This is a genomic window from Halorubrum sp. B53 (genome assembly GCF_059752395.1).
The window spans coordinates 1-53,167 of record NZ_MWTH01000003.1 but is presented as its reverse complement, the minus strand read 5'-3'; the positions used below and the strand labels follow the sequence as shown (position 1 = coordinate 53,167).

Below are 53,167 nucleotides of genomic sequence, written 5' to 3'. Positions count from 1 at the left end.
GGAGCGCGGCGAGGTCGTCGTCATCGGGGCGACGAACCGCGTCGACGCCATCGACCCCGCGCTCCGGCGCGGCGGGCGCTTCGACCGCGAGATCGAGGTCGGCGTCCCCGACCGCGACGGCCGCAAGGAGATCCTGCAGGTCCACACGCGGAACATGCCGCTCGTTGACGGGATCGACTTAGACGAGTACGCGGAGAACACCCACGGCTTCGTCGGGGCCGACCTCGAGTCGCTCGCGAAGGAGTCCGCGATGCACGCGCTGCGCCGGATCCGGCCCGAGCTCGACTTGGAGAGCGACGAGATCGACGCCGACGTCCTGAACTCCATCCAGGTCACCGAGAGCGACTTCAAGGAGGCGATGAAGGGCATCGAACCTTCCGCGCTCCGCGAGGTGTTCGTCGAGGTCCCGGACGTCTCCTGGGACCAGGTCGGCGGTCTGGAGGGGACCAAAGAGCGGCTCCGCGAGACGATCCAGTGGCCGCTGGAGTACCCCGAGGTGTTCGAGGAGCTCGACATGCAGGCCGCCAAGGGCGTCCTGATGTACGGCCCGCCGGGCACGGGGAAGACCCTGCTCGCGAAGGCCGTCGCCAACGAGGCGGAGTCGAACTTCATCTCGATCAAGGGTCCGGAGCTGCTGAACAAGTACGTGGGCGAGTCCGAGAAGGGCGTCCGCGAGGTGTTCAGCAAGGCCCGCGAGAACGCGCCGACGATCGTGTTCTTCGACGAGATCGACTCGATCGCGACCGAGCGCGGCAAGAACTCCGGCGACTCCGGCGTCGGCGAACGCGTCGTCTCCCAGCTGCTGACGGAGCTCGACGGGCTCGAGTCGCTGGAGGACGTGGTCGTCATCGCGACGACGAACCGCCCGGACCTCATCGACTCGGCGCTGCTCCGGCCCGGCCGCCTGGACCGCCACGTGCACGTGCCCGTGCCGGACGAGGAGGCCCGGCGGAAGATCCTGGAGGTCCACACCCGGGACAAGCCGCTGGCCGACGACGTCGACCTCGACGCGCTCGCCCGGAAGACGGACGGGTACGTCGGGGCCGACCTCGAGGCGGTGGCCCGCGAGGCGTCGATGAACGCCTCCCGGGAGTTCATCGGCAGCGTCTCGCGCGAGGAGGTCGGCGAGTCCGTCGGCAACGTCCGCGTGACGATGCAGCACTTCGAGAACGCGCTCGACGAGGTGAACCCGAGCGTCACCCCCGAGACGCGGGAGCGCTACGAGGAGATCGAAAAGCAGTTCAAGCGGTCGGAGGTCGACCGCACCGACGCCGAGCCCGGCGCGGCGTTCCAGTAAGGCCCGGATCGGCGCGGCGTTCCGGTAAGGCCCGGACCGGGCGTCGGCGAACCGCCGGCGTCGTTTTTTATATAATCCCGATCGTCGACAGGAGGAAGAACGCGGCGACGAGGACGATTCCGATCGTGACCAGTCGCCACGCGAGCTTCAGCACGAACTTGCCGACGACGATAACGATCGCGACGGCGACCAAGGCGACGAGGAGCTGTCCCGCCTGACTGGCTAAGAGCCCCGCCTGAAGCGGGAGCGACGATACCCAGGCGGCGAGTGAAGCGGTCATGTCCGGGCCCACGAGCACGTCCGGCATAAGCTTGTGGGGAGGAGACGCAATCTGTCGGTTATTGAAATCTGATAGGTGTGTCGGCAAATACTGCGACGAAGGGACAGGAGCGTCACGGACCCGACCGCTGAGACCGCGGTAACACGGAGCACAACGCTAAAAATCGGGGGTGAGGAACCCCCCTTTTGTTCCGGTGGGAGGACCGATCTATCTGACGATTTGGCGCCGAAGAGATCAGTTTCACTCTGGTCTGGCTACGCTTATGTGTCCGGAACACGTGCAGTTTGAACGTAATCGAATCCGGCGTCAGACACGCGGACCGGGAATTACATACCGAATCGAACAGGTAGCCACCTATCCGGGCCGGGAGCGGAACACAAAAGGGCCTGCTGCGACAGTACGTAGACACCATATATGAGCCAGAACGCACGTCAACCGAGCGGGGTGGCCGTCGAATGAGCAGCGACGGCGTCGCCGCCGACGAACTCGAACTGCCGATCAAACGAACCACAGGCGACACGATGGAGGAGCGCCTCACCGCCAACGCCTACCACAACATCCTGCCCGCGCGGTACCTCCGGAAGAACGCGGACGGCGAGACGATCGAGAACCCCGAGGAGCTGTTCGACCGCGTCGCGCGCAACGTCGCGCTCGCGGAGGCGGTCTTCGAGGCCGAGAAGCAGGACGTCGAGGTCACGGTCACGCCCGACCAGCTGAAGCCCGACCACCCGCGGCGCGACGAGCTCGCCGAGGAGGTCTTCGGCGCGGGCACGACCGCCAAGGACGACGCGGAGGCGACGCTCACGGCGCACAACGTCAACAAGTTCGCGTACGACACCGTCGTCCCCGAGCTCCCCGAGAGCGTGCGCGAGCACGTCGAGGCGACCGCAGACCGGTTCCGCGACGGGATGGAGCGGCTCTCCTTCATGCCGAACTCGCCGACGCTGATGAACGCGGGCGACGAGCTCCAGCAGCTCTCCGCCTGCTTCGTCGACTCCCCGGACGACGACATCACCGACATCCACCAGACCGCCAAGGAGGCGGCCGAGGTGTTCCAGTCCGGCGGCGGCATGGGGTACGCGTTCTGGAAGCTCCGCCCCTACGGCGACTCGGTCGGCTCGACGGGCGGGATCGCCTCCGGGCCGATCACGTTCATGCGGACGTTCGACCAGATGTGCGAGACGATCGCGCAGGGCGGCGCGCGCCGCGGCGCCCAGATGGGCGTCATGCGCGTCTCGCACCCGGACGTCATCCAGTTCATCCACTCGAAGAACAAGGACGTCTCGCTGGCGCACTCGCTGCGCCTGAACGACCCCGACGACTTCACGCACAACTCCTTCGCGGACGCCTTAGAGGAGGCCCGCGACCTCATCGACGAGGACGGGCGGGTGCCCGAACACCTCCGCAACGCCGTGGAGGGCCACCTGTCGAACTTCAACATCAGCGTCGGCGTCACCGACGACTTCATGGAGGCGCTGTACAACGACGAGGAGTTCACCTTCACCAACCCGCGCACGGAGGAGCCGCACATCGCGACCCCCGAGACGAAGGAGATCTACGACATGTTCGGCCTCGGCGAGCACGTCGAGGTCGGCGAGGAGCTCTCGATCCCGGCCCAAGAGCTGTGGGACGACATGATCGAGGGCGCCCACGAGAACGGCGAACCGGGCGTCATCTACCTCGAACGCGTGAACAAGGAGCACTCCTTCGATACGAAGGAACACCCGGACCACCGGATCCTCGCGACGAACCCCTGCGGCGAGCAGCCGTTAGAGGAGTACGAGGCGTGTAACCTCGGTCATATCAACCTCTCGACGCTCGCGGCGCAGGACGCCCCGGACTGGCGCGTCTGGTCCGACGAGCACGCCGACGAGTACGCGTCGAAGGAGGCCGCCATGTCGGCCTTCCTCGAGGAGGCGATCGACTTCGAGGAGTTCGACGAGCGGATCGACTACGGCACCCGCTTCCTCGAGAACGTCGTGACGATGTCGGACTTCCCGGTCGACAAGATCGAGCAGAAGGTCCGCGACATGCGGAAGATCGGACTGGGGGTCATGGGGCTCGCCCAGCTGTACATCCAGCTCGGCATCCAGTACGGCACCGAGGAGGGCAACGAGGTCGCCCGCCAGCTGATGACCCACATCAACCACGCGTCGAAGCAGACCTCCCACGAGCTCGCGCAGGAGCGCGGGACGTTCAACGACTGGGAGGAGTCGAAGTACGCGAACCCCACCGAGTACCGCGACTGGTTCGAGCACTACACCGGCCTCGACGCGGACGAGTGGGCGGACGGCTTCCCGATCCGCAACCACAACACGACGACGATCGCGCCCACGGGCACGACGTCGATGATCGGGAACACCACCGGCGGCTGCGAGCCAATCTACAACGTCGCCTACTACAAGAACGTCTCCGACGACGTCCAGGGCGACGAGATGCTCGTCGAGTTCGACGACTACTTCCTGCGCACCTTAGAGGAGAACGACGTCGACGTCGACGCCGTCAAGCGGGAGGCCCAAGAGCAGATGGCGGAAAACGAGTTCGACGGCGTGGACGGCCTGGAGACGGTGCCGGACGCGATCGGCGAGCTGTTCGTCGTCACCGGCGACCTCTCGGGCAAGCAGCACGCGGCGGTCCAGTGCGCCTGCCAGGAGGGCGTCGACTCCGCCATCTCGAAGACGTGTAACTTCCCGAACGACGCCACGGCCGAGGAGATGGAGGAGGTGTACCGCTACATCTACGACCACGGCGGGAAGGGCGTCACCGTCTACCGCGACGGCACCCGCTCGAAGCAGGTGCTCACGACGCGCGCGAAGAACACGGAGTTCGCCGACGAGAGCGAGGCGGCCGAGACGATCGTCGAGCAGATCGGCGAGGTGTTCGGCGGCGTCGAGGCGTTCCTCGAGAACGAGGACGTGCAGGCGGCGATCGACACGGAGATCGCGGACCTGCTCGAGGCGAGCGAGCAGCCGCGCATCGACTACAGCGAGCGCAGCCCGCGCCCCGACTCCCTGAACGGCGTCACCCAGCGCATCGAGACCGGGTACGGCAAGGTGTACGTCACCATCAACGAGGACGAGAACGGCCGGCCGTTCGAGCTGTTCGCGAACATCGGCCACTCCGGCGGCTACACCAACTCCTTCACGGAGGCGCTCGCGAAGGTCATCTCGACGGCGCTCCGCTCGGGCGTGGACCCCGAGGAGATCGTCGACGAGCTGCAGGGCACCCGGAGTCCGAAGGTCGCCTGGGACAAAGGCGAGCAGATCCAGTCGATCCCGGACGCGATCGGCACCGCGCTCCGGCGCTACCTCGACGACGAGATCGACAAGGGGATCCCGCAACAGCAGAGCCTCGACGACGTCGAGCGCGACCTGGCGAACGAGACGGCGAGCCAGACCGACGGCGGCGCGGTCGACGCGGGCGCGGCGACGGACGCCCCGAGCGGCCCCGGCCCGGCGGCCGAGGACGACGCGGCCGGCGCCGACGACGCGATGCAGGAGCTCATCGCGGCGGGCGAGTCGCCCGAGTGTCCCGACTGCGGCGGGATGAACCTCTACTACTCCGAGGGCTGCAAGACGTGCGAGTCGTGCGGCTGGTCGGAGTGTTAGACGCGGCGAGCTGTCGGTAACGAGCTATCGGCGCCGCGGTTTTTTCAACCGGTACGGAGCCGGAGGTGAGAGATAGCGGGAGTACGTGTGTCAATTCGGTCGATCGGTTGTTTATGAGTAAGCGACGGTGTCGCTGTCGGTTATTTATATACCGTTGACGACGCTTCGGTGAAGGCCTCCAAAGGCCCCGCCGCTCGGCTGCACGTCGTCGCAGTCGCTGGTGCAGCGAACATCTCCAAAGCCCCAGCCGTGAGGCGGACGCACGCTCGCTGCGCGCTTCAGTCGCTCACTTTGTTCGCTCCTTGCAGTGCTTACGTCGCCTGCGTCCGCCTCACGGCTGCCCCTTTGAATCCCACCCCACACCGAAACCACACCTCACACCTCCCCAGACTCGCGGTTCGCGCTCTCCGAGCGCTCACCGCGTCCCTCGCGGACTCCTCGCGGTCGCCGCCGGCGACCGCTCGGAGGCGCGCCACCGCCCCATCAGTTGATAAACGAGCATCGCCGTCCTCACGAGTTTTTAAATACCACACCACTGCCGCCGATCCGTGGCACTCGCCCCGGCGATCGATCGACGGACGAGCGTATCACTTCTGTACGTCGACAAACGGAACAGAATCGCGACTGCAGAGAACTACCGCCGCGTTAGTCGTCTTCGAGCGCCTGCGCGATGCGCTGGAGCTGACGGGTCGCGTCGCGGACCTCGTCGCGGAGCTGGCGCACCTCGCGCACGAGCTCCTCGTTGCCGACCTGGTCGCCGCCCTCCTCGCCGCGGCCGCCGGGACCGCCCGGACCGCCGCCCATCCCGGGCGGGCCGCCGGCGCCGCCGGGACCGCCGCCGCCCATCATGCCGGACATCATCTGCGCGAACGGGTTGCCGCCGCCACCGCCGCCCATCCCGGGCGGGCCGCCGCCACCGCCCATCATCTCCTCCGGATCGGGCCGGTCGCCCTCCTCGCGCTCCTGCTCGCGTCGCTCGCGGATCTCCTCGACGCGCTCGCGGAAGGACTTCTCCTCGTCGTCGCCGCCCTCGGCGTCCCCGCCGTCGGCTCCGGCGGCGCTGTCGCCCTGTTCCTCGGCGTCGTTGGTCTCGTCGTCTGCCATGGACATCGGTTCGGTAGCCCGGCCGAAAAGGGTTGTTGCTCCGGCTCTCGACGGTGCGTTTATATCGGGGGAACCGGCTCGGTGTCCGCTGCGCGGCCGCCTCCTCCCGGCCCTCAGGCCCGGACCGGCCGGTGACAGTTCGGACACTCGGTCGTCTCCGCGTCGCGGCCGACCGCCGGCACGCGGTTCCCGCAGTTCGGACACCGCGTCCGGGTGCGTGCGTACTCGGTGCTCGACGGGACGGGAGATTGATCGACATCGTCGCTCATAGAATCATGGCAACTACTAGCACATTAATAACTTGCCACTATATGCCTAAAACGTCATGAAGGCAATTAAAACGAGTGAGATATCTCGTACTGATGATCGTTCGTACACCGATCTCGTTACTCGTGACCGGAGACCCGAACCGGCTCGTACGGCTCCTCGAGCCACTCCAGATCCGAGGCGGACAGATCGATGTCGAGGGCCTCGACGGCGTCTTCCAAGTGCTCGACGCTGGTCGTGCCGACGATGGGCGTGTCGACCCACTCCTTGTGGAACAGCCACGCCAGCGCGATCTGGGCCATCTTCACGCCCTTCTCCGCGGCCAGTTCCGCGACGCGCGCGTTGACCACCGGACCGCCGCCCTCGCGGTAGGGGTGCTCGTAGAGGTGCTCCTCGGTCTCCCCGCGCAGCGTGGCGTCGACCTCCTCGTGCGGCCGGGTGAGGTAGCCGCGCGCGAGCGGGCTCCACGGCATCACGCCGATCCCCTCCTTCTCGCAGAGGGGGAGCATCTCGCGCTCCTCCTCGCGGTAGGCGAGGTTGTAGTGGTTCTGCATCGTGGCGAACCGCTCGTACCCCTCGCGCTCGCTCGCGTGGAGCGCCTCCGCGAACTGGTGGGCCCACATCGAGGAGCCGCCGACGTACCGCACGTCGCCGCGGCGGACGGCGTCGTCGAGCGCGGCGAGCGTCTCCTCGATCGGCGTGTCGTCGTCCCAGCGATGGATCTGATAGAGGTCGATCGTGTCCATGCCGAGCCGGTCGAGGCTGTGTTGCAGCTCCTGTTCGATCGCCTTCCGCGAGAGCCCGCCCGAGTTCGGGTTCGACTCGTCCATCTGGAAGTAGCCCTTCGTGGCGACGACGGTCTCCTCGCGGTGGCCCTCCAGCGCCTCGCCGAGGACGCGCTCCGACTCGCCGTTCGAGTACATGTTGGCGGTGTCGAAGAAGGTCACCCCGAGTTCGAGGGCGCGCTCGACGATCTCCTTCCCGTCCTCCTCGTCGAGGACCCACTCGCGCCAGTCCGGGTCGCCGAAGCTCATGCAGCCGAGACAGATCTTCGACACCGTCATTCCGGTGTCGCCGAGGGTGGTGTACTCCATACGGCGACCAGACGGACGCAGAGTAAAAAGGTATCCGCGCCGGCCGGGACCGCCGCGGGAGCGATCTACGCGTTGCGGAACGACGCCGTGTACACGAGGAACGCGCCCGTCAGGAGCACGAACGCCAGGAACGTCACGAGCGCGAGCACGTTCGCGACCGGGGCGAGCGGAGCGAGGAACGACTGCCCGGTCGAGTCGAGCACGAGCACGGCGAGGAGGGCAGCGATCAGACCGAGGAGCCAGTTCGTGAGTATTTCGTCCACGGTCTCCCCTCGTCGAGGCCGAATAAAAAGGGGGGTGTTGTGGCTCGGCCCCGACCGTCCGGCCCCCAGACCTACGTCGACCGCGCTCGTGTCGTGGTCCATGAGCGACGACGCCGTCCTCTGGCTGCTCGGCGATCAGCTCAACCCCGAGCTCGACGTCCTCGACGACGCCGACGAGGTGCTGCTGATCGAGGCGCACGGCTTCGCCGACCGGAAGCCGTACCACGCCCACAAGCTGACGCTCGTCTTCTCCGCGATGCGCCACTTCCGGGACGAGCTCCGCGAGCGCGGCCGCGACGTGACGTACCTGACGGCCGAGTCGTTCGGCGAGGGCCTCGAGGAGTTCCTGACCGACCGCTCCGACCCCGACCTCCGACTGATGCGCCCCGCGAGCCACGGCGCCGCCGAGCGCCTCCGCGAGCTCGTCGCCGAGCGAGGCGGGTCGCTGGAGCTGTTGGATAACGAGCTGTTCTGGACGACGCCGAGCGACTGGCGGGAGTGGGCGGGGAGTCCGGACGATGGGAGCGAGGGCGAGAGCGGGACGGAGTCGGTCCTCGACGAGGACGGCACCGCCGCCCGGAGCTACCGACAGGAGAGCTGGTACCGCCACGTCCGCCGCGAGACGGGCGTGCTGATGGACGGCGACGAGCCGGTCGGCGGCGAGTGGAACTACGACGACCTGAACCAAGAGACCCCGCCGGACGACTGGGAGCCGCCGGAGCGGCCGGGGTTCGAGCCCGACGAACTCACCCGAGAGACGCACGCGTGGGTCCGCGACCGGTTCGACACGTGGGGGGAGGACGCGCTGGACGGGTTCGCGTGGCCGGTCACCAGAGAGGAGGCCCGGGCCGCGCTCGACGCGTTCGTTCGGGAGCGGCTGCCGTCGTTCGGGCGGTACGAGGACGCGATGGTGACGGGGGAGCCGTTCCTCTCGCACTCCCTGCTCTCGGTCCCGATCAACCTCGGACTCCTCCACCCGCGCGAACCGGTCCGGGCGGTGGAGGCAGCCTACGAGCGGCGCGGGGTCGAGCCCGGCGGGTACGACCCCGACGACGACCCCGCGGCGGGCGGCGGTTCGGGGACGACGCTCGACGCGTTCGCGGAGGGCGGAACCGAGGGAGAGGACGGAGTCGGCGCGGGCGACAGCGGCGGCGACGACCGTCTCTCGGTTCCGCTGAACGCGGCCGAGGGGTTCATCAGGCAGGTGATCGGCTGGCGGGAGTTCACGCGACACGTCTACCGCGAGGCGATGCCGGCGCTGGCGGACGCGAATCAGCTGGATCAGTCGCGGGAGCTCCCGCCGGCGTACTGGGACGGGGACACGGAGATGCGGTGCCTCTCCGAGGCGGTCGACCACGTCCGCGAGTACGGGTACGCCCACCACATCGAGCGGCTGATGGTGCTGTCGAACTTCGCGCTGCTCTACGGCGCCGACCCCGCCGACGTGAACGAGTGGTTCCACCTCGGCTTCGTGGATGCGTACCACTGGGTGACGACGCCGAACGTCGTCGCGATGGGGTCGTTCGGGACCGACGTGCTCTCCTCGAAGCCGTACGCCGCCTCGGGGAGCTACGTGAACCGGATGAGCGACTACTGCGCGTCGTGCCCCTACGCCGTCTCCCGGACGACGGGCGAGGGCGCGTGCCCGTTCAACGCGCTCTACTGGGACTTCCTGAAGGACAAGGAGAAGACGCTCCGCGGCACCGGCCGGATGGGACTGATGTACTCGCACGTCGACGACAAAGACGACGCGGAGTGGGCCGCGATCCGCGAGCGGGCGGAGACGGTTCGGGACCTCGCGAAGCGCGGAGATTTATAAGCGATCGGCCGCGGGTCGCCGTCCCGGCGTTCGCCGTCGCGGTCCTACTCGCCGGCGGCGAGCCGCCGGAGGCGGGGGAGCGCCTGCTCGTACCCGAGCGCGACGATCCCGACGTACAGCGCGAGCAGCCCCATCCCGACCGCCCACGCGCCGAGCACGAGGTCGCCCGTGGAGGCCGCGGAGAGTCCGAACCGTTCAAGCAGGACGCCGATCACCGAGGCCGCGCCGGCCCCGACGACCACCGCGAGGAGCTCCGCCAGTTCGACCGCGACCGCGGGTGCGTCGACCATGATCGGTCCGGGGCGGCCGCCGGTTATCACTCTTTCGGGAGCGGCGCGAGAGGGGTCGGTCGGGAGAAGCGAGCGACGATCGGCCGGGAGACGGCTACTTGAGGCCGAAGGTGCGCATCGCCGAGTCGGCGACGCCCTTCGCGATCAGTCCGAGTCCCGCCAGCAGGAGGGCGACCCCGCCGCCGACGACGGGGTCGTACGCGGTCAACAGGCCGACCGCGAGGAGGACGAGGGCGACGCCGACGAGGCCGGTGGGTCCGAGCGTGTCGCGCATACCCGCCGATCGCGCCCGTCGGTGTTTAAAAAGGACGCTTCCGCGCGGAGAGCGGCCCTTTTATTTCCGGGAGCGCGTATCACCGCGTACGCATGAGCGACGGAGACGGCGACGGCCGAAACGACCTCCGGATGCCCGACGACGACGAGGTGTTCGCGGAGGTCGTCGAGATGCTCGGCGCGAACCGGGTCCGCGTCCGCTGTGCGGACGGGAAAGAGCGGACCGCGCGCATCCCCGGGCGGATGCAGAAGCGCGTCTGGATCCGCGAGGACGACATCGTCCTCGTTGAGCCGTGGGACTGGCAAGACGAGAAGGGCGACATCGCGTGGCGCTACGAGAAGAGCGAGGCGGAACAGCTCCGCGAGGAAGGCCACCTGGGGTAGCGCGAGCGCGGGTCGCGCCCGGATCGAATACCGTCGGCGTCACGGAAGCGGCGTCGGCGCCCGCGAGGTCGACGAGCGACCGTCGACCGCCGCACCGTTTTTAAGTCCGAACGGCCCCGAGCGAGCGTATGCTCCGGCTGGCGATGACGACCGACGCGGAGACGTTCGACCGGGTGCGCGAGCCGCTCGCGAGTCGCGGAATCGCCGTCGAGCACGTGCAGGCGAAGGAGCGGTCGCTCCGCGTCTCGGGCGGGGAGCGCAGCGAGGGCGGGAAGGAAAGCGACGGCGACGCCGAGTTCGACGGCTTCGACGTCGGGCTCGTCTACCCCTCGCGGCTCATGGAGGGCGCCGTCGTCGACGCGCGGCTGTCGGTCCCGTGGGTGAACGGCCGCGACGCCGTCCTCGCCTCCCGGAATAAGGCGGGCGCGCTCGCCGCGCTCGACGACGCCGGACTCCCGACGCCGCGGACGACGCTGGTGTCGAACCCCGTCGACGAGGCGGTCGTCACCGACGCCGTGTCGTCGTTCTCGTACCCCGTCGTCGTCAAGCCGAACTCCGCGACACGGGGCGTCGGCGTCGCGACCGCCGCCGACCTCGACTCCCTCCTCGGCGTCGTCGACTACCTGAACCTCGTCCACGACTACCGCGCGACCGGCGACAAGTCGTACCTGATCCAGGAGTTCCTCCCCGACGCGCGCGACTACCGCGCGATGGTCGTCGACGGCGCGTACGCCGGCGCGGTGCGCCGGGAGCTCCCCGACGACGCCCGCGAGGCGGGCCGGTGGAAGCACAACGTCCACCGCGGCGCCGAGGCGACCGGCGTCGACCTCCCGGAGCGCGCTCGGGAGCTGGCCGAGCGGGCGGCCGACGTCCTCGGTATCGACTACCTCGGCGTCGACCTGCTCGCGACGGGCGACCGGCTCGTCGTCAACGAGACCAACGCGCGCCCGACAGTGGACGCGGCGACGAAGTATGAGCCCGACTTCTACGACCGGCTCGCGGAGCTCATCGAGCGGACGGCGGGGAGGAACTGATCGGAAAACGGAGCGCCTACTCGAGGTCGATCGACGCGGAGTCGTCGTCGCGGTCGAACGTGACCTCGAGGACGCCGTTGTTGAACGTCGCGTTCGCGGAGTGCTCGTCGACCGGGACGGGGAGGTCGACGGTCTCGTCGTACTCCCGCCGGTCGGAGGCCGCGGAGATGGTGAGCGCCTCGCCGTCGCACTGCAGGGAGAGCTCTTCCTTCGAGACGGCCGGGAGGTCGGCGACGAGCCGCACGCCGTCGTCGGTGGCGTACGCGTCCACGTGCGTCGCCGACCCGAAGCCGGCGTCCTCGGTGCCCGGTTCGCCGCCCGCCATCTCGTTCATCATCCGTTCGATCTCCTCGAAGAAATCGCCGAACGGATCGTCACGGTCGTCTCTATCCATACCTCACGTGAAGGCGGTGACGCCGATAAGCCTTCTGTCGGTCGCCGTATTGGCCGGCACGACGCGCCACTGTGCGGGGTCGATCCGCCGCCGTCGGTCGGGGAGCGCCGCCGACAGCCGACACCGTTCGTAACGAAATCGAACGATAGTGACTATCTCAGACCGACTCGGCCGGATTTAAGTATCTGCGGCTCGGCTTTTTCAAATATGAGTAAATCGTACCTCGATGCGGCGGACGACGTGAGCGACGACGAGGTCGTGCGGGTCGGTCTCAACGGGTTCGGTCGGATCGGACGGAACGTGTTCCGCGCGGTGCTGGAGGCGCCGCGGATCGAGCTCGTCGGCATCAACGACGTGATGGAGTTCAACGACATGGCGTACCTCGCGAAGTACGACACCGTCATGGGGCGGCTCGACGGCGTCGAGCGCGACGGCGACGCGCTGACGATCGGCGGCACCTCGGTCCCGCTGTACAACGTGCAGGACCCCGCGGACCTCCCGTGGGACGAGCTCGACGTCGACGTCGCCCTGGAGTGCACGGGCGTCTTCCGGACGCGCGAGGACGCGAGCGCGCACCTCGACGGCGGCGCGGACACCGTGATCATCTCGGCGCCGCCGAAGGGCGAGAAGCCGGTCAAGCAGCTCGTCTACGGCGTCAACCACGACGAGTACGACGGCGACGACGTGATCTCGAACGCCTCCTGTACGACGAACTCCATCACGCCGGTCGCGAAGGTGCTCGACGCGGAGTTCGGCATCGACGCCGGCACCCTCACCACCGTCCACGCCTACACCGGCTCGCAGGCGCTCATCGACGGCCCGAAGGCGAAGACGCGCCGCGGGCGCGCGGCCGCCGAGAACATCGTGCCGACCTCGACGGGCGCGGCCGGCGCGGCACAGAAGGTCCTCCCGCAGCTGGACGGGAAGATCGACGGGATGGCGATGCGCGTCCCGGTCGCGAGCGGCTCCATCACCGAGTTCGTCGTCAGCCTCGACGAGACCGTCACCGCGGAGGAGGTCAACGCCGCCTTCCGCGACGCAGCCGACTCCGGTCCGCTCGCGGGCGTGCTCGGCTACACCGACGACGAGGTCGTCTCCAGCGACATCGTCGGCCTCCCGTTCTCCAGCTACGTCGACCTGGGGTCGACGAACGTCATCGCCGGCGGGAAGCTCCTGAAGATCCTCACCTGGTACGACAACGAGTACGGCTTCTCGAACCGGATGCTCGACATGGCCGCGTACGTCCACGACGAGGCGTAAGCGGCGAGCGCGGTCGGTCCCATCCCGGAACGCCGCCGGGGTCGGTCTCCACCGGAACGCCGCCGCGGCCGAGGCTCCCGGCGGCGACGTTCTCCCGAAGAACCGCTTTTTAAATACTCAATCGACGACCACTCATCCATGGCCACCTTCGACACCATCGACGACCTCCCGGCAGACGAACGCGTCCTCGTTCGGCTCGACCTCAACTCGCCGATCGAGGACGGAGCACCGCAGGACAACCGCCGCTTCGAGCGCCACGCGGAGACGGTCCGCGAGCTCGCCGAGGCGGGCCACCGGGTCGTCCTGCTGGCCCACCAGGGCCGCCCCGGCCGCGACGACTTCACGTCGCTGTCGGGCCACGCCGACATCCTCGCCGAACACGTCGGCCACGACGTCGCCTTCGTCGAGGACACGTACGGCGACGAGGCGCTTTCGGCCATCGACGCGCTCGATGCGGACGAAATCCTCCTGTTGGAGAACACTCGGATGTGTGACGACGAACTCCCCGAGGCGTCGCCCGAGGAGAAGGCCGACACGGAGTTCGTCCGGACCTTGGCGCCGAAGTTCGACGCGTACGTCAACGACGCCTACTCGGCCGCCCACCGGAAGCACGCCTCGCTGGTCGGCTTCCCGCTCGTCCTCCCGTCGTACGCCGGCCGCGTGATGGAGACGGAGTTCGAGGCCAACACCGCCATCGCGACCCGCGAGTTCGACGGCCCGGTGACGATGGTCGTCGGCGGGACCAAAGCGACCGACGTGATCGGCGTGATGGACGCCTTAGACGACCGGGTCGACCGGTTCCTCCTCGGCGGCGTCGCCGGCGAGCTCTTCTTGCGCGCCGCGGGCCACCCCGTCGGGCACGACATCGGGGACATGGACCTGTTCGACGAGCAGTGGGAGGAGAACCGCGAGCTGATCGAGTCCGTGCTCGACGAGCGCGGCGACGCGATCCACCTCGCCGCGGACCTCGCGTACGAGGGGGCCGACGGCGAGCGCGCGGAGGTCGCCGTCGACGAGATCGACGAGAAGACCGCGGGGTACCTCGACGTGGGATCGGAGACGGTCGCGGCCTACGAGCCGCTCGTCCGCGAGTCCGACGCGGTGTTCGTGAAGGGGGCGCTCGGCGTCTTCGAGGACGAGCGGTTCGCCGACGGCACCGTCGGCGTGCTCGAGGCCATCGCGGAGACCGACTGCTTCTCGGTCGTCGGGGGCGGCGACACCTCCCGGGCGATCGAGATGTACGGCCTGAGCGAGGACGACTTCTCGCACGTCTCCATCGCGGGCGGGGCGTACATCCGCGCGCTGACGGGCGAGCCGCTGCCGGCCGTGGAGGTCCTGGAAGCGGCGGCCGGGCGGGAGTAGCGCGGTCGGGCCGGATCGCCGCTCGTGCGGTCGGGCTACTCGTCGTTGAGGTCGAGGTCGAACTGCTCGTTCTCCGTCACCGCGTTCAAGACGACGCTCGTGTTCGACTCGCGGATGTCGGCGTCGGTGAGAATCGACTTGATCTGGTCGTTCATCCCGTCCGTGTCGGTGAACTTGCCGATCGCGATCACGTCGTAGTCGCCCGTGACCTCGTAGACGCTCACCATCTGCTTCTCCTGCCGGAGCTTCTCCGTGACGTCGGGGAGCGCGCTTCCCTCCACCTTCAGCTGGAGCACCGCCGTCACGTCGTAGCCGAGCTTGTCGTAGTCGACGATGGGCGTATACCCCCGGATCACGCCCTCGTCTTCGAGATCGCGGAGGTGATTCGAGACGGTGGTCACGGACACGTCGAGCTCGTCACCGAGGCTCCGGAGGCTCGCGCGGCCGTTGCTGAGAAGGGAGTTAACGAGTTTGGCGTCGAGGTTTTCGTACGTCATCACACCTATCCACGGCCTCAGGGGTTTAGAATTTTACGAACGTCCACCATAATTGGGAGGGTGGCGGTTCATGCGCCAAGCGATAAGGCCTTTATACTGGCAGATAAGGAATTACTGTCCAAAACATGACGGACGAACAAGCGAAACCGGACGGCGGCCTCACGGCCGAAGAACAGGCGGTACTCGACGAGATCGAAGAAGAGAACGTCGACTTCCTGCGGCTCCAGTTCACCGACATCCTCGGCGTCGTGAAGAACGTCTCCGTGCCGGCCCACCAGGCCGAGAAGGCGTTCACCGAGGGCATCTACTTCGACGGCTCCTCCATCGAGGGGTTCGTGCGCATCCAGGAGTCGGACATGCGGCTCGTCCCCGACCCCGACACGTTCGCGGTGCTCCCGTGGCGGAGCGACGGGAACGGCGACAGCGGCGCCGCGCGGCTCATCTGTGACATCGTCGACACCGACGGCGAGCCGTTCGCCGGCGGCCCGCGTCAGGTCCTCAAGAGCGTCCTCGCGGAGGCCGAGGAGATGGGCTACTCCGTCTCCATCGGCCCCGAGCCGGAGTTCTTCCTGTTCGAGAAGGACGACGACGGGAACGCGACGACGATCCCCCACGACAACGGCGGCTACTTCGACCTCGCGCCGAAGGACCTCGCGTCCGACGTCCGCAAGGAGATCATCTTCACGCTAGAGGAGATGGGCTTCGAGATCGAGGCCTCGCACCACGAGGTCGCCGAGGGGCAACACGAGATCAACTTCAAGTACGACGACGCGCTCACGACCGCGGACAACATCGCGACGTTCCGCGCCGTCGTCCGCGCGGTGGCCGAGCAGCACGACCTCCACGCGACGTTCATGCCCAAGCCGATCGCCAACATCAACGGCTCGGGGATGCACAGCCACATCTCGCTGTTCGACGAGGACGGCAACGCCTTCGCCGACAACGACGACGAGTTCAACCTGAGCGAGACGGCCTACCAGTTCATGGGCGGCATCCTGAACCACGCGAAGGCGTTCACGGCCGTCACCAACCCGACCGTGAACTCCTACAAGCGCCTGGTGCCCGGCTACGAGGCGCCCATCTACGTCGCGTGGTCCGACACGAACCGCTCGGCGCTCGTCCGCGTCCCGGACGCCGCGGGCGTCTCCGCGCGCTTCGAGGTCCGCAGCCCCGACCCGTCCTGTAACCCCTACCTCGGGATGGCGTCGCTCATCGCCGCCGGTCTCGACGGGATCAAGACCGGCGCCGACCCCGGCGACCCGGTCCGCGAGGACATCTACGAGTTCGACGAGGAGAAGCGCGAGGAGTACGGCATCGAGACGCTGCCGCCGAACCTCGGCGCCGCCGTCGAGGAGCTGGAGACCGACGAGGTGCTTCAGGAGGCGCTCGGCCCGCACACCTCCGAGAAGTTCGCCGAGGCGAAGTCCCAGGAGTTCAGCGAGTACCTCACCCAGGTCTCGCAGTGGGAGGAGGACCGCTACCTCGAGACGTTCTGAGGCGACGGCGCGGTCGCGGCTCTCTCGACCGTTCGGCTCTCTCGGCGCGTTCGATTTTTAGTGCGGTCGGTTTTCCGGTGCGGTCAGCGCCCTCAGTCTCTCCGGTTTCGCATCGTCACGCAGTTTTCGACTGCCGACGAGGCGCGTCGCGACCGGCGCGCGACGGCGATCGATAGCGGGAGTGGGTATTGCAGACCGCCGTCGGCAACGTGGTATTTAACAGAAGAATGCGAGAGCAACGATTTTTTATAAATGAATGGCGCGGTGCGGTCGGCGCGCCTCCGAGCGCCCAGAGGGCGCGAGGTTGGGGAGGTTGGAGGTGCGGGGCGGTTGCGGGTGGGGCTTTGGAGGTGTTCACCCAGAGTCGCTACTCACTTATAAACAGCCGACGGCAACACCACTCGATCATTTATAAACCACCTCACTCGCGACGTACTATGTCCACTCTCGCTATCGGTCAGAGGGATACACCGCGGTCCCTACCGAACTCGCTCAGCTCCGATCGCTCGATATCGCCTCGATCCGCTCCGGCAGCGCCGGCAGCGCGACCACGGCGACGACCGCCGCGGTGGTCGCGGCCAGCGTGACGACGAGCGAGTCGGCGAGCGCGTACGCGCCGACCCAGAGCGCGCCGGTGACGGCGAGCGCCGGGACGGCGATCCGGACCGGGACAGCGGGCTCGTCCCCGGAGACGAGCCGCCAGCCCGCCGCGCCGCCGACCCCGGTGGCGATCCCGATCCCCGCCTCGACGACCTCGCCGGTGTGCCCGGCGGCGAACGCGACGCCGGCCGCCGCGAGCGAGACGACCGCGGCCAGCAGGAACGCCGGCGTGGGGTCGAGCGCGGCGGTCGGCTCGCGGCGGTCCACCCGCGAGGCGTTCCGCCCGCGGAAGCGAGGGTCGCCCGCGAGCCACAGCGCGCCGACCACGACCACCCCGCCGAGGCAGAGCCCGGCGAGCACGTCGACGAGGTAGTGGACCTCGATCACCACCCGCGAGGCGGCGACCGCGACGGCGACGGCGCCGGCCGCGAGCAGCCGCCTCTCGCCGGTCGAGGCGCGGTCGTACAGCAGCGCCAGCGCGAGGTACGCCGCCGCGCCGCCGGTGGCGTGGCCGCTGGGGAAGCCGAAGCCGTCGGAGAGCACCTGCGCCTCGTACCACCCGGTGAGCAGAGCGGGGAGCCACGCGGGCACGTCGACGGGGCCCATCGCCCCCGGCGGTCGGGGGACGGCGAACCACGCCTTGCCGAGCGCGACGGCGGCGTACGCGCAGGTGACGGCGGCGATGGCGGTCGCGCCGGCGCGGCGCGGCGCGGCCGCGATCCGGTCGCTCCCGAACCAGTAGGCGACCGCCAGCAGCCCGAAGAGGAACCACGGGTCGGCGAGGTGGGTGACGGCCGCGAAGACGACGACGACGACCTCGGGGAGCGCGTCGACGAGGGCGGTCTCGCCGAGACCGCGCTCCGCGGCGACGAGTCCGGTCACGATTCGGTCACTCGTCAGTCGTCGCCCCGGTCGCGGGCGTAGTCGAGCGCCTTCCCGGGCGTCTCCAGCAGGTTGAGGCCGATGCCGACGATGATGAAGAGGGTGTAGAGCCCGAGCGTCGACAGCCCGAGGATGAGCATCGCGGCGATGGCGTAGAGCCCGTCGAGGAAGGAGAACGCGCCTAAGATGAGCACCGTGCCGTACAGCAGCACGAGGTACGGTCCCCAGCCGCGGGCGTGGCCGCGCCGCATCCGGGACCGGACGTAGCGCTTCAGCTCTGACTCCACCGCGGGCTTGTCGACGGTGCGCCGCTCGACGTCGTCCTCGAACTCGTCGAACTCCGCCCGCAGCCGCGCGATCTCCTCCTGTAGCGCCGCGACGTCCGGCGCCCCCTCCGGCCGCTCCTCGTCGCCGGCGTCGCCCGCGCCGTCCGACTCGCCGTTCATACCCGTGGGTCGGTCGCGGTCGTGTTGTAACTGCCGGTCCGCGGCGTGGTCGACCGCGGTCGACCCGGTCTCGAGGCCGGCGCCGCTCGCGGGGGACGCCCCGTCGCGACCCGCCAGCACGACGTTGACGACCCCGCCGACCACGACGACGACGGCGGCGAGGTAGAGCCACGTGACGAGCAGCAGCACCCCGCCGATGACGCCGTACACCTGATACTGCCCGGCGCTCGCCGCGTACAGCTGGAAGCCGGCCTGCAGCAGCGTCCAGCCGACCGCGGCGACGGCCGCGCCCGGGAGGGCCTCCCGGAGCCCGATGCGGGGCTGGGGGAGCAGGTAGTACATCGGGAGGAAGGCGACGGCGAGGAAGGCCGGCAGCGCGAGGATGCTAACCGCTTCCACGGCGGGGACCGCGTCGGCGGCCGCGACGAACGCGCCGACGACGACCATCACACCGACGCCCACGCCCACGCCGAGCACGACAGAGCCGGCGTCGGTGAGCTGTTTCACGAAGTCCGGCGGCTCCTTGACGCCGTACAGCTCGGCGAACGCGGTGTCGAGCCCGCGGAACACCTTCAGCGTCGACCACAGCAGCACGGCCACGCCGAGCACGCTGGCGCCGGTCCGACCGCCCGCCGAGCCGATCGCGCCGGCGACGGCCTCCTCGCCGGCGGGCGTGAGGAAGCCGCCGGCCGCCGCCACCAGCTCGCCGGCGATGGTCTCGCCGAAGACGGCGGTCGCGACGACGACGAGCAGCAGGAGCGCGGGGATCAGCGAGACGAACGCGTAGTAGGCGATCGCGGCGGCGAGGAACGTCACCTGCCGGTCGATCGCGACGTCGACGACGCGACGCGCCGTACCGAAGGCGATGGTCATTTGTCGGGGCACGCTCCGCCGTTCGAGCGATGGCGACAAAAACGGGACGGTGCTGTCGGGGCTCGGGCGCGGTCAGTCCGTTTCGCCCAAAACCGCCGCCCGCATCTCCGGGATCGACGCGGCGGTCTTGACCGCGGTGCCGCGGTAGTGGGCGCGGCTGGCCTCGTGGCCGGCCCCCCGCAGTCGGTCGACGAACTCGTCCATGCCGATGGCGGGCTCGCCCCACTCCTTGTACAGACGGTGCTGGTCGTAGTGCGTGGGGGTGTCGAGCTCGCGGGCGACGGTCCCGAGCAGCTTCCGGGCGCGCTTCGCCTCGCCCATGTCGTCGGTGACGTGCCGCCGCACCGCGCGGGCGAAGTCGGCCTCGGCGACGGCCCCCAGCCACAGCGGGCCGGCCGTGAGCACGCGCTCGCTCCCGCAGACCGGGCACGCCTCGACCGGGTCGGCGATCAGCCCGCGGGTCGCCTCGCGCCAGAGGCAGTCCTCGCAGTTGTCGACGTGTCCCAGCTCGTCGACGCAGGCGTCGGCCGCCTGCGCGCCGGACTCCAGTTCCAGGTAGGTCCGGGCGTAGTGGCGCGAGACGTGCGAGACGATCGGGCGGGCCGCCTTGTCGTAGCGCGCTGCGGTGCGCACCAGCGCGGAGATCAGCGTCCGGAGCCCCATCTCCGGGTGGTAGTCGGTGTTGCGCGGGACCGCGCCGTACTTCCGGATCCCGCTGTTGAGGTGCGCGCCGCAGAGCGGGGCGGTGTCGGTCGCCGTGACGCAGACGAGGTTACGCGCGTTCGCGAGCGCGGCGTCCGCGAACGGGATCGGCGTCCCGTACGGGTCCAGGTCGACGACGTCGAAGACGTTCTCGTACAGCAGCGCGTTGACGTCGCGGTGGACCGTCTCGCCGTCGAGGTCGTTGGCGGCGAGGTTCTCGGCCGCGAGCTCGACCGCGTCCGGGTCGACGTCGGCGCAGGTGACGTCGTACCCCTCCGCGGCGGCGCGGACCCCGCGGATCCCCGACGCCGCCATCGCGTCGAGGTACGACGCCGCGCGCGGCTCCCGCTCGCGGTACGCGCGCAGCACCGCGACGGTAATGTCGCGGTTCAGCTCCTGGGTCGGGTTGAAGAAGACCCCGCCGCCGGTGCCCTCGCTGGCCCCGTCGCGGGCCTCGGGGACGGAGACGGTGAGACCGCCCTCCTCGATATCCATGCCTCGGCTTCGGCCATCCGGCACAAAAGGACCGCGCTCCGCCGGTGATCCCCGACGAGCCCGGGCCCCATCGGTGTCGCCGCGAATCGGGGCTTTTAGCCCCTCACCGCCGATAGGTACACACACTAATGCACGCTACGCTCAATCGAGACCGCAACGCGACCGCGGAGGAGGGCCGGCGATGGTGAGTCCGGCCCGCGTCGACGCGCTCACCGACCTCGCGTACGGCGCGCTGATCGTCCTGTCGATCGTGCTCATCGCGACGCTGAACGCGAACAACGTCGGCGTGGCGTTCGGGATCGGGGTGTTCGCCTCCTACGTGGTCCACGTCGTCTGGAAGATGGCCCGATTCGACCCCGACTGGATGACGCGGGAGGTCGCCGACCAGGTCGGCAAGGAAGTCGAGAAGAGCGTCGGCGACACCGTCAACAAGGAAGTCCAGAAAACCGTCGGCGACACCGTCAACAAGGAAGTCCAGAAAACCGTCGGCGACACTGTCAGCAAAGAGGTCGAAAAGAGCGTCGGCGAAACCGTGAGCAAGGAAGTCGAGAAGACGGTCGGCGAGACGGTCAACAAGGAGGTCAGCGAGGTCGCCGACGACGTCAGTGACACCGTCAGCGAAGAGGTGACGGGCAAAGTCGAGGAGACGGTCGGCGAAACCGTCGAGAAGACCGTCGAAGAGGCGGTCGGCGAGAAGGTCGAAGAGACCGTCGGCGAGAAGGTCGAAGAGACCGTCGGCGAGAAGGTCGAAGAGACCGTCGGCGAGAAGGTCGAAGAGACCGTCGGCGAGAAGGTCGAGGAAACCGTCGAAAAGACCGTCGAGGAGACGGTCGAGAAAACCGTCGGCGAGAAGGTCGAAGAGACCGTCGGTGAGAAAGTCGAGGAAACCGTCGAAAAGACCGTCGAAGAGACGGTCGGTGAGAAGGTGGAAGAGAAGGTCGAAGAGACGCACGAAGACGGCAGCGAGGAGAAAGACGAAGACGGCGACGACATCGACTACCGACGCGGCGAATCGTAGTCACCGACCGAAGCGGCTTTTCTCTTCTGAATACGCAATTCGACGGCGGTTATGTTGGGCATCCCGAAGGTGATAAACCGGAACGGCCGTTACGGGGAGACAGACGAATGGGCCAGCACGATTTGGACCGAAATCTCGGGTTGTACCCGACGATGATGATCAGCATGGGTGCGATGATCGGGAGCGGGATCTTCGTGCTGCCGGCGTTGGGGTATAAGAAGGCCGGCCCGGGGGTGATCCTGGCGTACGTGCTGGCCGCGCTCGTCGTGTTGCCGGCCGCGCTGTCGAAGGCCGAGATGGCGACGGCGATGCCGGAGTCCGGCGGGACGTACCTCTACATCGACCGGGCGCTGGGTCCGCTGCTCGGGACGGTCGCCGGGATCGGGGCGTGGTTCTCGCTGGTGTTCAAGAGCTCGTTCGCGCTCGTCGGTCTCGGCGCGTATCTGCTGCTGTTCGCGCCGCTCTCTCAGGGCGCGGTGGTGTACGTCGCGCTGGCACTGGCGGTCCTCGTCGTCGCGCTGAACGTCTCGGGGACGAAAATGAGCGGCCAGATACAGGCTGTCATCGTCACGCTGGTCATCGCGGGGCTGCTCGCGTACGTCGTCAACGCGGGGTTCGTCGCCGACACCGCTCGATACTCGCCCTTCACGACGCACGGAAGCGGCGGCGTCGTCACGGCCGCCGCGTTCGTCTTCGTCTCGTACGCGGGCGTGACGAAGGTCGCGAGCGTCGCCGAAGAGGTGAAAGACCCCGGAACGAACCTCCCGCGCGCCATGCTCGGCTCCATGGGTATCATGACGGTCCTCTACATCGGCGTGGTCGGCGCGATCATCGGTCTCAGCGACCCGGAGACGCTGACGACGGGCGGCCCGGGCGGGACGGCGTCGCTCACGCCGATGGCCGACGGAGCGGGCGCCCTCCTCGGTGGCGCCGGGGTGCTGTTCATCTCCGTGATCGCCGTCGTCGCGCTCACAAGCATGGCCAACGCCGGCGTGCTCTCCTCCTCGCGGTTCCCGCTCGCGATGAGCCGCGACGACCTCCTGCCGCCCGCGCTCCGGACCATCGACCGGCGGTTCAAGACCCCGCGGAACTCCGTGCTGATCACCGGCGTCGTGCTGCTGCTGCTCATCGCCTTCGTCCCGGTGATCGAGCTGGCGAAACTGGCGAGCGCGTTCCAGATCCTCGTCTTCTCGTTCGAGAACATGGCGTTGGTCGCCTTCCGCGTGGCCGACGTCCCCTCCTACGATCCGGAGTTCACGGCGCCCGGCTACCCGTTCGTCCAGCTGTTCGGCTTCGTCGCGGGGATCGGCCTACTCACGCAGATGGGGACGGTGCCCATTCTCGGGGCGGTCGGGATCATCGTCGGGAGCGCCCTCGTGTACCTCGCGTACGGGCGGTCGCGGACCGATCGGACCGGCGCGGTCGGAACGATCCTCCGGGCCCGTCGCGGGGAAGACGACGATGGGATCACCGCGACCGAGCCGAAGTGATCGGATCCGGCGAGCGGAGCGGTCGGGTCGACAGCCGAGACCGAGTCAGTAGTCTCGGTTGACGAGGATCACCGGGTCGCCGGTCTCGTCCGCGATCCGGTCCGCCAGCGATCCGAACAGGCGGTCGCCGAGACGGGACTCCGGCTCGTACATCACGACCGCGTCGTACCCGGCCGCGACCCGGAGGATCTCCTCGTCGTGTTCGTCGCCCTCGACGACCAGCGTGTCGACGGACGCGGAATCGAACCCGTCCGCGACGAGGCGCTCGCGGGTCTCCGCGACGATGGACTCGCCCCGTTCCCGTGACTCCTCGCCCTCGACGACGTGGAACAGGGTGATCCGCTTGGTGGAGTCCTCGCTCAGCACCCGGATGAACCTCGGGAGCCGGTCGAACTCGGCGACGTCGGGGAGCGGCACGAGAATTCGACCGATCCCCTCTGTCGGGGCGGGATCGAGCTCTGCGGCACACCCTTCCTCTGTCGCGACCTGCCGGATCGCGGCCGCTCGATCCTTCCCGAACACCAGTCGCGTCCGGACGGCCGCGCCGGCGTCGGCGAACGCCTCGGCGACCTCGTCGAGCGTCGCCTGTGCCGCCTCACCGAACTGGTCGCGGGCCGAGCTGGCCGGCGTCTGCTCGGGGAGGTCGTAGTGGCCGAGCACCACGACCGAGAGCGAGGCCAGGTCCTCGATCAACACCGACGACAGCGGCTCCGGATCCGGGAGTTCGATCGGAACGAGGATCGTGTCTGCCATGGCTCAGGGTAGACCGCCCGGAGTGAAAAAACGGAGAGACTCACGACGTCGCCGGCGGGGTCTCGTCCTCGTCGGCGAGGAACGCTTCGAGGACCTCCTCCTCTGACGACTCCTTTGGAAGCACGGTCACCACGTCGTTCGGCCGGACCGTCGCGTCGTCGACCGGATGGATGATCGACCCGTCGCGCTCGATCGACGTCACGATGGTGTCGCTCGACAGGAGCCCGTCGTCGCGGGCCTCCGACGGAGAGCGGCCGACGATCGGCGCGTCATCGGTGACGCACACCTCGATGACGGCGGTCCCGTCCGCGAGCGTGACGGTGTCGGTGACCACGGACTGTTTGGAGCCGTCGTCGAGGAACCGAGAGTACGGGGTGTGTAGCTCCGTCTGGAGCAGTTCCTCGTCCTCGATGCGGATGTCAAGCCCGGAGAGCGCGCGCGCGATCTCCCGGAGGTCGCTCGTCTCCTCGCCGACCGCGACCACCTGCAGGTCACGGCGGCCGGCCATCAGTACGCGGACGTTGATCACCCCCGGAATGGATCGGGCCGCCAGCGCCAGTCGCTCCCGCTCGTCCGCGGGAACGGTACACATGAACACCGAGGTGAGCCGTCCGCCGGCCTGCTCGAAGTCGACGATCGCCGTGTAGCCGCGGATGACGCCCGCCTCCTCGAGACGCTCGATCCGGTTCCGGACCGTCCCCGCGGAGACGTTCATGTCCTCCGCGATCATCGGCGCGGAGGTGTTCCTCGCGTCCGACATCAGCGCGTGAATGATCTGTCGATCGATCTCGTCGAGGTGGTGACTCACGGCGGATCGCCTCCCGTGGCGGTCGATTCCCGACCGCGCCGTCGAACGATCGTCATGTCGCGTCGTAACCCCCAGAACGTAATAGGGGTTACTCACGGGGCAGTCTCTCGGAGCGGGGTGGCCCGCCCGCCCTCAGACGGGTGCCCCCGTCAGCGTTTACCGGATCGGCGTCGAAACCGCCACGATATGGAGTTCGACGTGACCCGCGGCGACATCGCCGAACAGCGCGCGGACGCGCTCGCGAACGCCGCCGGAACCAGCCTGCGGATGGGGAGCGGCGTCGCCGGCGCGCTTCGTCGAAACGCGGGCGGCCCAATAAACGAGGCCGCCGTCTCGAAGGGGCCCGTCGAGCTCGGTGGGGTCGCCGTCACCGACGCGTACGAGCTGGACGCCGACCACGTGATCCACGCCGCGGCGATGCCGCACTACGGCGACGGGCTGGCGACCGAGGAGAGCGTCCGCGAGGCGACGCGGAACGCGCTGGCGACCGCCGAGGAGCTCGGCTGCGAGTCGCTCGTGATTCCGGTGCTCGGTACCGGCGCCGCCGGGCTCGGGTTCGAGGCGGGTGCCGAGACCGTCTGCGAAGCGATCGAGGCACACGATCCGACGACGCTGACCGACGTCCGGATTATCGCGTACTCGAGCGAGGAGTTCGAGACGCTCGACGCCGTCGCGGAGCGAGTCCGCTCGACGGAGCGGTAGCTGCGAAGGCGGTAATAAAAGACCGCGAGAAGCGGGAACGGTCGCTACTCGTTGCCGAACATCTGGCGCATCATCGGATGCATCTCCATCAGCTGCTCCTCGGCGATCTCCTCGTACAGCTTGTACGTGATAGAGACCGCGAGCAGCAGCCCGGTTCCGGAGACCTGTCCAATAGTGCCGAGCAGGTTCGCCATCACGGCGAGGAACCCGACGAGGGCGCCCCCGATGACGGTCACCTGTGGGATGTACCGCTCCATCACCTTCTCGACGACCTGCGGGTTCCGTCGGAAGCCGGGGATCTGCATCCCGGAGTTCTGGATCTGCTTCGCGGTCGCCTCCGGGCCCATCCCGGTGGTCTCGACCCAGAAGATGGCGAAGATCGCTCCGCCGACGATCATGAACGTGAGGTCGATCGCGAGCCGGACCGCGATCATCCACGGTTCGCCGGTCGCCGCGCCGCGGAACCACATCCACTGCTCCGGCTGCTGGATGGGGTTCAGGTAGTAGAACAGCCCGGACGTGGGCTGTCCCTGCTCGCCGTACACGCCGAGCCACGCCGGCATCCCCGCCCACTGCGAGGAGAGGAGCTGCCCGACGAACTGGATGTTCGCCTGCAGCGCCCGGACGAGGATCATCGGCAGGACGGACGCGTAGATGAGCTTCACCGGGAAGCGGCCGCGGGCGCCCTTCACGCGGGCGTGCGAGAGCGGGATCTCGACGCGGACCGACTCCGCGTAGACGACGATCCCGAAGATGAACACCGTCGTGAACAGCGCGAGGATGTTCCCCGGCGCGAACAGCAGCGACTCGAGTCCGGCCGACGTGAACGGCGACCCGAGCTGGGTGCCGCCCGTCGCGATCGCGTACCAGTTCGCGAAGAAGCCGCGCGCGCCGAGCGCGGAGAAGCTGAAGAAGCCGCCGACGATCTGCTGGCTCACCGCCGCGATGATGAACAGCCCGACGCCGGAGCCGACGCCCCACTTGCTCACGATCTCGTCCATGAACAGAAGGAGGACGCCGCCGACGAAGATCTGGACGAATATCAGCGACTTGACGCCGAACGTCCCGATACCGAGCGCCTGTCCGACGGCCGGATCCGCGGGCAGGAACTGGCCGGTGAACACCATCGGCGCGGCCGTCAGGGCCGTGACGATGACCACCAGCAGCTTCTGGAGGCCCTGGTAGAGCACCTGGTCGCGCGGGTCGTCGGTGTCGAGTCCCAGCAGGTTCGCACCGCCCAACAGCTGGAGGACGATGGACGCCGTGACGATCGGTCCGATACCGACCTGCAACAGCGAGCCGGACGAGCCGGCGAGCACCGACCGGAACTGCCCGAAGAAGTCAGACCCCTGACCGACGGCCAGCCCGAACGGGTTGATGTTGGTCAGGAAGAAGTAGACGATGAGGATGCCGGCCGTCCACGTGAGCTTCCGTCTGAACGGGACGTGACCCGCCGGTCGCTCCACGACGGGCATCCGCGAGAGCACCGGTTCGGCGGCCTCCTTCCAGCTCATGATTACGCCTCGTCAGTCTCGTCGTCTGAAGTGTTTTCTGATTCGGCAGCGGCCTCGGCGCGCTCGGAGAGCGTCGCCTCGCCGCCCGCCTCCTCGATCAGTTCGACCGCGCCGGCGGTGAACGCGTCGGCCGTGACGCGGAGCTCGCGGCGGACCTGTCCGCCGCCGAGCACCTTCACGACATCGGCGTCGTGGCCGTCGTCGACGACGTCGCGCGCGTCGACCACGTAGGCGTCGCCGTCCTCCTCGGCGAGGCCCTCCGCGGCGTACAGCGCCGCGTCCTCGTCGAGCTTCTGGACCTTGACCTCGAGGACCTCCGTCTGCGCGTCCTCGGGGCGCTTGAACCCGTACTTGCCGAGCGGGCCGTAGTTGTGGAACTCGTGTTTCGCGCGGCCGGCCGCGCCGCGGCCGCCGCGGTGACCGGCGCCGCGCCGGTTCTTGTGCGTTCCGCCGCCGTGCGTTCTGGATCCGCGCTGTCGACGTTTCTTGCTCGTCATCGCATCGCCTCCAGGAGACTGTCGATCTCCTCGGTCGTGTGTTTGCCGAGCTCGCCGCCCTCGATCACGGGGTGTTTGATGCCCTCGTGACCGCCGCGGGGGGCGTGGAGCCGCAGCGTCGGGGAGAGCCCCTGCTCGCGCAGGCTCGTCTCCTCGGCGACGAGCGCCTCCGCCAGCGCCTCCAGGTCGGCGTAGTCGGTGTTGTCGTCGATCCACTCGTCGTCGACGTCGGCGGAGCCCTCGAGGGGATCGCCGCGTCGCGCGATAGTGGCCGCGACCGCGTCGACGCTCGGTTCCCCGAACGCGACGACGTCGTTCACCTTGGTGATCATGCCGCGGTACGAGTCCGTCTCGGGGACGAACGTCGCGTGGTTGACGCGCCCGACGTTCAGCATGTCGAGCGTGTCCTCGACGCCGTACTCGAGGTTGACGTCACCGCGGAGCTGCACGATCGCCTGCATCACTCGCTCACCTCGTCGTAGTGCACTTCGCGCGCGTGCTGCGGGGTGCGGGACTGCGCCGCGTTCTCCAAGGCGTTGAACGTCGCCTTCGCGAGGTTGACGGTGGTGCGGGTGTTGCCGTCGGAGTTCGTCCAGGCGTCTTCGACGCCGGCGAGCTCCAAGATGTTCCGGACCGTCTCCGCGGCCGCGAGGCCCAGCCCCTGCGGGGCGGGCTTGATCTCGACGGTGACGGAGCCGGCCTTCCCCTTCGCCGTCCGGGTCAGGGAGTTCGTGCCGCCGGGCTGGTCCTCCCAGGACCCGGAGCCGCGGTCCACCTTGATGATGTTCAGCTTCGCGACGTCGATCGCCTTCTGGATGGCGCCGCCGACCTGGTCGTCCCGGGCCTGCGCGTAGCCGAGGTAGCCGTCGCGGTTGCCCACGGCGACCACGCAGCGGAACTTCACGCGGCGGCCGGAGTCGGTCATGCGCTGGACCATGTTGATGTCCAGCACCTCGTCTTCCAGCCCCGGGAGGAGCTGGTCGACGATCTCCGCCTCCTTCATCGGGAGACCGGAGTCGAGCGCCTGTTCCATCGACGAGATGTCGCCGTTCTGTACCTTGCGGCCGAGTCGCGTCCGCGGTTCCCAGCCGTCGTTGTGTCTACTCATGGTCCTCCTGGATTGTCGCGAGCACGTCGTCGAAGTGCTCGGGTACGTCGGCCGCGTCGAACTCGCCGCTGTACAGCGGCTCGTCGAGCTGCTCGTCGTACGCGGCGATGTGCTCGCCTCGCGTACGCGACCAGTCGGCCAGCACGCCGTCGTTGTGCGGGATTTCGAGACCGGCGTCGATCGCTCCTTCCTGTACTGCGAACGTCTTGTTGCCGGGCGTCGCCGTGTTGAGCCCGATGTCGAGGACGGCCTCGTCGAGGCCGGCGTCGACTGCGCGGGCGCCCGCGAGGTAGCCGGTGAGGTACGCGCTGGGGAGGTTGCCCGTGGGGGCGTCCCAGCCGTACTCGCCGAGCTCCTCGCTGGAGGCGGCCGCGTGGGTCTCGTCGCCGTCGGATCCGGGAGTCACCAGCTGCGCCCTGACGTGAGCGTTGCTCACCCGGGCGACCAGGCGAGGCTTGCCCGATTTCAGCAGGCGCAACCTCTGATGGTAATCCGTCCGGACCTCGCGGCGGCGCCGCATCGGCACCTTGTATCGTGGTCCTGTCGCCATTACTCTGTCACCTCGTAACCGTACTGCGTCTGGATGTACGCCTCCAGCCGCGCGACGTCCTCGAACTCGCCGCCGCTCGCCTTGTTGTAGAGCGTGCGGTATTCCGTGGCGTCGAGCACGTCCTCGTCGTCGCGGAGCTCCTTCAGGCGGGCCCGCATCGCGCGGATCCGCGCCTTCCAGTCGTCCTTCGTGTTCTGTCGCGCGCCGGACTTCCCCTTCCGGGTACCGGCGCCCGACTTGTGTCCGTACGAGCGCTTCGCGGCGCGCTCGCGGGCCTGACCGCGGGAGTTCGTCTTCGCGTCCTTCGCGCGGATCGTGCCCTGCTCGATGAGCTCGCGGACGTCCTCGCGGGTGATGGCGTCCTCGATCTCCTCCTGTGCCTCGGGGTCGAGCCAGACGCGGCCCTTGCCGACGTCTAACTCGTCCGCTGCGAGCCGCTTCTGTGCTTTCAGGTCACTCATCGTCGTCGACCTCCACTTCGACGTAGGTCGGGTTCAGCACGCGGATCTCGCGCTCCTCCGCCTCGTCTTCGATCAGTTCGCGCTTGCGACCGCCGACCTTCGAGGCGATCCGCACGGCCTGCGTGTCGCCGTCGACGCCCTCGAGGTCGTCCGTGTTATGCACGCGGACCTCCTCGAAGCCGCTCGGGTGCAGGTCGCGCGACGCCTTCGGCGAGCGGAAGCCCGCCTCGACGACGGGGCCCTTCGCCTTCATGCGGCGGCGCTGCTTGGAGAGCCCGCCGCGCGGCTTGCGCCACGACGTCGGGATCCGCTTTTTCTTGTGGTAGTCCTGCCGGTTGAACTGCGGTTTCCCCTCGCGGTGCTTCTGTGCGAGCGCGCGAGCGGTCTCGTCGTCCAGTTCCGGCGTCTTATCGGCGTGACCGCGGGGGCGAAGCTCCGTCTCGACGTCCTCGTCGGCGGCGGCCTCGTCGGCCTCCTCCTCCTCTTCCGTCTCGTCTTCGATCTCCGCGTCCGCCTCCTCGTCGACCTCCAGTCCGCCGACGTCGGCCTTGATACGCGCTGCGAGCGCGTTGCCGACGCCGTCGACCTCGGAGAGCTCCGACTGGGAGGCGGCCTTCACGTCCTCGACCGTCTCGTAGCCGGCCTCGCGAAGGGCGTCCGCCTTCGAGGGACCGACACCGCTGATGTCTTCCAGTTCTTCGGCCATTGGTTAGGCACCTCCGGTGGGCTTCTCGACGATGTACACGCCGTCCTGGAAGACGCGCGTGTCCTTGTCGGTCACCTTCGTCAGCTGTTCGATGTCGGCGGCGGTCTGCCCCACGGCCTCCTTGTCGGAGCCCGAGAGCGTGACCGTCTCGCCGTCGACCTGTACGTCCGTGTCCCCGCGGATCGGGGTGCGTCGCTGTGCTCGCTCGCCGAGGAAGTTCTCGATGACGACCTCGTCGCCCTCCACGGTCACCTGCATCGGGAAGTGGGCGTAGTACACTTCCATCGTGTACTCCCATCCGTCGGTGACGCCGTGGATCATGTTAGCGACGTGGCTCTCGAAGGTGCCGACCGTGGCGTTCGTCTTCGCGTCCTCGTTCTCGGAGGCGATCGCGACGACACCGTCCTCGACCGTGACCTCGACGTCGGGGTACCAGAGGCGTCGCGTGACGCTCCCGTTGGGACCCTCGACGGTGAGTTCGAGGTGGTCGGTCTCGGCGGAGACGTCGTCCGGAATCTCGATTTCGACTCTGTTCATTATTAGTAGACGTATGCGATCACTTGGCCGCCGATGCCCTCTTCGCGGGCCTCGTAGTGGCTCATGACGCCGTGGCTCGTCGTGACGATGAGCGTCCCGTAGTCACGGGCGGGGAGGTACCGCTTCTCCCACTTCTCGAACTCGTCCGCGCCCGCGGAGTAGCGGGGCTTGACGGCGCCACACTCGTTGATCGCGCCTTTCAGTTCGACCTCGAACTTCCCGGCCTTCCCGTCGTCGACGTACTCGAAGCCGTCGACGTACCCGCGGTCGTAGAGGACCTCGAGGACGGAGCCGATGATGTTGGAGGCGGGCTCAACCGTGTACGACAGGTGGCCAACGCTCTCGGCGTTGTCCATGCCGGCGAGCGCGTTGGTGAATGGATCGTTTCCTGTCATGATCAGCTGTACTTCTCGAATCCCATGTCTCGGGCGACCTCGCGGAAACACTGCCTGCAGAGGTTGATGTCGTACTTGCCGACAAGCCCCTGCTCGCGGTCGCACCGCCGGCAGGTGTGCCGGGTGCTGGTGCGCTTCGCCGCGTGCTCGCCCGTGTCGTTGTTCGCTTCGCTCATTCCGTTACCTCTACGTCGAAGTTCGTTTCGAGGAACGCGGCCGCGTCCTCGGCTGTCATCCGGTGTTTCTCCGGGATCGAGGCGGTCGCCTTGTCCCGCTTCGACACGCGGTAGCCGGGCCGGACGATCGTCGTCGTCACGTCGAGCCCGTAGATACCGATGTTCGGGTTGTACTCCTGGCTCGGGAAGTCGGTGTGGTCCTCGACCCCGAAGCTCAGGTTGCCCGTGTCGTCGAACTGGCTCTGAGAGACGTCGACGGTGTCGAGCGCGGTCGCGAGGAACTCGTGTGCGTCCTCGCCCCGCAGCGTCACCTTGACGCCGATCGGGTCGCCCTTGCGGATCCCGAACTCGGCGATGGTGCGCTTCGAGGTGGTCCGGACCGACTGCTGGTCCGTGATCTCCTCGATGATCTCCTCGGCGTCGGCGAGCGGCTCACCGCCCTCCCCGACGCCCATATGGACGACGACCTTCTCGAGGTACGGCTCGCGCATCTCGTGTGAGGCGCTTTCGGCTTCACTCATCCGAATCACCCGTCTCCTCGGCGTCGTCGCCGGTGAAGTTCTCGTCGATGACGACGAGGTACTCCTCGACCGTCTCGTAGCCGTCGCCGTCGTCGGCGACGTAGACGGTGTTCGAGCCCGAGCCGAGCGTCACGTCGATGTCGTCGACCTCGCCGATCCGACCGGCGTGCTGGCCGGCGACGGCGGTGACGAGCGCGCCCTCCTCGTACTCGAAGTGGGCGACGATCTCCTTGGACTCGTTGTCGATGACGATCGAGTCCTTGGTGTCGTACGGCGCGTCGGCGTCGACGCGCACGTTCGTCCCGTCGTGGAGCGTCAGCTGGACGGCGCCGCCGGGGACGACCGACTTGTTCGTGATCTTCCCGAGCCGGCTGCCCGCGGCCTCCTCGTCGACGGAGGTCAGCGCGAGCCGACCGCCCTCGTCGGGGAAGACGCGGAAGAACTCCCCGCGCTCGGAGAACGCCAGGATGTCGAACATCCCGATCGGACGCTGCTCGTCCGACACCGCGTCCCCGTTGACGAGGACCGAGTCGTTGTTCAGCGCGTAGCGCGCCTCCTTCGTCGAGTCGACGTAACCGAGCACGTCCCGCAGCAGGACGACGAGCGGAACGCCCGCCTCACCGTGCGGGCCGGCGCCGGCCTTGACGGTGAACGTGTTGGTCTTGCGCTCGACCGGCCAGGAGTTCGGTACTGCCAGTCGCTTCTGATGTCGCGTCATTCGTTATCCTCCTGGAGCCGCGCCTCCCGGCGTTCGTCCTCCAGGTCCAGTTCGATCACCCGGACGTTGCTCGCCGGGATGGGACGGGGAACCTCCTCCCCGTCCGCCTTCTCGACGGTGACGTCCTCGACAGTGATCCGTTCCGCGGACAGGTCGACGGCAACGACTTCCGCCTCCGTCCCGGCCGCGTCGCCCCGGAGCACCTCGACGGTGTCGCCGGCGTTGACGCGGACGTTGCGCTGTCCGTACTCCTCGCGGAGGTCGTCCGTGAGGGTGGCCCGAACCTGGTTCTGCCGCTCGTGGAGCGGCGCGGTCTCCGACCGTTTTCGCTGTTTGCGTGGCTGTTTCGTCATGATTAGACGATCATCGTCGCGGTCGAGGCGATGCTCCCGAATCGTTCGGCGACCTCGCGGGCGACGGGGCCCTTGATCTCGGTGCCCCGCGGCTCCTCGAGGTCGTCGATGATGACGGCCGCGTTGTCCTCGAACTTCACGCGGGTCCCGCTCGGACGGCGGATCGGCTTGCGCTGGCGGACGACGACCGCCTCCAGCACCTGCCGCCGCATCTCCGGGGTCCCCTTGGTGACCGAGACGGTCACCTTGTCGCCGATACCTGCCTTCGGGTGGCGGTTCTTCGTGCCGGAGTAGCCGGCGACGGAGATCACCTTCAGCTCACGGGCGCCGGTGTTGTCGGCGCACGTGATGAGCGAGCCCTTCGAGAGGCCCTGCGTGACGTCGGCCTTGAGCGCCTCCATCACTGATCACCCGACAGGTTCTCGACGACGACGTGGGACTTCGTCTTCGAGAGCGGTCGCGTCTCCGCGATCGTCACTTCGTCACCGACTTCGAGCGAGTCGAGCACGCCCGGCACGTGAGCCGGGATGCGCGAGCGACGCTTCATGTACCGGTCGTATTTCGGTACGAACACGTCGTATTCTCGCTCGACGATGACGGTCTTTTCCATATCCGTCGACACGACCGTTCCCTCACGGGTCTGGCCGCGGACGGAGAGCTGCCCGTAGAACGGGCACTTCTCGTAGTCGTAATCCTCCGGGTTGTCTGGCTCCGGAGGCGTGGGTACGTCGATTCCTATCGCCATTGTGTGACACCTCGTTCGGTGCGTTCGGCGGGTCGATGCCGCAACCGATCGCCATCCACCGTTACGTAGACCGCGTCTTTGCACTCGCCGCGGTGGCTCGCCGGACCCGCGCCGTCACCGGTGACGACGCTTGTGGACCCGGACGGGCCAGACTGACGGGGGCGGACCCCCGTAGTATCCGACCCGAGTTGGGACGCGGACCCCGACGACTGCGCGTCGCCGGCGGCTTCATCTGTGCGGACGGTCGGGACATCGACGACCGCGAACTCCAACGTCGCGCCCGACTTGGGCACGCGTTTGTCCCCCGACGGCGTTCGGACCACGAGGGTACCGAACGTCTCGGACAGCACGCGGCCGGCGATGCCCACGTGGGCGTCGCTGGCGGCGTCGGCCACCCGAACCGGGAGGCCGACGAGTTCGTGCCGAACGAGTGTGTCGGGGGATATCATCGTTATTCGTCGTCGAAGTCGCCTTCTTCCTGCTGGATCGTCTTGATCCGCGCGATCGTCTTCTTCAGCTCCTTCACGCGGCCCGGGCTCTCCGGCATGCCGCCGGCGGCGCGCTGCGCCTTGGAGTTGAGCAGCTCGGTCTCGAGCTCCTCGAGCTCCACCTGCCGCTCGGCCGCCGTCATGTCGCGGATCTCGTCGGTGTACAGGATCGCCATTATTCGTCCTCCTCCTCGTCGTCTGCGGCTTCCATCTCCGCGACGAGATCGGCCGCCTCGGACTCGATGTCCTCGTCGAGCTCGTCGATGTCGTCCGCGTCGGCGTCGCCGACCGGTTCCTCGGCGGCGACGTCAGTCGCCTCCGTGGCCGTCTCCTGCGTCTCCTCGACGACCTCCTCGACGACCTCCTCGTCGATGACGTCGGTGGGGTCCTCGTCGGGCACCTCGACGTCCTCGTCGTCGCCGACGTCCGGCACCTCCTCGGGCTCCTCCTCGAGGAGCGCCTCGACGCCCTCGTCGTCGCCCGCGGCGGCCTGCTCGACCTCCGGGACCTCGGCGTCCTCGCGGATGTCGAAGTCGTCCGGGAGCTCCGCGCCCGGCGGGATGATCTTCACGTTGACGCCGATCGTCCCGAGCTTCATCACCGCGACGCCCTGGCCGTGGTCGACGACCTCCTCGGCGGGCTCGCCGTTGTGCTTGATGTAGCCGCGGTTGAACTTCTCGACGCGCGAACGCGCGCCGGTGACCTTTCCGGAGAGGACGATCTCGGCGCCTAACGCGCCGGCGTCCATGATCCGGTCGATCGTCGTGTGACCGGCCTTCCGGAAGTACCAGCCGCGTTCGAGGGCGTTCGCGAGACGGTCCGCGACGATCTGGGCGTTCAGGTCGGGCTCGTCGACCTCCTGAACGTCGATCTGCGGGTCGTCCATGTCGAAGCGGTCCTCGAGCTCGGTGGTGATCTTGCGGATGTTCTTCCCGCCCTTCCCGATCACCATGCCGGGCTTCTCGGCCTTCAGGACGATCTGCGTGCCCATCGGCGTCTTGGCGACGTCCATGCCGCCGTAGCCGGCTCGGCCGAGCTCGTCCGCGAAGAACTCGTTGATCTGTGAACGGCGCAGGCCGTCCTCGATGAATTGGTGTTCGTCAGCCATTATTCGTCGGCCTCCGGGTCTTCGATGATGAGTTCGACGTCGGCGAGGGTGGTGTTCCACTGGGTGGCGCCCGCGGCTCGCGGGTTCCGCCCGGGTCGCTCACCGACCTTGTGGGGGGCGACGTGTTTGATAACCATCTCGTCGCCGTCGAACCCCTGTTCGGTCGCGTTGTTCTTGACGTTCTCTAAGAGCTTGAGGAAGTCCTTGGCGGCCTTCTCGGGGTAGCGTCCCGCGTCCCAGCCGTCGATGTCGGAGCGGTGGCCCGCGCCGGCGTTGTGCTGGCGCATCGGGACCGACGTCTCCTCGTCGATGACTTCCTGGAGGAACTCCTCGGCGTCGGCGACGGTCTCGCCTTTGATCTCCCGGGAGATCTCCTTGCTGTCCTTCACGCTGATGGGCCGGTCGCGGAGCATCCCCTTGGCGGTGGTCTCCGGGTCGGCCTCGACGCTGTAGTTGATTCCCATGGGTTACTTGAGGGGCACGAACTTCGAGGACCGGGTCGCGCCGATGCCGGCCTGACCGTGTTCGACGGTGCTTCGCGTGAGGTGGAACTCGCCCAGGTAGTGTCCGATCATCTGGGGTTCGACCTGCACGCGCTCGAAGCTGTGTCCGTTGTACACGGAGAAGGTGACGCCGACGAACTCCGGAAGGATCGGCATGTCGCGCAGATGCGTCCGGATCGGATCGTCCGCCGTCGTCTCCTTGTCGCGGCTCCGCACCGTCTCCAGCAGCTTCTGCTGTTCGGTGCCGAGGCCGCGAACGATACTTCGCCGCTGGCGTGCGGGGAGCAGTTCCGCGACGTCTTCGACGTCCATCTCCTGCAGCTCGTCGAGCGAGTGACCGCGGTAGGCGAACTCCTTGCCCTCGCGGCCGGTTCGGTAGTTGGAACTCATTTGTTGCCACCTCGTCCGGTGCGCTTGGATGCGATGTCACCCACCTTCCGTCCCGGCGGGGCGTCCCGCGAGACGGACTTCGGCTGACCGGGGTGTTGGCGACCGCCCCCGCCGAAGGGGTGGTCGACGGCGTTCATCGCGACGCCGCGGACGCGCGGGTATTTGGTCCCGCGCGCCTTCATCTTGTGGTGCTTGTTACCGGCCTTGACGAAGGGCTTCTCCGTCCGGCCGCCGCCCGCGACCACGCCGATCGTGGCGCGGCACTGCGGGTCGAGCCGCTTCACTTCCCCGCTGGGGAGCTGAACGACCGCGACGTCGCGGTCGTGGGTGAGAAGCGTCGCCGACACGCCGGAGGCGCGCGCGAACTTCCCGCCGTCCCCGTGGTTGCTCTCGACGTTACAGACCGGCACGCCCTCGGGGATCTCGGCCAGCGGGAGCGTGTTCCCGGGCTTGATCTCCGCGCTCACGCCGACCTGGATCGTCTCGCCCACGCGCACGCCTTCCGGCGCGAGCACGAGCCGACGGTCGTCGTCCTCGAACTCGATCTCCGCGAGCGGAGCCGAGCGGGCGGGGTCGTGTTCGATCCCGACGATCTCGCCGGTGATCGTGTCCACGTCCTCGAGCTTCTTGTGCGACAGTTCCGCCTTGTAGCGGTGGGAGGGGGCCCGGAACGTCGGGCCGCCGCGTCCACGCCGCTGTCCTTGAATTCGTCGTCCCATATCAGAACACCCCGATGCGCGAGGCGATTTCGGTCGCGTCGTCGTCCTCGGAGAGCGTGACCGTCGCCTTCTTTTTGCCCTTCGAGGTCACCTGCGTGTTCACGTCGGTGACGGTGACGTCGTAGCGGTCCTGGACCTCCTCGCGGACCTCGGGCTTCGTCGCGTCGATGTCGACGAGGAACAGCAGCTTGTTCTTGAAGTCCATCTCGTTCATCGCCTGCTCGGTGACGAGCGGGTGCTCGATGATGGAGTTCATCGGTCTGCCACCTCCTCGATCGCGCTCTCGGTCCACAGCGTGAGTCGCCCCGGGTGTCCGCCGGGAGCGAGGTCCTCAGCGTTGACCTCGCCCGCGGTCGCGACGTCGACGCCCGAGAGGTTCCGGGCGGCGCGGGACGGCTCCTCGCTGGTGACGACGAGGACGGACTTGGGCTGGCTGTACTTGCGACCGCGGGTCTTCCCGCGGCCGGACCGCACGGAGCGGCCCTCCTCGGCGCGCTCGATGTCGGCGTCGGCGCCGACGGCCTCCAGCACGCCCAGGGCCTCCTGGGTCTTCTGGAGGTCCTCGAACTCGTCCGAGACGACGAGCGGGAGCGCCAGGTCGTCGTCGAACGCGTGACCGCGCTCGGCGACGAGCTCGGCGTCCGTGGTGGCCGCGACGGCCGACCGGATCGCGAGCTGGCGCTCCTTGTCGTTCAGTTTCTTCGTCTGGTCCTTCTCGGCCTTCGGCGGGTGCGCGGCGCGGCCCGAGACGGCGCTCGGGACGCGGCGGGCGACGTTCTCGGAGCGCGGGATGTGCGCGAGCCCGCGCCCGGAGCCGAACGACTCCGCGGGGGTTCGCAGCCCGGCGAACTCGTCGGCACCGTAGGCCTGCTTCCGGTTAGCCTGTGCGGCGGAGACCGCCCGACCGATGAGGTCCGGTCGGAACGCGGTCTCGAAGATCGCCGGCAGCTCGACGCTGCCCGCGTCCCCGCCGTCCAGGTCGTGTACTGTTGCGTTCATGTATTATCCCTGGTTGGATGCGGTGGATACGTACCGGACCTCGGGGTCGAGGCGCGGCTGGTCGTTCGGCCGGATGGCCGGGCGGAATCGCAGCAGGCGCTGGTCCGGTCCGGGCAGCGAGCCCTTGATGAGCGCGTACTCGCCGTCGACCTCGCCGTAGTTGACGAAGCCGCCGTCGACGCTGGCGTCGTCGCCCTCGCCGAAGTCGATGAGGCGCTTGTTGAGCTCGGTGCGCTGGTGGTAGCCGGTCTGCCCCTGCTGGGGCACGGTGGAGCGCACGCGGGAGGGGTTCCACGGACCGAGGTTGCCGATCCGGCGCCGCCATCCCTGGCGGGCGTGTTTGCCCTTCCGCTTCTGGACGCCCCAGCGCTTGACGGGGCCCTGGGTCCCCTTCCCCTTCGTGATGCCCGAGACGTCGGTGTACTGACCGGCGCGGAAGACGTCGCCGAACTCGTGGGCGCCGCCCTCCCCGACCAGGTCGAGCCCGAACTCGACGCGCTCCTCGAGGGAGCCGCCGCCGACTCGGGTCTCCATGACGTCGGGCTTCTTTTTGGGGATGTTCGCGAGCTCCGAGGGGACGGTGTGAGTGATGACGCGGACGTCGTCGACGACGTCGTCGTCGAGCAACGCGCGCAGCTCTTCTGCGTCTTCCTCGAAGGTGTCTTCCGCCGGGAGGTCAAGGGCGCGGTCGAGCTCCTCGTGGAACTCGGTCGCCCAGACCTCTTCGACCGGCTTCTTTCCGTACGCCGTCTGTTCGTAGGCGCGCAGGGCCACCGCGTACATCGGCGGCGTCTCGACGACGGTGACGGGAACGGACGTTTCCATCCCCTCACGCGGCGAGTTGGCCTCGTCGTTGACCATAACGACGTGCGTCATTCCGGCCTTGTAGCCGGCGAATCCCTGCAGCGCGGGGGCTCCGTCGTCGTCGGGCCACGAGCGAATGCGCGGGACCTCGCGGTCTGCGCGGGTACGCGGGCCGTAGCCCAGCGAGCCTTTTCGTGGTCGGCTTGGTTGTGGCATGTGTTTACTCCGTGAGTGTGAGCGAGCCGAGAGTCACGAACAGAGCCTCCTCCGTCCGGACGACCTCGCTCGCCTGTGCCGGGATCGTGTTCAGCCAGAGGTCGAACCCCGGATCGGGTTCGACCGAGCGGCCGTCGGCAACGGCCGCCCGAATGCCGTCGGGCGAAAGCCCGAGCATCTCCGGAAGCCCTCGCTCGGGCGCGCCGAAGGCGACGGTGTAGCCGCCGGCCTCCCGCGCGTCCGAGACGATGCCGCCGAGCCGCGAGACGGAGAGTTCCTCCCCGTGTCGCGACGTCGCGACGGCCAGTCCGTCGCCGGCGAGCGCTTCCGACAGGTCCGCTTCCACGACCTGGAAACCGTCCTCCGGCTTCCCGGTGATGCGGGCGCGGACCGGTTCTCTCGAAGAGACCCTGATGGTGACGCGCTCCCCCTGCTCGACCTCCATTCCGGAGGGCACGAGCAGGGAGATCGGGTGTTCCCGCAGCGGGGAATTGACCCGGACGCGGCCTTCAGGTCCGACCTCGGTCACGAGTCCCTGTGTTTTCGACTCTTCCCCGTCTGGGGTCGAGCCGGTCCGCCACGGCACGCGGAGCGGCGGGAGCACGCCGGCGTACCGGAGCTCGTCGCGCTCCCCCCAGAGGTCCTTGCGGAGCCCCGGAGGGGTCGCGGCGTACCCCAGCACGGTCCGAACGTACTCGCCGCCCCGTCGCCGCTCGCCTTCCCCGTCTGGGAAGACGACCAGTCGATCCGCCCGGAACACCGCCGCCGCACGGGCGACGTAGCCGAGTTTGCGAGTCGCCTCGCGATCGTCCTCGGCCTCCCGGACGACCGAAGACGGAACACAGATCGTGAGTCCGTCTTCGGTACGCATCGTGGCGAGACTGTACCCCTCGATTTCGGACGGCACCGTAAAAGGATAGCGGTCCCGTTTCCGGGCTGTGGGGCGTTCACACGGGGTCTGGCGGGGGATTCGGCCCGCGAATCGAGAGAGTCGGTCACACGGAGCGGGCCGCGGCGGCCGCCGGGAACGCGACCGCCGGCAGCGACGACGGCGACGATCTACGACGACACGTCGACGATCTCGCCGTTCTCGTCGACGCGAAGCGCGAGTTCGTCGCCGTCGAGGGAGAACGTGAGCGTCACGCGGAGGGGGTCCATCGATCCGATCGCCTCGTCGTATTCGCTGAAAAAGCGGTCGAACAGGCGGACCGACCGCGGCGCGAGCGGATCGACGTCGTGGTCGAGCATGAATCCCAACAGCGCGGGCGACGACAGGAGCCCGAGGGCCGCGGCGCTCCCGACGTGGTAGGGGCAGTTCGTGCACGAGGCCCGGAACACAACCGCGAAGCTGGACCGGCAGTTCGAGCAGGTCCCGTCGTCCTCGTGGTCGGGACAGGCGTCCAGTTCGGTCTCGACGGTCGCCGCGCACCGCGGGCAGATGCCGGTTCCGACCGCGAGGAGCTCGACGACCGTCCAGGCGTGGGCCGCGCGGAACGCCTCCTCCGCCTCGCGGTTCCGGAGTCCGGCCGGCGGGAACGGAAGCCGCCCGAGGTACCCCGATTCCGGCTCTTCGGCGGCGTCGACGCGACCCGACGACCGCTCCCACCGGTTCTCACAGCCCGGGCAGAACACCTCGATGCTCCCGTCGCGCCACCGGATCTCCAGCCGCCCGTCGCAGGCGGGGCAGCGGTCGTCGATCGACGTGCGTTCGAAGTCGGGGTCGTCGGTGACTGCCCCGGAGCGGATCGCCTCGACGACCCGTCGACCGGGGTGATCGAGCGCGTAGCCGGCCTCGTCTTTCCGGACGAAGTGGCCGCGGAGCTCGCCGAGGTGGTAGTTGAACCGCGACGTGTCCTCGACCGGCAGCCGGTCGTACAGCTCGGAGAAGGCGAGCGGCTCCGCGGCGTCGCCGAGGGCGCGTAGGATCCCCACCCGGACCTCGTCGCCGAGCGCGGCGAACGCCTCGTCCGGCGACAGCCGCCCGTCCGCGTCGTTCGCCGTCATGACGGTCCCGCGTTCGACCGGCCGGCGTATAGGTCCTTGCGTGCGGGTACCCGGACGCTCGGTCGCGGACGGCCGCGGGCGAACGCGGCGGCCCGTCGGCGGGTCACGCTTCGAGACAGACGTCGGTCCCGGGCATGCAAACCGGACGCACGTCCCGCTCGCGCGCCGCGCGCCGCAGACGGCCGGCGAGCGGTCTCGCGCCGTAGCGGACCCCGAGGACCGTCGCGCCGACGGCGGCGCTCGCGGTCGGGTACGAGACGGCGACGAGGAGGCCGATCAGGGCCGCGAGCAACAGCGCCGTCGCCGACACGGGCGAGGTCGCGCTCGCGCCGGGGACGGGGTTCGGTTCGCCGCGGGCCAGTCGTTCCGCGTCTGGTCGCATACGAGACCCGTGGGTCGGACGGCACTTAATGATAATCTGAATGATATTTTTGTAACGCTCCCTACGTAAATTCAGTTAAGCGGGCCGCGGGGGCGCGGCGTCAGTCCGGAACGATCCGCGCGACCGGCGCGTCGGCGTCGTCGACGGCGACGTAGAGGTGGCCCGTCGACGGCTCGACCGCGAGCGCCCGGACGCGCCAGCCGCGGTCGGCGAGCAGGGGATCCCGCTCGGTCACGGTAGCGGCGGCGGCGCCCGCGCCCTCGACCGTGAACCGGCCGAGGTACCGCGCCGCGAGCGTGCCGGCGAACAGGTCGCCTCGCCACGCGGGGAACGCGTCGCCGTCGTAGAAGACCGCCCCGCTCGGCGGGAAGCCGCCGGAGCCGCACGGCCAGTAGTGGACCGGGGCGATCACGTCGCCGCGCTCCCGGTGGCTCGGGGCGACGCGCTCGTCGGTGCCGTACCGACACGCCTCGCTCGCGATCGGCCACCCGTAGTTGCCGCCGCGCTCGATCACGTTGATCTCGTCGCCGTCGCGCTCGCCGTGCTCGCACTGCCAGACCGCCCCCGTCTCGGAGCGGACGGCCATCGCCTGCGGGTTCCGGTGGCCGTAGCTGTAGATCGCGTCCGCCGCGTCCGGCTCGTCGACGAACGGGTTGTCCGGGTGCGCGTCGCCGTCGGGCGTCAGCCGGAGCGTCGATCCGAGCTCGTTCGAGAGGTCCTGCGAGACGTGCTCGGCGTCGAAGTCAGTGTCGCGCCGGTCGCCGACGGTGACAAACAGCGCCCCGTCGGGCCCGAACGTCGCCCGCGACCCGAAGTGCAGGTCCGTGTCGCGGAACGGCTCGGCGACGCGGATCGCCTCGAACCCCGAGAGCGCCGGGGCGTCCGTGTCGAGGCGGCCGGCGCCGACGTGGGTCGTCGCGCCGCTCCCGTCGGCAGGAGAGTCCTCCGCGGCCGCCGAGTACGTGAGGTACACGCGGCGGTCGTCCGGGTAGTCGGGGTGGACAGTGACGTCGAGCAGCCCGCCTTGGCCCTCCGCGAACACGTCGGGCGCGCCCGCGATCGACTCGATGGCTCCCGATCCGGGGTCGACGAGCGAGAGCCGGCCGGGCCGCTCGGTGACGAGGAGGCGCCCGTCGCCGGGGAGGAAGGCGAGCCCCCACGGGTTCTCGAACCCCTCCGCGACGCGCTCGACCGCGTACTCGACGTCGTCGCCGTCGTCCGGCGGGGCGTCGTCGCCGTCGCTTCCGGTGCCGCCGTCGCCGTTCGCGCCGTCGGCACCGCCGCCGCCGAGACAGCCGGCGGTCGAGAGGACGGCGAGCCCGCCGGTCGCTCGGAGGACGCTGCGTCTGTCGGCGATGTGGGCGGATCGGCGCGTCATGTGGGTCGTCTCTGTGTGCGTCTTGGTCGGGAGCCCGATGACGCTTCCGGCGGTCGGCGAGCGTCGAGATCCAGTCCCGCCGCCTATCGTTCGGAACCCTTATATCTCCGACTCGGGCTATATGGAAATGCGAAGCACGCACCGGTAGTGTAGTGGTATCACGCAACCTTGCCATGGTTGCAACCCGAGTTCAAATCTCGGCCGGTGCACTCCCTTCGGTCGTGCACCGCCCTGACTCCCCGCTCGCATTGCTCGCGGGGAGTCTCGGCCGGTGCATTTTCTAACTGACTCCGTCAGTTAGCGTTCGCTTCACTCCGCTCAGCGAACTCGCGAACGAAGTGAGAGAGATCACCGAGCGATTTGAACTCAGAAAGACGCAGTCGCTCGCTTATAAACGGTTGGCTGCGGGTCGCCGGAGAACACCTCCAAAGCCCCGGCCGCGAGGACTCGCGCGGCTTGTTGCGCTCCTCGCTCAGTCGCTCGCGCTCCCTCGCTGCGGTGCTTACTGCGCCGTGCTTCGCCCTTCCGAGAGACTTCGTCTCTCGTCTTCCCGCTCGCTCCGCTCGCGAGAATCGCGACTGCCCCTTTGAGTCCCTCCCCCACAACCGCACCGCAGCCTCACACCTCCCCAGCCTCGCCGCGGCCGCCGGTGGCGGGCCGCGGGCTCCCTCGCGCGTGCGACTCGCGCCCACTGGGCGCTCGTCGGCACGCGCCACCGCCTCGTATTTATAAGCGATCGTCGCCGTCGCTCATGGATTTCAAATATCGTATCCTCGTCGACGGCCGCGACACCCACTCTCGCTATCGCTCGCCGCTGTGTCCGTCTTGGCGGCAGCCGTGTCGCGAGGTCTCTTGCCGAGGATTTCAACGGAGCCGTTCCCGGACCGGTAGTTTCAATCGGCGATCCGCCGAACCCGTGGCGTGTGACCGTACCAACGAAGACGCTCCCGAGCGGCGCCGAGCTACCGGGGCTCGGACTGGGCACGTACGACCTCGACGACGACCAGACGGCCGAGAGCGTCCGCGCGGCGCTCGACGCGGGCTACGCGCACATCGACACCGCCGAGGGGTACCACAACGAAGCGGTCATCGGCGACGTCCTCGCCGAGTACGACCGCGACGACGCCTTCCTCACCTCGAAGGTGCTCGCGAAGAACCTCAACTACGAGTCGGTGATCGAGTCGTGCGAGGCGTCGCTCGACCGGCTCGGCACCGACTACCTCGATTTATACCTCGTCCACTGGCCCAACCCGGCCATCTCGCTGCGCGAGACGCTCCGGGCGATGGCGGAGCTCCGCGACCGGGGCCTCGTCCGCGACGTCGGCGTCTCGAACTTCAGCGCCTATCAGCTCAGCTGCGCGCACCACGTCTCGGACGTGCCGATCGCGGTCAACCAGATCGAGTTCCACCCGTACTTCCAGCGGCCCGACCTCGTCGACTACTGCCGCGAGTCCGACACCGTGATCGAGGCGGCGGCGCCGCTCGCGCGGACGGACGTGTTCGGCGACGAGGTCGTCGCCGAGCTCGCCGAGGAGTACGACAGGAGTCCCGCACAGGTCGTGCTACGGTGGGCGGTCGACCGCGGCGTGGTGCCGCTGCCGCGGTCGTCGACGCCGGCCCACGTCCGGGCGAACGCCGACCTCGACTGGGAGCTCGACGACGCCGACCGGCGGCGGCTCGACGAGCGCGACCGCGACGAGCCGGTGTACGACACCCCGGCCCGCGACTGGACGAGCGACGTGTACGGGATCGAGCAGTAGCGGGCCGCGGTCACCGACCGACGCGCCCCGACCTCACGCCGCGTCCCCGTCGAGCGTCACCGGCCGGCCGGTCTCGGCCGACTCGTAAATCCCGTCGAGGGCGCGGGCGTCCGCGAGGGCGTGTTCGCCGTCCGGGTGGAACGGCTCGCCCGCCAGCAGCTGGTGGCCGAAGTACGCGAACTCCTCTTCGATCTGGTGGACCTGGTCGAAGTCGACGTCGACGCGGGTCCCGTCGCGAACGACGGCGAACCCGCGGTCCTCTCGCTCGTAGAAGGCCGGGTCTAAGATTAGTCTGGCCTCCGTGCCGGTGACCTCCAGCCGGCTCGCGTGCTGGGCGTTCTGACTCACCGAACACAGCGCGTCGACGCCGCCCGGGAACTCCAGCCGGAACGTGGCGTCCTCGTCGACGTCGGCGAACGCCTCGTGGCGCGTGTGGGTCCGCCCGGAGACGCGGACCGGGTCTTCACCGAGCACGAACCGAGTCGTGTTGAGCGGGTAGACGCCGAGGTCCATGAGCGCGCAGCCGCCGGACAGCTCCGAGTCGAGCCGCCACTGGTCGGCGTCGCCGTCGAGCTCGCCGAGCATCGTCTGCGACATCGCCGCGTGGACGCCGACCACGTCGCCGGCGACGCCGGCGTCGACGAGCTCGCGGAGCCGCCGGACGGCGGGGTCGGTCTGCATCCGGTAGCCGACCATCAGGGGGACGTCGGCGTCGCGACAGGCGGCCACGAGCCGGCGGGCGCGGTCCAGCGTCGCCTCCAGCGGCTTCTCGCAGAGGACCGCCTTGCCCTGCTCCGCGGCGGCCCGGACGTACTCCAGGTGGGTCGCGTTCGGCGTCGCGACGTACACCGCGTCGTACGCGTCGGCGACCGCGCCCGAGCGGAGCGCCTCCGGGGTGACACCGGTCACGTCGCGCTCGGCGGCGACCGCCTCGACCGCCTCGGCGTCGACGTCGGTGACGACGGTCGCCTCGGTGTACGCCGACCGCGCGATCCCGGGCAGCGCCCAGTCCCGGGCGAACCAGCCGAGGCCCACGACCGCGATCCGGACCGGGTCCGTGACGGCCTCCGGGTCGAGCGTCTCCCAGTCTCGGCGCGTGAACTCGTCGAGGTACTCCGCGAAGTCGCCTTCCATACCGGGGAGTCGGCGCGGGGGCGTGAAATAACCCCGGCGACGGCGATCGGTCGGCATCGGTGGCCTGCGACGCGGGCGCGGTCGGCATCGGTGGCCTGCGACGCGGGCGCGGAAGTCACCACGGGCCGTCGTAGTTCACCCGCGGCCGGTCGACGTCGACCCCGAGGTCGCGGAGCTCCGCGGTGGCGTTCTGGACGGGCGAGGGGGCCGGGCGGTCGAGCGCGTCCGTCGTCGCCTCGGCGAACCGAACGGTCCAGTCCCCGGCGATCACGACCGTCGCGCGGCGCGGGATCCGCGAGTGCCCCTCCCACGACTCCGCGACCAGGTCGTACGAGTCGGCGACCCCGCCGTGGAAGTCGGAGACGACGGGGAAGGGGAGGTCGAACCGATCGGCGTACGCGAACCCCGAGTACAGCGAGTCGCCGGTGAGCGCGGCGACGACGAGGTCGTCGCGCTCGTGCCAGCCCGCGTCCCGCACCGCGGCGAACTCGGCCGTGCAGGTCGGGACGAAGTTCGCGGGAGCGAAACAGAGCGCGACCGCCGCGTGGCCGTCGACGAGCCGGAACAGCTCCAGCTCCGCGGCCGTCCCGCCCGTGACCGCGGGGGCGATGAAGTCCGGCGCCTTGCGGCCGACGTCTATCACGGGTGACACGTACGGACGCGACTGATAAATACCCACCCCTGAGCTCTCGATGGCTATCCGGGATGAAGAGGTGTCAGATAAGGCGATTAAATATCGGTATGGCCACTGAGAGCATCGCTCACGGTGTAAGAGCTTTACGTGTGCCCGGCGGACGTGAGGCGTGTTCAGCGCCCACGCCGCGACCGCGCTCGCCCTCGTCGAGGGCTACGGGGCCGTCGCGGTCTTCGCCGTGTTCGCGCTCGAGGGCGCCCTCGTCGGGAAAGTGCTGCCGGCGCGGACGCTGTTCGTCGCCGCGGTGGTCGCAGTCGGCGTCGAGGCGGTCGCGGTCCTGCCGGTGTTCGCCGCGGCGGTGATCGGCGCGACCGTCGGCCAGTCGGTCGTCTTCGCGGCCGTCCGGCGGTTCGACGTGGACCCCACGTCGCTCCCCCTCGTCCCGGTCGGCGAGAGGCAGCTCGACGGCGCGGGCCGCTGGTTCGACCGATGGGGGCTCCCCGCGGTGGCGGCCTCGAACGCGGTCCCCGGGACGCGCGGGTGGCTCGCCGTCCCGACCGCGAACGCCTCGTCCGTCTCCGCCCCGCGGTTCGCCGCCGCGTCGCTGGTCGGATCCGCCGCGTACGTCGGCGCGCTGCTGGCGGTCGGGATCGGAGTGGCGCTCGGCGTCGGGAGCGCGACCGAGCTCCTCGGCGCCGAGTGGGTCGCGGCTTTATAAGGGCAGACCGCCGGCGCGTCGGCGCTTCGTGCGCTCCGCTCAGAGAACCGTTCCGTGTTTCTTGTCCGGCAGGTCCTTCTCCACGTCCTCGTAGAACGCGAACCGCGCCGCGAGCTCCTCGCGGAGGGTCGAGGGAGCCACGATCTCGTCGATGACGACCTCGCTCGCCATCCGGTGGATGTCGATGTCCTCGCGGTACTCCTCGCGGAGCCGCGCCTCGGTCTCGGCGCGCTCCTCGGGATCGTCGATCTCGGCGAGCTTCCGGGCGTAGACGGCGTTGATCGCGGCCTCGGGACCCATGATACCGATCTCGCCCGAGGGGAGGCCGATGACGCTCTCCGGGTCGTAGGCGGGCCCGCCCATCGCGTAGATCCCCGCGCCGTACGCCTTCCGAGTGACGACGGTCTGTTTGGGGACCGTCGCGGAGGAGGTGGCGTAGATCATCTTCTTCCCCTTCTCTAAGATCGCGTCCTGCTCGACCTGCGACCCGGCCATGAACCCCGGCGTGTCACAGAGGTACAGCAGGGGGACCTCGTAGGCGTCGCAGGTCCAGATGAACTCCGCGGCCTTCTCCGCCGCGTCCGGGAAGATAGCGCCGGACCGCTCCGTCGGCTGGTTGGCGACGACGCCGACGGGGCGCCCGTCGATCCGGCAGAACGCCGTGACGATCTCCGGGCCGTACCCCTCCTTCAGCTCGAAGACGGACTCCGCGTCGGCGACCCGGTCGAGCAGGTCGCGGACGTCGTACGGGCGGTTCGGCGACTCGGGGATCAGCTCGTCGATCCCCTCGGGCGAGTATTTGGGGGGTTTCGTCTCGCGTTGCGGGGGTTTCTCCCCGGCCCGATCGGGGAGGTAGCCGATGAGGTCGGCGACGAGCTCGCGGGCGTGCTCCTCGTCGCGGGCGACGAGGTCCGCCGAGCCGGACTCCTCGGCGTGGACGCGCGGGCCGCCCAGGTCCGCCATCTCGATCTCCTCGCCGGTGACCATCTTCACCATCCGCGGCGAGGCGATCGCCATCGCGGACATCCCCTCGACCATCACCGTGAAGTCGGCGAAGACGGGCGTGTACGCCGCGCCGGCGATACAGGGGCCGTACAGCACGCAGATCTGTGGCACCGCGCCCGACAGCATCGAGTGGTTGTAGTAGTACTTCCCGATCCCCTCGCGGTTGGCGAAGAAGCCGCTCTGCTGGTCGATCCGCCCGCCCGAGGAGTCCATCAGGTAGAGCACGGGCTTGCCCGTCTTCAGGGCGCGCTGCTGCATCCGAAGGAACTTCTCGACGCCCTTCGCGGCCATCGACCCCGCCTTCACCGTGAAGTCGTTGGCCATGAAGTGGACGTCGCGCCCCTCGAACTCCGCGGCGCCGGTGAGCAGGCCGTCGCCGGGGAGGCGGTCGCCGGAGTCGGACCCGTCCCCCTCGTCGTCGGCGTCGCGGTTCGGCGCGTTCGGGTGCCAGTCGTCGAACGCGGCGAACTTCCCGTCCTCGAAGCGGAGCCCCGCCGGGTCGCCGTCGGTCGCGCTCGCGTCGCCCGCGCCGCGCGTCCCGCCCTCGCCGCCGAACCAGAGGTCGAGCCGGTCGCGGACGAACAGCTTCCCCTGCTCGGGGAGCCGCTCGCGGTACTTCTCGGGGCCGCCCTCCAGGATGTCGTCGATCTCGGCCCGGAGGTCGCGCTCACGGTCGGTGGGGCCGAGGTCGTCGTCGAGGGGGTACGCCGTCTCGGGCGGCTCGGCGCTCGCGGCGGGCTCCGCGGCCTCGCCGACGTGGACGTCGACGTCGACGCCGAGGTGTTCGGCGAGCGACTTCGCGATCGCCTCGGCCTCCTCCGGCGTCGCCGCCGCGCCGACGTGGACTTTCATGGACGCAAGATTTGCGGTAGATCCTAAACAGTTTTCCATGCGGGTTTGCCGGCGTCCCGCGGGTCGGTGTTTAAACAGTAGTTAAAAGGGCGAACCGCGCCGCTCAGTCCAGCGCCGCCTGCAGCCGCTCGACCAGCTCCTCGTTGCCGACGTACAGCGGGACGCGGTCGTGGACGCCCTCGGGCTCGACGTCGAGGATGTCGATCTCCCCGTCGGTGGCGGCCCCGCCGGCCGCTTCGATGATGTACGCGATCGGGTTCGCCTCGAAGGAGAGCCGGAGCTTCCCCTCGGGCGCGTCGACGAGGGCGGGGTACGCGAAGATCCCGCCGTAGGTGAGCACCTGGTTCACGTCGCCGACCATGGCGCCGCCGTACCGGAGCTTCAGCTCGTCCTCGATCTCGCGGGCGTAGTCGGTGAAGTCGTCCGGCCAGTCGGGGACGCGCCCGCCGAAGCCGTAGACGAGGGGGTCGTCGGGGAGCCGCAGGTCGTCCTCGACGACCGAGCGGGAGACAGATCCGCCGTCGTCGCTCGTGACGACCTCCTCGCGGACGCCCGACTCGTCGGCGACGACCATCGTCGTGATCGGGCCGTACAGCACGTACCCGGCCGCGACGAGGTCGCGGCCGGTGGCGGGCAGCGGGGCGTCGTAGACGCCGACCACGGTGCCCATCGCGTTGTTCGACCGGAGGTTCGAGGAGCCGTCGAGGGGGTCGATCGCGACCGCGTAGGCCCCCTCGCCGACCGCGCCGCCGGCGTCGACGGCGGCCTCGCGCTCCTCGCTGACGAACGAGCCGACGCCGTCGATCGCGGTGATCGCCTCGCCGAGCAGCTCGTCCGCGTACAGGTCGCCGGCCAGGACGCTCTCCCCGGAGGGGTTGTCCGTCCCGCTCTCGACGCGGCGCCCGGGGAGCGCGGCGCGGATCTCGGGGGCCGTCGCGGCGACCGCGTCGAACACCGCCTCGACGACCGAGTCCGCGTCGGCGGGGTCGCCGACGTCGGCGTCGGGATCGGTCATCAGTCGTCGCTCTCGGCGATGGTCAGCGCCTCGGCCGGATCGACCTCCTGGAAGATCACGGCCTCGAGCGCGTCGAGGATGCGCTCGGGGTTATCGCGCTGGAAGACGTTTCGGCCGACGGCGATGCCGGTGGCGCCCGCGTCGATGGCGTTCGAGACGTTCCGGAGGAACTCCTTGTCGTCGCGCATCGTCCCGCCGGACATCACGACGTCGGCGGGGCCGGCCATCTCGACGGCGTGGCCCATCGCCTCGGCGGAGCCGGGGTACTTCACCTTCACCACGTCGGCGCCGAGCTCCAAGCCGAGCCGCGCGCCGTACGAGATGACATCCGGGCTCCCGTCGTTGCGGAGCCCCTGTCCGCGGGGGTACGACCACATGACGACGCCCATGTCGTGCTCGCGGGCGCCCTCCTGTGCCTCCCGGAACTCCTCGGCCATCTCGATCTCGTGGTTCGAGCCGCCGTAGACGGTGAACCCGATCGCGTCGGCGCCGAGTCCGGCGGCGTATTCCGCCGTGCAGTTGACCGCGCTGTCCGGCTCGCCCATCCAGAGGTTCGAGGTCCCGTTGAGCTTCAACAGGAGGTTCACCTCGTCCTCGTAGTCGGGGTAGTACGCCTCGGCGAGCCCCTTCTGGACGGCCAGCGCGGTGACCGCCTCGTGGGTGCCGAGCTCGAAGATCCGCTCGGGGTCCGCCGTGTCGGGGTTCGGTTCGAAGTCGACGGGACCGTGCTCGATCCCGTGGTCGTACGCCAGGATCAGCGATTTGCCGTCGCGCTCGATGTCGTCGGCGGCGTGAGGAAGCATCAGTTCGTACTCCCGTTACATCGATAAAAAACACTATGGTCGATCCGGCGGACGTAAAGAAACGGAATCAGCGGTGTCCGCGCGGTTCGCCGCCATTCGTGACGGATCCGGGATGCCATATATTACTACTCAAGTAGTTAATTATCAATCAGTCGTAACGAACGCCCGCCCGGCCTGTCGCCCTCAACCGCGAAGCCGCAATACTTACCATCCGCGGCGCGGCAGCGACCCCCATGCGGGAGCTATCCGACATCGACGTCGTCGGCGTGGTCGGGGCCGGCACGATGGGCAACGGGATCGCGCAGGTCGCCGCGACCGCCGGCTACGAGGTCGTGATGCGCGACATCGAGGACGAGTACGTCGAACGAGGGCTCGACAGCGTCGCGGACAGCCTCGACCGGCTGGCGTCGAAGGACGCGCTCGACGAAGAGCCGGCGGCGATCCGCGACCGGATCGCGGCCACCACCGACCTCGACGATCTCGCCGACGCCGACGTCGTCGTCGAGGCGGCGGTCGAGGAGATGGCCGTGAAACGCGATATCTTCGCCGACCTCGACGACGTGACCGACGACGACGTGGTCCTCGCGACGAACACCTCGACGCTGTCGGTCACGACCATCGCGAGCGCCACGGACCGCGCGAGCGACGTGATCGGCCTCCACTTCATGAACCCGGTGCCGATCATGGACGGCGTCGAGGTCGTCGTCGGGGAGCGAACGGCGGACGCGGTCGTCGAGTTCGCGCACGCCTTCGCCGAGGGGCTCGGCAAGGAGACGTGGGAGGCCGACGACAAGCCCGGCTTCGTCACGAACCGGATCCTGATGCCGTGGATCAACGAGGGCGTCCGCGCCTTCGACGAGGGCGTCGCCGACAAGGCCGACATCGACCGCGGGATGACGCTCGGGACGAACGTCCCGATGGGCCCGTTAGAGCTTGCCGACCACATCGGGCTCGACGTCGTGTTAGACGCCAGCGAGACGCTTCACGCCGAGCTCGGCGACCGTTACAAGCCGGCGTACCTCGTCAAGCGCAAGGTGGCGGCCGGCGACCTCGGGAAGAAGACGGGGCGGGGGTTCTACGAGTACGACGAGTGAGATCGGTACGAGGACGAGGCGGAGGCGAGGCGAGCGCCGGGAGCCCGACTCACGCCCCCTTCGCGTCCCGGTCGTCGTCCGCGGTCCACCGCCGCGCGCCGGGGAGGAAGCCGACCAGCTTCGTCACGTAGCCGAACCGGAACAGCCCCAGCTGCGAGAGCGCGCCGAGGACGAAGACGGCGAGGAACGCCGGCGCGGCGACGTCGAACAGGAGCGGCTCGACCGACGGTCCGGCGGCGGCCGCGTCCAGCGTCGCGGGGGTGATCGACCGCGACGCGAACGCCGCGCCGATGAACGCGGTCGAGACGACGAGCGTCGTCCGGCTCAACACGAACCCGAACAGCGCGCCGACGGCGACGCCCGCGAGCGTCGCGCCGACCAGCAGCAGCGTCCCCTCCATCCCGGCGGCGTCGGCCGCGTACAGCGGGCCGACGGCGAACCGGCCGGCGAAGCCGCCGACCAGGCCGCCGATGGCGACGACGGCGAAGGAGAGTCCGGCGTACGCAAGGAAGCCGCCGATCGCGGCCCCGACGGCCACGCCTGCGGCGGTCAGGACCAGCCCGTCGACCGCGATCAGTCCGGCGAGGCTCGGCGCGGCGAGGTAGCCCGCGCCGCCCCCGACGAGCAGCCCGGTCAGCGTGACGGCGTAGACGGAGACCGCGGCGCCGACGAACGCGAGGAGCAGCCCCGCGACGACGAGTCCGGCGTTGACAGGGGTGAGCATACGTCCGCTTTGTCGCCGGCGACGGTTAAAAGGCGACGGACCGATCGGCGGCGGTGGGGACGGCGGAGTTGCGTCTCTCTCGCGGTCACCGCGCCTGCCGCCCGGCCTGCCGGTCGACATGGCGGGTGTAGCCGCCGACCGCGAGGCCGAAGCCGACGACGAGCAGCAGGAAGCCGAGCAGGCGGCTCGTCCCGACCGTCAGCATCGCGAGGAGCAGCCCGAAGGCGAACGCGAAGACGCCGGCGACGACCACCGCGACGTCCACGAGCGGCGACGGCTGGACCGCCTCGCAGTGGGGGCAGACCCGGGCGTCGCTCGGGATCGGCTCCCGGCAATCGACGCAGTGGACCCGGTCGTTCGGCACGTGGACGAGGTTTGCGAGTCATAAACTTATAAGCGAGTGACTGCTACGCCGGTGATGCTCACCGTGCTCTCTGCTGATCATTTATAAGCAAGCCTCGTTCGATCGGCTCTGAACGCCTCCAACGCCCCAGCCGCTCGTTTATAAGTGGTTGCTGAGAGACCGGCGGTGAACGTTTTCAAAGCCCCAGCCACGAGGGCCGCGCACGCTCGCTGCGCGCTTCAGCATAAATCGAGGTGGAGCCTCCGACCTCAAGGAGCGAGAGCAGCGAGCGAGTAGGTCGGAGAGGAAACCGACAACGGAC

63 protein-coding genes and 1 tRNA gene (1 of these 64 cut by a window edge) are annotated in these 53,167 nt (G+C 68.9%); 15 read left to right on the top strand and 49 right to left on the bottom strand.

Annotated elements, in window-relative coordinates:
- Nucleotides 1-1,297 carry the 3' portion of a CDC48 family AAA ATPase gene (locus B4V06_RS01605; RefSeq protein WP_123113233.1) on the top strand. 971 nt of this gene lie to the left of the window's left edge, so only the last 1,297 of its 2,268 coding nucleotides appear in the window; its start codon lies beyond the left edge, outside the window; the stop codon is at nucleotides 1,295-1,297.
- Nucleotides 1,298-1,364: 67 nt separating this feature from the next.
- On the opposite strand, the gene B4V06_RS01600 is transcribed toward B4V06_RS01605, so the two are convergent.
- Complete coding sequence (locus B4V06_RS01600) at nucleotides 1,365-1,604, bottom strand: DUF8029 family protein (RefSeq protein ID WP_123113234.1); 240 nt, start codon at nucleotides 1,602-1,604, stop codon at nucleotides 1,365-1,367.
- A 428-nt stretch (nucleotides 1,605-2,032) separates the two neighbouring features.
- Between B4V06_RS01600 and B4V06_RS01595 the strand changes: the two genes are divergently transcribed.
- Entirely contained in the window at nucleotides 2,033-5,185 is a 3,153-nt protein-coding gene (locus B4V06_RS01595) for an adenosylcobalamin-dependent ribonucleoside-diphosphate reductase (protein WP_123113235.1), read from the top strand.
- A 645-nt stretch (nucleotides 5,186-5,830) separates the two neighbouring features.
- On the opposite strand, the gene B4V06_RS01590 is transcribed toward B4V06_RS01595, so the two are convergent.
- From B4V06_RS01590 to B4V06_RS01575, 4 genes are all read right to left on the bottom strand, one after another.
- Entirely contained in the window at nucleotides 5,831-6,289 is a 459-nt protein-coding gene (locus B4V06_RS01590; RefSeq protein WP_123113236.1) for a hypothetical protein, read from the bottom strand.
- A gap of 113 nt (nucleotides 6,290-6,402) precedes the next feature.
- The gene (locus B4V06_RS01585) at nucleotides 6,403-6,558 is read right to left on the bottom strand and encodes a hypothetical protein (protein WP_176329388.1); all 156 of its coding nucleotides are present in this window, start codon (nucleotides 6,556-6,558) and stop codon (nucleotides 6,403-6,405) included.
- A 117-nt stretch (nucleotides 6,559-6,675) separates the two neighbouring features.
- On the bottom strand, nucleotides 6,676-7,650 hold the full coding sequence (locus tag B4V06_RS01580; RefSeq protein ID WP_123113237.1) for an aldo/keto reductase: 975 nt from the start codon (nucleotides 7,648-7,650) through the stop codon (nucleotides 6,676-6,678).
- Between the two features lie 65 nt (nucleotides 7,651-7,715).
- A complete protein-coding gene (locus tag B4V06_RS01575; protein ID WP_123113238.1) occupies nucleotides 7,716-7,913 on the bottom strand; it encodes a hypothetical protein in 198 nt (65 codons plus the stop codon).
- 100 nt (nucleotides 7,914-8,013) lie between these two features.
- Here B4V06_RS01575 and B4V06_RS01570 point away from each other — a divergent pair, with 100 nt between their 5' ends.
- Nucleotides 8,014-9,732: a cryptochrome/photolyase family protein gene (locus tag B4V06_RS01570; RefSeq protein ID WP_123113239.1), complete on the top strand. Its 1,719-nt coding sequence runs from the start codon at nucleotides 8,014-8,016 to the stop codon at nucleotides 9,730-9,732.
- 44 nt (nucleotides 9,733-9,776) lie between these two features.
- On the opposite strand, the gene B4V06_RS01565 is transcribed toward B4V06_RS01570, so the two are convergent.
- Together B4V06_RS01565 and B4V06_RS01560 are read right to left on the bottom strand one after the other, a co-directional pair.
- Entirely contained in the window at nucleotides 9,777-10,022 is a 246-nt protein-coding gene (locus B4V06_RS01565; RefSeq protein ID WP_123113240.1) for a DUF8151 family protein, read from the bottom strand.
- Between the two features lie 94 nt (nucleotides 10,023-10,116).
- Entirely contained in the window at nucleotides 10,117-10,296 is a 180-nt protein-coding gene (locus tag B4V06_RS01560; RefSeq protein ID WP_123113241.1) for a DUF7470 family protein, read from the bottom strand.
- 92 nt (nucleotides 10,297-10,388) lie between these two features.
- Here B4V06_RS01560 and eif1A point away from each other — a divergent pair, with 92 nt between their 5' ends.
- The gene (gene eif1A, locus B4V06_RS01555; protein ID WP_123113242.1) at nucleotides 10,389-10,679 is read left to right on the top strand and encodes a translation initiation factor eIF-1A; all 291 of its coding nucleotides are present in this window, start codon (nucleotides 10,389-10,391) and stop codon (nucleotides 10,677-10,679) included.
- Nucleotides 10,680-10,807: 128 nt separating this feature from the next.
- Nucleotides 10,808-11,713: an ATP-grasp domain-containing protein gene (locus B4V06_RS01550; protein ID WP_498166969.1), complete on the top strand. Its 906-nt coding sequence runs from the start codon at nucleotides 10,808-10,810 to the stop codon at nucleotides 11,711-11,713.
- Nucleotides 11,714-11,729: 16 nt separating this feature from the next.
- On the opposite strand, the gene B4V06_RS01545 is transcribed toward B4V06_RS01550, so the two are convergent.
- Complete coding sequence (locus B4V06_RS01545; protein ID WP_094521978.1) at nucleotides 11,730-12,107, bottom strand: Hsp20/alpha crystallin family protein; 378 nt, start codon at nucleotides 12,105-12,107, stop codon at nucleotides 11,730-11,732.
- A gap of 207 nt (nucleotides 12,108-12,314) precedes the next feature.
- Between B4V06_RS01545 and gap the strand changes: the two genes are divergently transcribed.
- Together gap and B4V06_RS01535 are read left to right on the top strand one after the other, a co-directional pair.
- Nucleotides 12,315-13,367, top strand: a complete 1,053-nt coding sequence (gene gap / locus B4V06_RS01540) for a type I glyceraldehyde-3-phosphate dehydrogenase (RefSeq protein WP_123113244.1) — start codon at nucleotides 12,315-12,317, stop codon at nucleotides 13,365-13,367.
- A gap of 138 nt (nucleotides 13,368-13,505) precedes the next feature.
- A complete protein-coding gene (locus tag B4V06_RS01535; RefSeq protein ID WP_498166966.1) occupies nucleotides 13,506-14,729 on the top strand; it encodes a phosphoglycerate kinase in 1,224 nt (407 codons plus the stop codon).
- A gap of 35 nt (nucleotides 14,730-14,764) precedes the next feature.
- Here B4V06_RS01535 and lrp read toward each other — a convergent pair whose 3' ends face one another.
- A complete protein-coding gene (gene lrp, locus B4V06_RS01530) occupies nucleotides 14,765-15,226 on the bottom strand; it encodes an HTH-type transcriptional regulator Lrp (RefSeq protein ID WP_123113246.1) in 462 nt (153 codons plus the stop codon).
- 125 nt (nucleotides 15,227-15,351) lie between these two features.
- Between lrp and glnA the strand changes: the two genes are divergently transcribed.
- On the top strand, nucleotides 15,352-16,722 hold the full coding sequence (gene glnA / locus B4V06_RS01525) for a type I glutamate--ammonia ligase (RefSeq protein WP_123113247.1): 1,371 nt from the start codon (nucleotides 15,352-15,354) through the stop codon (nucleotides 16,720-16,722).
- Nucleotides 16,723-17,214: 492 nt separating this feature from the next.
- Here glnA and B4V06_RS01520 read toward each other — a convergent pair whose 3' ends face one another.
- The 3 genes from B4V06_RS01520 to B4V06_RS01510 form a co-directional block, all read right to left on the bottom strand.
- Nucleotides 17,215-18,204, bottom strand: a complete 990-nt coding sequence (locus B4V06_RS01520; protein WP_123113248.1) for a phosphatase PAP2 family protein — start codon at nucleotides 18,202-18,204, stop codon at nucleotides 17,215-17,217.
- A 14-nt stretch (nucleotides 18,205-18,218) separates the two neighbouring features.
- Nucleotides 18,219-19,523, bottom strand: a complete 1,305-nt coding sequence (locus B4V06_RS01515) for a YihY/virulence factor BrkB family protein (protein ID WP_123113249.1) — start codon at nucleotides 19,521-19,523, stop codon at nucleotides 18,219-18,221.
- A gap of 72 nt (nucleotides 19,524-19,595) precedes the next feature.
- Entirely contained in the window at nucleotides 19,596-20,720 is a 1,125-nt protein-coding gene (locus tag B4V06_RS01510) for a tRNA (guanine(26)-N(2))-dimethyltransferase (RefSeq protein WP_123113250.1), read from the bottom strand.
- Nucleotides 20,721-20,901: 181 nt separating this feature from the next.
- On the opposite strand from B4V06_RS01510, the gene B4V06_RS01505 reads away from it, so the two are divergent.
- Together B4V06_RS01505 and B4V06_RS01500 are read left to right on the top strand one after the other, a co-directional pair.
- Nucleotides 20,902-21,738: a hypothetical protein gene (locus B4V06_RS01505; protein WP_498166961.1), complete on the top strand. Its 837-nt coding sequence runs from the start codon at nucleotides 20,902-20,904 to the stop codon at nucleotides 21,736-21,738.
- 107 nt (nucleotides 21,739-21,845) lie between these two features.
- Nucleotides 21,846-23,228, top strand: a complete 1,383-nt coding sequence (locus B4V06_RS01500; RefSeq protein WP_123113252.1) for an APC family permease — start codon at nucleotides 21,846-21,848, stop codon at nucleotides 23,226-23,228.
- A gap of 45 nt (nucleotides 23,229-23,273) precedes the next feature.
- On the opposite strand, the gene B4V06_RS01495 is transcribed toward B4V06_RS01500, so the two are convergent.
- The gene (locus B4V06_RS01495) at nucleotides 23,274-23,981 is read right to left on the bottom strand and encodes a universal stress protein (protein WP_123113253.1); all 708 of its coding nucleotides are present in this window, start codon (nucleotides 23,979-23,981) and stop codon (nucleotides 23,274-23,276) included.
- A 40-nt stretch (nucleotides 23,982-24,021) separates the two neighbouring features.
- Nucleotides 24,022-24,789, bottom strand: coding sequence for an Lrp/AsnC family transcriptional regulator (locus B4V06_RS01490; RefSeq protein WP_123113254.1), 768 nt, complete (start codon nucleotides 24,787-24,789; stop codon nucleotides 24,022-24,024).
- Nucleotides 24,790-24,975: 186 nt separating this feature from the next.
- Here B4V06_RS01490 and B4V06_RS01485 point away from each other — a divergent pair, with 186 nt between their 5' ends.
- Complete coding sequence (locus B4V06_RS01485; protein WP_498166956.1) at nucleotides 24,976-25,491, top strand: macro domain-containing protein; 516 nt, start codon at nucleotides 24,976-24,978, stop codon at nucleotides 25,489-25,491.
- A 44-nt stretch (nucleotides 25,492-25,535) separates the two neighbouring features.
- Here B4V06_RS01485 and secY read toward each other — a convergent pair whose 3' ends face one another.
- The 28 genes from secY to B4V06_RS01345 all read right to left on the bottom strand — a co-directional run bounded on the left by secY (nucleotide 25,536) and on the right by B4V06_RS01345 (nucleotide 42,763).
- Nucleotides 25,536-27,005, bottom strand: a complete 1,470-nt coding sequence (gene secY / locus B4V06_RS01480; RefSeq protein WP_123113256.1) for a preprotein translocase subunit SecY — start codon at nucleotides 27,003-27,005, stop codon at nucleotides 25,536-25,538.
- Nucleotides 27,006-27,007: 2 nt separating this feature from the next.
- A complete protein-coding gene (locus B4V06_RS01475) occupies nucleotides 27,008-27,502 on the bottom strand; it encodes an uL15m family ribosomal protein (RefSeq protein ID WP_092566238.1) in 495 nt (164 codons plus the stop codon).
- Complete coding sequence (locus B4V06_RS01470; RefSeq protein WP_498166952.1) at nucleotides 27,499-27,963, bottom strand: 50S ribosomal protein L30; 465 nt, start codon at nucleotides 27,961-27,963, stop codon at nucleotides 27,499-27,501. Before B4V06_RS01470 ends, B4V06_RS01475 begins: the two co-directional genes overlap by 4 nt.
- A complete protein-coding gene (locus tag B4V06_RS01465; protein WP_123113258.1) occupies nucleotides 27,963-28,610 on the bottom strand; it encodes a 30S ribosomal protein S5 in 648 nt (215 codons plus the stop codon). The genes B4V06_RS01470 and B4V06_RS01465 overlap by 1 nt, the downstream gene beginning before the upstream one ends.
- Nucleotides 28,603-29,160: a 50S ribosomal protein L18 gene (locus B4V06_RS01460; protein ID WP_123113259.1), complete on the bottom strand. Its 558-nt coding sequence runs from the start codon at nucleotides 29,158-29,160 to the stop codon at nucleotides 28,603-28,605. Before B4V06_RS01460 ends, B4V06_RS01465 begins: the two co-directional genes overlap by 8 nt.
- Nucleotides 29,160-29,621: a 50S ribosomal protein L19e gene (locus tag B4V06_RS01455; RefSeq protein ID WP_123113260.1), complete on the bottom strand. Its 462-nt coding sequence runs from the start codon at nucleotides 29,619-29,621 to the stop codon at nucleotides 29,160-29,162. Before B4V06_RS01455 ends, B4V06_RS01460 begins: the two co-directional genes overlap by 1 nt.
- Nucleotides 29,614-30,327, bottom strand: coding sequence for a 50S ribosomal protein L32e (locus B4V06_RS01450; protein WP_123113261.1), 714 nt, complete (start codon nucleotides 30,325-30,327; stop codon nucleotides 29,614-29,616). The genes B4V06_RS01455 and B4V06_RS01450 overlap by 8 nt, the downstream gene beginning before the upstream one ends.
- A 3-nt stretch (nucleotides 30,328-30,330) precedes the next feature.
- A complete protein-coding gene (locus B4V06_RS01445) occupies nucleotides 30,331-30,864 on the bottom strand; it encodes a 50S ribosomal protein L6 (protein ID WP_123113262.1) in 534 nt (177 codons plus the stop codon).
- 2 nt (nucleotides 30,865-30,866) lie between these two features.
- Nucleotides 30,867-31,259, bottom strand: coding sequence for a 30S ribosomal protein S8 (locus B4V06_RS01440; RefSeq protein ID WP_004047215.1), 393 nt, complete (start codon nucleotides 31,257-31,259; stop codon nucleotides 30,867-30,869).
- Between the two features lie 2 nt (nucleotides 31,260-31,261).
- Nucleotides 31,262-31,435 (bottom strand): 30S ribosomal protein S14, encoded by a 174-nt coding sequence (locus B4V06_RS01435; protein ID WP_123113263.1) that lies wholly within the window; start codon nucleotides 31,433-31,435, stop codon nucleotides 31,262-31,264.
- A complete protein-coding gene (locus tag B4V06_RS01430; RefSeq protein ID WP_123113264.1) occupies nucleotides 31,432-31,956 on the bottom strand; it encodes a 50S ribosomal protein L5 in 525 nt (174 codons plus the stop codon). Before B4V06_RS01430 ends, B4V06_RS01435 begins: the two co-directional genes overlap by 4 nt.
- Nucleotides 31,949-32,674, bottom strand: coding sequence for a 30S ribosomal protein S4e (locus B4V06_RS01425; RefSeq protein WP_123113265.1), 726 nt, complete (start codon nucleotides 32,672-32,674; stop codon nucleotides 31,949-31,951). The genes B4V06_RS01430 and B4V06_RS01425 overlap by 8 nt, the downstream gene beginning before the upstream one ends.
- Nucleotides 32,671-33,027, bottom strand: a complete 357-nt coding sequence (gene rplX / locus B4V06_RS01420) for a 50S ribosomal protein L24 (protein WP_123113266.1) — start codon at nucleotides 33,025-33,027, stop codon at nucleotides 32,671-32,673. The genes B4V06_RS01425 and rplX overlap by 4 nt, the downstream gene beginning before the upstream one ends.
- 2 nt (nucleotides 33,028-33,029) lie before the next feature.
- A complete protein-coding gene (locus B4V06_RS01415; protein WP_094521931.1) occupies nucleotides 33,030-33,428 on the bottom strand; it encodes a 50S ribosomal protein L14 in 399 nt (132 codons plus the stop codon).
- Nucleotides 33,428-33,772 carry a 30S ribosomal protein S17 gene (locus tag B4V06_RS01410; protein ID WP_123113267.1) on the bottom strand — a complete coding sequence of 115 codons (345 nt, stop codon included), beginning with the start codon at nucleotides 33,770-33,772 and terminating at the stop codon, nucleotides 33,428-33,430. The genes B4V06_RS01415 and B4V06_RS01410 overlap by 1 nt, the downstream gene beginning before the upstream one ends.
- Nucleotides 33,763-34,221: a ribonuclease P protein component 1 gene (locus B4V06_RS01405; protein WP_123113268.1), complete on the bottom strand. Its 459-nt coding sequence runs from the start codon at nucleotides 34,219-34,221 to the stop codon at nucleotides 33,763-33,765. The genes B4V06_RS01410 and B4V06_RS01405 overlap by 10 nt, the downstream gene beginning before the upstream one ends.
- 2 nt (nucleotides 34,222-34,223) lie before the next feature.
- Complete coding sequence (gene rpmC / locus B4V06_RS01400) at nucleotides 34,224-34,436, bottom strand: 50S ribosomal protein L29 (RefSeq protein WP_094521928.1); 213 nt, start codon at nucleotides 34,434-34,436, stop codon at nucleotides 34,224-34,226.
- Entirely contained in the window at nucleotides 34,436-35,368 is a 933-nt protein-coding gene (locus B4V06_RS01395; protein WP_123113269.1) for a 30S ribosomal protein S3, read from the bottom strand. Before B4V06_RS01395 ends, rpmC begins: the two co-directional genes overlap by 1 nt.
- Nucleotides 35,368-35,832 carry a 50S ribosomal protein L22 gene (locus B4V06_RS01390; RefSeq protein ID WP_094521926.1) on the bottom strand — a complete coding sequence of 155 codons (465 nt, stop codon included), beginning with the start codon at nucleotides 35,830-35,832 and terminating at the stop codon, nucleotides 35,368-35,370. Before B4V06_RS01390 ends, B4V06_RS01395 begins: the two co-directional genes overlap by 1 nt.
- 3 nt (nucleotides 35,833-35,835) lie before the next feature.
- Nucleotides 35,836-36,261 carry a 30S ribosomal protein S19 gene (locus tag B4V06_RS01385; protein WP_123113270.1) on the bottom strand — a complete coding sequence of 142 codons (426 nt, stop codon included), beginning with the start codon at nucleotides 36,259-36,261 and terminating at the stop codon, nucleotides 35,836-35,838.
- A complete protein-coding gene (locus B4V06_RS01380; protein ID WP_123113271.1) occupies nucleotides 36,258-36,980 on the bottom strand; it encodes a 50S ribosomal protein L2 in 723 nt (240 codons plus the stop codon). Before B4V06_RS01380 ends, B4V06_RS01385 begins: the two co-directional genes overlap by 4 nt.
- Before the next feature lies 1 nt (nucleotide 36,981).
- Complete coding sequence (locus B4V06_RS01375) at nucleotides 36,982-37,236, bottom strand: 50S ribosomal protein L23 (protein ID WP_094521924.1); 255 nt, start codon at nucleotides 37,234-37,236, stop codon at nucleotides 36,982-36,984.
- Nucleotides 37,233-37,979, bottom strand: coding sequence for a 50S ribosomal protein L4 (rpl4p, locus tag B4V06_RS01370; protein ID WP_094521923.1), 747 nt, complete (start codon nucleotides 37,977-37,979; stop codon nucleotides 37,233-37,235). The genes B4V06_RS01375 and rpl4p overlap by 4 nt, the downstream gene beginning before the upstream one ends.
- A gap of 3 nt (nucleotides 37,980-37,982) precedes the next feature.
- The gene (locus B4V06_RS01365) at nucleotides 37,983-38,999 is read right to left on the bottom strand and encodes a 50S ribosomal protein L3 (protein WP_123113273.1); all 1,017 of its coding nucleotides are present in this window, start codon (nucleotides 38,997-38,999) and stop codon (nucleotides 37,983-37,985) included.
- A 4-nt stretch (nucleotides 39,000-39,003) separates the two neighbouring features.
- Nucleotides 39,004-39,870: a putative RNA uridine N3 methyltransferase gene (locus B4V06_RS01360; protein WP_123114877.1), complete on the bottom strand. Its 867-nt coding sequence runs from the start codon at nucleotides 39,868-39,870 to the stop codon at nucleotides 39,004-39,006.
- 188 nt (nucleotides 39,871-40,058) lie between these two features.
- Nucleotides 40,059-41,003, bottom strand: coding sequence for an ArsR/SmtB family transcription factor (locus B4V06_RS01355; RefSeq protein WP_498166939.1), 945 nt, complete (start codon nucleotides 41,001-41,003; stop codon nucleotides 40,059-40,061).
- A 103-nt stretch (nucleotides 41,004-41,106) separates the two neighbouring features.
- Nucleotides 41,107-41,385 carry a hypothetical protein gene (locus B4V06_RS01350; protein ID WP_498166936.1) on the bottom strand — a complete coding sequence of 93 codons (279 nt, stop codon included), beginning with the start codon at nucleotides 41,383-41,385 and terminating at the stop codon, nucleotides 41,107-41,109.
- Between the two features lie 100 nt (nucleotides 41,386-41,485).
- Complete coding sequence (locus tag B4V06_RS01345; RefSeq protein ID WP_498166934.1) at nucleotides 41,486-42,763, bottom strand: PQQ-dependent sugar dehydrogenase; 1,278 nt, start codon at nucleotides 42,761-42,763, stop codon at nucleotides 41,486-41,488.
- Between the two features lie 138 nt (nucleotides 42,764-42,901).
- Here B4V06_RS01345 and B4V06_RS01340 point away from each other — a divergent pair.
- Both B4V06_RS01340 and B4V06_RS01335 read left to right on the top strand, forming a co-directional pair.
- A tRNA-Gly gene (locus B4V06_RS01340) sits at nucleotides 42,902-42,972 on the top strand.
- A 714-nt stretch (nucleotides 42,973-43,686) separates the two neighbouring features.
- Nucleotides 43,687-44,523 carry an aldo/keto reductase gene (locus tag B4V06_RS01335; RefSeq protein ID WP_123113277.1) on the top strand — a complete coding sequence of 279 codons (837 nt, stop codon included), beginning with the start codon at nucleotides 43,687-43,689 and terminating at the stop codon, nucleotides 44,521-44,523.
- Between the two features lie 33 nt (nucleotides 44,524-44,556).
- Here the strand turns inward: B4V06_RS01335 and gfo6 are convergent, their stop codons facing one another.
- Entirely contained in the window at nucleotides 44,557-45,657 is a 1,101-nt protein-coding gene (gene gfo6 / locus B4V06_RS01330; RefSeq protein WP_498166931.1) for a D-xylose 1-dehydrogenase Gfo6, read from the bottom strand.
- A 115-nt stretch (nucleotides 45,658-45,772) separates the two neighbouring features.
- Nucleotides 45,773-46,300 carry a redoxin domain-containing protein gene (locus tag B4V06_RS01325; RefSeq protein WP_498166929.1) on the bottom strand — a complete coding sequence of 176 codons (528 nt, stop codon included), beginning with the start codon at nucleotides 46,298-46,300 and terminating at the stop codon, nucleotides 45,773-45,775.
- A gap of 160 nt (nucleotides 46,301-46,460) precedes the next feature.
- Between B4V06_RS01325 and B4V06_RS01320 the strand changes: the two genes are divergently transcribed.
- Nucleotides 46,461-47,009, top strand: a complete 549-nt coding sequence (locus tag B4V06_RS01320) for a DedA family protein (RefSeq protein ID WP_123113280.1) — start codon at nucleotides 46,461-46,463, stop codon at nucleotides 47,007-47,009.
- A 39-nt stretch (nucleotides 47,010-47,048) separates the two neighbouring features.
- Here the strand turns inward: B4V06_RS01320 and B4V06_RS01315 are convergent, their stop codons facing one another.
- The 3 genes from B4V06_RS01315 to B4V06_RS01305 form a co-directional block, all read right to left on the bottom strand.
- Complete coding sequence (locus B4V06_RS01315) at nucleotides 47,049-48,866, bottom strand: acyl-CoA carboxylase subunit beta (RefSeq protein ID WP_123113281.1); 1,818 nt, start codon at nucleotides 48,864-48,866, stop codon at nucleotides 47,049-47,051.
- A gap of 103 nt (nucleotides 48,867-48,969) precedes the next feature.
- The gene (locus B4V06_RS01310) at nucleotides 48,970-49,881 is read right to left on the bottom strand and encodes a class 1 fructose-bisphosphatase (RefSeq protein ID WP_498166926.1); all 912 of its coding nucleotides are present in this window, start codon (nucleotides 49,879-49,881) and stop codon (nucleotides 48,970-48,972) included.
- Nucleotides 49,881-50,684 carry a class I fructose-bisphosphate aldolase gene (locus tag B4V06_RS01305; RefSeq protein ID WP_123113283.1) on the bottom strand — a complete coding sequence of 268 codons (804 nt, stop codon included), beginning with the start codon at nucleotides 50,682-50,684 and terminating at the stop codon, nucleotides 49,881-49,883. The genes B4V06_RS01310 and B4V06_RS01305 overlap by 1 nt, the downstream gene beginning before the upstream one ends.
- 233 nt (nucleotides 50,685-50,917) lie before the next feature.
- Here B4V06_RS01305 and B4V06_RS01300 point away from each other — a divergent pair, with 233 nt between their 5' ends.
- Nucleotides 50,918-51,778 (top strand): 3-hydroxyacyl-CoA dehydrogenase family protein, encoded by an 861-nt coding sequence (locus tag B4V06_RS01300; RefSeq protein ID WP_498166923.1) that lies wholly within the window; start codon nucleotides 50,918-50,920, stop codon nucleotides 51,776-51,778.
- A gap of 49 nt (nucleotides 51,779-51,827) precedes the next feature.
- On the opposite strand, the gene B4V06_RS01295 is transcribed toward B4V06_RS01300, so the two are convergent.
- Both B4V06_RS01295 and B4V06_RS01290 read right to left on the bottom strand, forming a co-directional pair.
- Entirely contained in the window at nucleotides 51,828-52,502 is a 675-nt protein-coding gene (locus B4V06_RS01295; RefSeq protein ID WP_498166920.1) for a phosphate ABC transporter permease, read from the bottom strand.
- Nucleotides 52,503-52,587: 85 nt separating this feature from the next.
- A complete protein-coding gene (locus tag B4V06_RS01290) occupies nucleotides 52,588-52,866 on the bottom strand; it encodes a zinc ribbon domain-containing protein (protein ID WP_123113286.1) in 279 nt (92 codons plus the stop codon).
- Nucleotides 52,867-53,167: the final 301 nt, after the last annotated feature.

Coding starts and splice junctions, on each gene's coding strand:
- eif1A (WP_123113242.1), top strand. CDS start 10,389: ATGAGCGACGGAGACGGCGACGGCCGAAACGACCTCCGGATGCCCGAC.
- B4V06_RS01315 (WP_123113281.1), bottom strand. CDS start 48,866: ATGAAAGTCCACGTCGGCGCGGCGGCGACGCCGGAGGAGGCCGAGGCG.
- B4V06_RS01360 (WP_123114877.1), bottom strand. CDS start 39,870: ATGCGTACCGAAGACGGACTCACGATCTGTGTTCCGTCTTCGGTCGTC.
- B4V06_RS01535 (WP_498166966.1), top strand. CDS start 13,506: ATGGCCACCTTCGACACCATCGACGACCTCCCGGCAGACGAACGCGTC.
- B4V06_RS01350 (WP_498166936.1), bottom strand. CDS start 41,385: ATGCGACCAGACGCGGAACGACTGGCCCGCGGCGAACCGAACCCCGTC.
- B4V06_RS01410 (WP_123113267.1), bottom strand. CDS start 33,772: ATGGCGATAGGAATCGACGTACCCACGCCTCCGGAGCCAGACAACCCG.
- B4V06_RS01465 (WP_123113258.1), bottom strand. CDS start 28,610: ATGAGTAGACACAACGACGGCTGGGAACCGCGGACGCGACTCGGCCGC.
- rpmC (WP_094521928.1), bottom strand. CDS start 34,436: ATGGCGATCCTGTACACCGACGAGATCCGCGACATGACGGCGGCCGAG.
- B4V06_RS01450 (WP_123113261.1), bottom strand. CDS start 30,327: ATGGCCGAAGAACTGGAAGACATCAGCGGTGTCGGTCCCTCGAAGGCG.
- B4V06_RS01375 (WP_094521924.1), bottom strand. CDS start 37,236: ATGAACTCCATCATCGAGCACCCGCTCGTCACCGAGCAGGCGATGAAC.
- B4V06_RS01595 (WP_123113235.1), top strand. CDS start 2,033: ATGAGCAGCGACGGCGTCGCCGCCGACGAACTCGAACTGCCGATCAAA.
- B4V06_RS01300 (WP_498166923.1), top strand. CDS start 50,918: ATGCGGGAGCTATCCGACATCGACGTCGTCGGCGTGGTCGGGGCCGGC.
- B4V06_RS01565 (WP_123113240.1), bottom strand. CDS start 10,022: ATGGTCGACGCACCCGCGGTCGCGGTCGAACTGGCGGAGCTCCTCGCG.
- B4V06_RS01395 (WP_123113269.1), bottom strand. CDS start 35,368: ATGGCTGACGAACACCAATTCATCGAGGACGGCCTGCGCCGTTCACAG.
- rpl4p (WP_094521923.1), bottom strand. CDS start 37,979: ATGAACGCAACAGTACACGACCTGGACGGCGGGGACGCGGGCAGCGTC.
- B4V06_RS01390 (WP_094521926.1), bottom strand. CDS start 35,832: ATGGGAATCAACTACAGCGTCGAGGCCGACCCGGAGACCACCGCCAAG.
- B4V06_RS01515 (WP_123113249.1), bottom strand. CDS start 19,523: ATGACCATCGCCTTCGGTACGGCGCGTCGCGTCGTCGACGTCGCGATC.
- B4V06_RS01585 (WP_176329388.1), bottom strand. CDS start 6,558: ATGAGCGACGATGTCGATCAATCTCCCGTCCCGTCGAGCACCGAGTAC.
- B4V06_RS01600 (WP_123113234.1), bottom strand. CDS start 1,604: ATGCCGGACGTGCTCGTGGGCCCGGACATGACCGCTTCACTCGCCGCC.
- B4V06_RS01310 (WP_498166926.1), bottom strand. CDS start 49,881: ATGACCGATCCCGACGCCGACGTCGGCGACCCCGCCGACGCGGACTCG.
- rplX (WP_123113266.1), bottom strand. CDS start 33,027: ATGACGAAACAGCCACGCAAACAGCGAAAACGGTCGGAGACCGCGCCG.
- B4V06_RS01365 (WP_123113273.1), bottom strand. CDS start 38,999: ATGCCACAACCAAGCCGACCACGAAAAGGCTCGCTGGGCTACGGCCCG.
- B4V06_RS01560 (WP_123113241.1), bottom strand. CDS start 10,296: ATGCGCGACACGCTCGGACCCACCGGCCTCGTCGGCGTCGCCCTCGTC.
- B4V06_RS01455 (WP_123113260.1), bottom strand. CDS start 29,621: ATGAGTGACCTGAAAGCACAGAAGCGGCTCGCAGCGGACGAGTTAGAC.
- B4V06_RS01550 (WP_498166969.1), top strand. CDS start 10,808: ATGCTCCGGCTGGCGATGACGACCGACGCGGAGACGTTCGACCGGGTG.
- glnA (WP_123113247.1), top strand. CDS start 15,352: ATGACGGACGAACAAGCGAAACCGGACGGCGGCCTCACGGCCGAAGAA.
- B4V06_RS01500 (WP_123113252.1), top strand. CDS start 21,846: ATGGGCCAGCACGATTTGGACCGAAATCTCGGGTTGTACCCGACGATG.
- B4V06_RS01355 (WP_498166939.1), bottom strand. CDS start 41,003: ATGACGGCGAACGACGCGGACGGGCGGCTGTCGCCGGACGAGGCGTTC.
- B4V06_RS01570 (WP_123113239.1), top strand. CDS start 8,014: ATGAGCGACGACGCCGTCCTCTGGCTGCTCGGCGATCAGCTCAACCCC.
- B4V06_RS01385 (WP_123113270.1), bottom strand. CDS start 36,261: ATGAGTTCCAACTACCGAACCGGCCGCGAGGGCAAGGAGTTCGCCTAC.
- B4V06_RS01505 (WP_498166961.1), top strand. CDS start 20,902: ATGGTGAGTCCGGCCCGCGTCGACGCGCTCACCGACCTCGCGTACGGC.
- gap (WP_123113244.1), top strand. CDS start 12,315: ATGAGTAAATCGTACCTCGATGCGGCGGACGACGTGAGCGACGACGAG.
- B4V06_RS01495 (WP_123113253.1), bottom strand. CDS start 23,981: ATGGCAGACACGATCCTCGTTCCGATCGAACTCCCGGATCCGGAGCCG.
- B4V06_RS01435 (WP_123113263.1), bottom strand. CDS start 31,435: ATGAGCGAAGCGAACAACGACACGGGCGAGCACGCGGCGAAGCGCACC.
- gfo6 (WP_498166931.1), bottom strand. CDS start 45,657: ATGGAAGGCGACTTCGCGGAGTACCTCGACGAGTTCACGCGCCGAGAC.
- B4V06_RS01580 (WP_123113237.1), bottom strand. CDS start 7,650: ATGGAGTACACCACCCTCGGCGACACCGGAATGACGGTGTCGAAGATC.
- B4V06_RS01590 (WP_123113236.1), bottom strand. CDS start 6,289: ATGGCAGACGACGAGACCAACGACGCCGAGGAACAGGGCGACAGCGCC.
- B4V06_RS01415 (WP_094521931.1), bottom strand. CDS start 33,428: ATGGAGGCGCTCAAGGCCGACGTCACGCAGGGCCTCTCGAAGGGCTCG.
- B4V06_RS01425 (WP_123113265.1), bottom strand. CDS start 32,674: ATGACGCGACATCAGAAGCGACTGGCAGTACCGAACTCCTGGCCGGTC.
- secY (WP_123113256.1), bottom strand. CDS start 27,005: ATGAGCTGGAAGGAGGCCGCCGAACCGGTGCTCTCGCGGATGCCCGTC.
- B4V06_RS01405 (WP_123113268.1), bottom strand. CDS start 34,221: ATGATATCCCCCGACACACTCGTTCGGCACGAACTCGTCGGCCTCCCG.
- B4V06_RS01295 (WP_498166920.1), bottom strand. CDS start 52,502: ATGCTCACCCCTGTCAACGCCGGACTCGTCGTCGCGGGGCTGCTCCTC.
- B4V06_RS01470 (WP_498166952.1), bottom strand. CDS start 27,963: ATGCAGGCGATCGTGCAGCTCCGCGGTGACGTCAACCTCGAGTACGGC.
- B4V06_RS01485 (WP_498166956.1), top strand. CDS start 24,976: ATGGAGTTCGACGTGACCCGCGGCGACATCGCCGAACAGCGCGCGGAC.
- B4V06_RS01305 (WP_123113283.1), bottom strand. CDS start 50,684: ATGCTTCCTCACGCCGCCGACGACATCGAGCGCGACGGCAAATCGCTG.
- lrp (WP_123113246.1), bottom strand. CDS start 15,226: ATGACGTACGAAAACCTCGACGCCAAACTCGTTAACTCCCTTCTCAGC.
- B4V06_RS01510 (WP_123113250.1), bottom strand. CDS start 20,720: ATGGATATCGAGGAGGGCGGTCTCACCGTCTCCGTCCCCGAGGCCCGC.
- B4V06_RS01380 (WP_123113271.1), bottom strand. CDS start 36,980: ATGGGACGACGAATTCAAGGACAGCGGCGTGGACGCGGCGGCCCGACG.
- B4V06_RS01475 (WP_092566238.1), bottom strand. CDS start 27,502: ATGACGAGCAAGAAACGTCGACAGCGCGGATCCAGAACGCACGGCGGC.
- B4V06_RS01460 (WP_123113259.1), bottom strand. CDS start 29,160: ATGGCGACAGGACCACGATACAAGGTGCCGATGCGGCGCCGCCGCGAG.
- B4V06_RS01545 (WP_094521978.1), bottom strand. CDS start 12,107: ATGGATAGAGACGACCGTGACGATCCGTTCGGCGATTTCTTCGAGGAG.
- B4V06_RS01445 (WP_123113262.1), bottom strand. CDS start 30,864: ATGAACAGAGTCGAAATCGAGATTCCGGACGACGTCTCCGCCGAGACC.
- B4V06_RS01440 (WP_004047215.1), bottom strand. CDS start 31,259: ATGACAGGAAACGATCCATTCACCAACGCGCTCGCCGGCATGGACAAC.
- B4V06_RS01345 (WP_498166934.1), bottom strand. CDS start 42,763: ATGACGCGCCGATCCGCCCACATCGCCGACAGACGCAGCGTCCTCCGA.
- B4V06_RS01430 (WP_123113264.1), bottom strand. CDS start 31,956: ATGAGTGAAGCCGAAAGCGCCTCACACGAGATGCGCGAGCCGTACCTC.